Annotated in this window: 48 protein-coding genes, 3 tRNA genes and 2 pseudogenes (2 of these 53 cut by a window edge); 32 read left to right on the top strand and 21 right to left on the bottom strand. The window is 60.8% G+C overall.

What is annotated here, in order from left to right; genetic code table 11:
• Positions 1-498, bottom strand: partial view of a mechanosensitive ion channel family protein gene (locus WYH_RS04540; protein WP_046902888.1) — the 5' portion only. Its footprint begins 378 nt before the window's first position; 498 of the gene's 876 nt are visible here — the first part of the coding sequence; it begins with the start codon at positions 496-498; the stop codon falls past the left edge of the window.
• 135 nt (positions 499-633) lie between these two features.
• Between WYH_RS04540 and WYH_RS04535 the strand changes: the two genes are divergently transcribed.
• The gene (locus WYH_RS04535) at positions 634-2,244 is read left to right on the top strand and encodes a lysine--tRNA ligase (RefSeq protein ID WP_046904812.1); all 1,611 of its coding nucleotides are present in this window, start codon (positions 634-636) and stop codon (positions 2,242-2,244) included.
• 45 nt (positions 2,245-2,289) lie between these two features.
• Here WYH_RS04535 and WYH_RS04530 read toward each other — a convergent pair whose 3' ends face one another.
• Both WYH_RS04530 and WYH_RS16455 read right to left on the bottom strand, forming a co-directional pair.
• A complete protein-coding gene (locus tag WYH_RS04530) occupies positions 2,290-2,985 on the bottom strand; it encodes a prolyl hydroxylase family protein (protein WP_244877962.1) in 696 nt (231 codons plus the stop codon).
• A 130-nt stretch (positions 2,986-3,115) separates the two neighbouring features.
• Entirely contained in the window at positions 3,116-3,892 is a 777-nt protein-coding gene (locus WYH_RS16455; RefSeq protein WP_244877961.1) for an RcnB family protein, read from the bottom strand.
• A 226-nt stretch (positions 3,893-4,118) separates the two neighbouring features.
• On the opposite strand from WYH_RS16455, the gene WYH_RS04520 reads away from it, so the two are divergent.
• Entirely contained in the window at positions 4,119-5,465 is a 1,347-nt protein-coding gene (locus WYH_RS04520) for a chloride channel protein (RefSeq protein ID WP_046902886.1), read from the top strand.
• A gap of 9 nt (positions 5,466-5,474) precedes the next feature.
• On the opposite strand, the gene WYH_RS04515 is transcribed toward WYH_RS04520, so the two are convergent.
• Both WYH_RS04515 and ettA read right to left on the bottom strand, forming a co-directional pair.
• Positions 5,475-5,741 carry an acylphosphatase gene (locus WYH_RS04515; RefSeq protein WP_046902885.1) on the bottom strand — a complete coding sequence of 89 codons (267 nt, stop codon included), beginning with the start codon at positions 5,739-5,741 and terminating at the stop codon, positions 5,475-5,477.
• 96 nt (positions 5,742-5,837) lie between these two features.
• Positions 5,838-7,517 (bottom strand): energy-dependent translational throttle protein EttA, encoded by a 1,680-nt coding sequence (ettA, locus tag WYH_RS04510; RefSeq protein WP_046902884.1) that lies wholly within the window; start codon positions 7,515-7,517, stop codon positions 5,838-5,840.
• 210 nt (positions 7,518-7,727) lie between these two features.
• Between ettA and WYH_RS04505 the strand changes: the two genes are divergently transcribed.
• The 11 genes from WYH_RS04505 to WYH_RS04455 all read left to right on the top strand — a co-directional run bounded on the left by WYH_RS04505 (position 7,728) and on the right by WYH_RS04455 (position 20,363).
• On the top strand, positions 7,728-9,092 hold the full coding sequence (locus tag WYH_RS04505; RefSeq protein ID WP_082347822.1) for a M20/M25/M40 family metallo-hydrolase: 1,365 nt from the start codon (positions 7,728-7,730) through the stop codon (positions 9,090-9,092).
• Between the two features lie 154 nt (positions 9,093-9,246).
• Positions 9,247-10,149, top strand: a complete 903-nt coding sequence (locus WYH_RS04500) for a hypothetical protein (protein WP_046902883.1) — start codon at positions 9,247-9,249, stop codon at positions 10,147-10,149.
• A 219-nt stretch (positions 10,150-10,368) separates the two neighbouring features.
• Positions 10,369-11,529, top strand: a complete 1,161-nt coding sequence (locus WYH_RS04495) for a DUF819 family protein (RefSeq protein ID WP_046902882.1) — start codon at positions 10,369-10,371, stop codon at positions 11,527-11,529.
• Positions 11,529-12,806, top strand: coding sequence for an amidohydrolase family protein (locus WYH_RS04490; RefSeq protein WP_046902881.1), 1,278 nt, complete (start codon positions 11,529-11,531; stop codon positions 12,804-12,806). The genes WYH_RS04495 and WYH_RS04490 overlap by 1 nt, the downstream gene beginning before the upstream one ends.
• Positions 12,803-14,344, top strand: coding sequence for a hypothetical protein (locus WYH_RS04485; RefSeq protein WP_046902880.1), 1,542 nt, complete (start codon positions 12,803-12,805; stop codon positions 14,342-14,344). The genes WYH_RS04490 and WYH_RS04485 overlap by 4 nt, the downstream gene beginning before the upstream one ends.
• A complete protein-coding gene (locus WYH_RS04480; RefSeq protein ID WP_046902879.1) occupies positions 14,344-15,153 on the top strand; it encodes a hypothetical protein in 810 nt (269 codons plus the stop codon). The genes WYH_RS04485 and WYH_RS04480 overlap by 1 nt, the downstream gene beginning before the upstream one ends.
• Positions 15,150-16,529 carry an MmgE/PrpD family protein gene (locus WYH_RS04475; RefSeq protein ID WP_046902878.1) on the top strand — a complete coding sequence of 460 codons (1,380 nt, stop codon included), beginning with the start codon at positions 15,150-15,152 and terminating at the stop codon, positions 16,527-16,529. Before WYH_RS04480 ends, WYH_RS04475 begins: the two co-directional genes overlap by 4 nt.
• An 87-nt stretch (positions 16,530-16,616) precedes the next feature.
• Positions 16,617-17,825 carry a cytochrome P450 gene (locus WYH_RS04470; RefSeq protein WP_046902877.1) on the top strand — a complete coding sequence of 403 codons (1,209 nt, stop codon included), beginning with the start codon at positions 16,617-16,619 and terminating at the stop codon, positions 17,823-17,825.
• 28 nt (positions 17,826-17,853) lie between these two features.
• Positions 17,854-18,792, top strand: coding sequence for an alpha/beta hydrolase (locus tag WYH_RS04465; protein WP_046902876.1), 939 nt, complete (start codon positions 17,854-17,856; stop codon positions 18,790-18,792).
• 31 nt (positions 18,793-18,823) lie between these two features.
• Positions 18,824-19,876, top strand: coding sequence for a tannase/feruloyl esterase family alpha/beta hydrolase (locus tag WYH_RS04460; RefSeq protein WP_046902875.1), 1,053 nt, complete (start codon positions 18,824-18,826; stop codon positions 19,874-19,876).
• On the top strand, positions 19,836-20,363 hold the full coding sequence (locus tag WYH_RS04455; RefSeq protein WP_046902874.1) for a tannase/feruloyl esterase family alpha/beta hydrolase: 528 nt from the start codon (positions 19,836-19,838) through the stop codon (positions 20,361-20,363). The genes WYH_RS04460 and WYH_RS04455 overlap by 41 nt, the downstream gene beginning before the upstream one ends.
• A 40-nt stretch (positions 20,364-20,403) precedes the next feature.
• Here WYH_RS04455 and WYH_RS04450 read toward each other — a convergent pair whose 3' ends face one another.
• Complete coding sequence (locus WYH_RS04450; RefSeq protein ID WP_053833393.1) at positions 20,404-22,158, bottom strand: CocE/NonD family hydrolase; 1,755 nt, start codon at positions 22,156-22,158, stop codon at positions 20,404-20,406.
• 149 nt (positions 22,159-22,307) lie between these two features.
• Between WYH_RS04450 and WYH_RS04445 the strand changes: the two genes are divergently transcribed.
• From WYH_RS04445 to WYH_RS04435, 3 genes are all read left to right on the top strand, one after another.
• Entirely contained in the window at positions 22,308-23,306 is a 999-nt protein-coding gene (locus WYH_RS04445) for a LacI family DNA-binding transcriptional regulator (protein ID WP_046902872.1), read from the top strand.
• 113 nt (positions 23,307-23,419) lie between these two features.
• A complete protein-coding gene (locus WYH_RS04440) occupies positions 23,420-24,541 on the top strand; it encodes a CapA family protein (protein WP_053833392.1) in 1,122 nt (373 codons plus the stop codon).
• Between the two features lie 378 nt (positions 24,542-24,919).
• Entirely contained in the window at positions 24,920-27,451 is a 2,532-nt protein-coding gene (locus tag WYH_RS04435; RefSeq protein WP_046902871.1) for a TonB-dependent receptor domain-containing protein, read from the top strand.
• Between the two features lie 75 nt (positions 27,452-27,526).
• On the opposite strand, the gene WYH_RS04430 is transcribed toward WYH_RS04435, so the two are convergent.
• Positions 27,527-28,771, bottom strand: a complete 1,245-nt coding sequence (locus tag WYH_RS04430; protein ID WP_046902870.1) for a serine hydrolase domain-containing protein — start codon at positions 28,769-28,771, stop codon at positions 27,527-27,529.
• Between the two features lie 274 nt (positions 28,772-29,045).
• Here WYH_RS04430 and dgcN point away from each other — a divergent pair, with 274 nt between their 5' ends.
• The 4 genes from dgcN to WYH_RS04410 all read left to right on the top strand — a co-directional run bounded on the left by dgcN (position 29,046) and on the right by WYH_RS04410 (position 35,712).
• A complete protein-coding gene (gene dgcN, locus WYH_RS04425) occupies positions 29,046-30,083 on the top strand; it encodes an N-acetyltransferase DgcN (RefSeq protein WP_179945446.1) in 1,038 nt (345 codons plus the stop codon).
• Positions 30,041-31,030, top strand: coding sequence for an N-acetyl-D-Glu racemase DgcA (gene dgcA / locus WYH_RS04420; RefSeq protein ID WP_046902869.1), 990 nt, complete (start codon positions 30,041-30,043; stop codon positions 31,028-31,030). Before dgcN ends, dgcA begins: the two co-directional genes overlap by 43 nt.
• A gap of 93 nt (positions 31,031-31,123) precedes the next feature.
• On the top strand, positions 31,124-32,728 hold the full coding sequence (locus WYH_RS04415) for an N-acyl-D-amino-acid deacylase family protein (protein ID WP_082348061.1): 1,605 nt from the start codon (positions 31,124-31,126) through the stop codon (positions 32,726-32,728).
• A 176-nt stretch (positions 32,729-32,904) separates the two neighbouring features.
• Complete coding sequence (locus WYH_RS04410; protein WP_053833389.1) at positions 32,905-35,712, top strand: TonB-dependent receptor domain-containing protein; 2,808 nt, start codon at positions 32,905-32,907, stop codon at positions 35,710-35,712.
• 60 nt (positions 35,713-35,772) lie between these two features.
• On the opposite strand, the gene WYH_RS04405 is transcribed toward WYH_RS04410, so the two are convergent.
• Entirely contained in the window at positions 35,773-36,654 is an 882-nt protein-coding gene (locus WYH_RS04405; RefSeq protein ID WP_046904805.1) for a LysR family transcriptional regulator, read from the bottom strand.
• A gap of 180 nt (positions 36,655-36,834) precedes the next feature.
• On the opposite strand from WYH_RS04405, the gene WYH_RS04400 reads away from it, so the two are divergent.
• Positions 36,835-38,073, top strand: a complete 1,239-nt coding sequence (locus tag WYH_RS04400) for a dicarboxylate/amino acid:cation symporter (protein ID WP_046902868.1) — start codon at positions 36,835-36,837, stop codon at positions 38,071-38,073.
• 17 nt (positions 38,074-38,090) lie between these two features.
• Here the strand turns inward: WYH_RS04400 and WYH_RS04395 are convergent, their stop codons facing one another.
• Positions 38,091-39,752 carry an N-acyl-D-amino-acid deacylase family protein gene (locus WYH_RS04395; protein ID WP_046902867.1) on the bottom strand — a complete coding sequence of 554 codons (1,662 nt, stop codon included), beginning with the start codon at positions 39,750-39,752 and terminating at the stop codon, positions 38,091-38,093.
• Between the two features lie 213 nt (positions 39,753-39,965).
• On the opposite strand from WYH_RS04395, the gene WYH_RS04390 reads away from it, so the two are divergent.
• Positions 39,966-40,688: a ZIP family metal transporter gene (locus tag WYH_RS04390; protein WP_244877960.1), complete on the top strand. Its 723-nt coding sequence runs from the start codon at positions 39,966-39,968 to the stop codon at positions 40,686-40,688.
• Between the two features lie 68 nt (positions 40,689-40,756).
• Here WYH_RS04390 and WYH_RS04385 read toward each other — a convergent pair.
• From WYH_RS04385 to WYH_RS04370, 4 genes are all read right to left on the bottom strand, one after another.
• Positions 40,757-40,833: transfer RNA gene (locus WYH_RS04385), tRNA-Pro, on the bottom strand.
• 20 nt (positions 40,834-40,853) lie between these two features.
• Positions 40,854-40,929, bottom strand: a tRNA-Ile gene (locus WYH_RS04380).
• 61 nt (positions 40,930-40,990) lie between these two features.
• Positions 40,991-41,986 carry a polysaccharide deacetylase family protein gene (locus WYH_RS04375; RefSeq protein ID WP_046902865.1) on the bottom strand — a complete coding sequence of 332 codons (996 nt, stop codon included), beginning with the start codon at positions 41,984-41,986 and terminating at the stop codon, positions 40,991-40,993.
• 24 nt (positions 41,987-42,010) lie between these two features.
• Positions 42,011-43,711, bottom strand: coding sequence for a sensor histidine kinase (locus tag WYH_RS04370; protein ID WP_046902864.1), 1,701 nt, complete (start codon positions 43,709-43,711; stop codon positions 42,011-42,013).
• Positions 43,712-43,924: 213 nt separating this feature from the next.
• On the opposite strand from WYH_RS04370, the gene WYH_RS04365 reads away from it, so the two are divergent.
• Together WYH_RS04365 and WYH_RS04360 are read left to right on the top strand one after the other, a co-directional pair.
• Positions 43,925-44,389, top strand: coding sequence for an Lrp/AsnC family transcriptional regulator (locus WYH_RS04365; RefSeq protein WP_046904804.1), 465 nt, complete (start codon positions 43,925-43,927; stop codon positions 44,387-44,389).
• 133 nt (positions 44,390-44,522) lie between these two features.
• Entirely contained in the window at positions 44,523-44,714 is a 192-nt protein-coding gene (locus tag WYH_RS04360) for a hypothetical protein (protein WP_046902863.1), read from the top strand.
• A 138-nt stretch (positions 44,715-44,852) separates the two neighbouring features.
• Here the strand turns inward: WYH_RS04360 and accC are convergent, their stop codons facing one another.
• From accC to WYH_RS04335, 5 genes are all read right to left on the bottom strand, one after another.
• Complete coding sequence (gene accC, locus WYH_RS04355; RefSeq protein WP_046902862.1) at positions 44,853-46,202, bottom strand: acetyl-CoA carboxylase biotin carboxylase subunit; 1,350 nt, start codon at positions 46,200-46,202, stop codon at positions 44,853-44,855.
• Positions 46,203-46,206: 4 nt separating this feature from the next.
• The gene (gene accB / locus WYH_RS04350; RefSeq protein WP_046902861.1) at positions 46,207-46,689 is read right to left on the bottom strand and encodes an acetyl-CoA carboxylase biotin carboxyl carrier protein; all 483 of its coding nucleotides are present in this window, start codon (positions 46,687-46,689) and stop codon (positions 46,207-46,209) included.
• A gap of 81 nt (positions 46,690-46,770) precedes the next feature.
• Positions 46,771-47,205, bottom strand: coding sequence for a type II 3-dehydroquinate dehydratase (gene aroQ / locus WYH_RS04345; protein WP_046902860.1), 435 nt, complete (start codon positions 47,203-47,205; stop codon positions 46,771-46,773).
• A gap of 76 nt (positions 47,206-47,281) precedes the next feature.
• Positions 47,282-47,695, bottom strand: coding sequence for a holin family protein (locus WYH_RS04340; protein WP_046902859.1), 414 nt, complete (start codon positions 47,693-47,695; stop codon positions 47,282-47,284).
• Between the two features lie 118 nt (positions 47,696-47,813).
• Positions 47,814-47,890: transfer RNA gene (locus WYH_RS04335), tRNA-Pro, on the bottom strand.
• 183 nt (positions 47,891-48,073) lie between these two features.
• Between WYH_RS04335 and yajC the strand changes: the two genes are divergently transcribed.
• The 3 genes from yajC to secF are packed head-to-tail and all read left to right on the top strand — an operon-like array spanning position 48,074 to position 51,016.
• Entirely contained in the window at positions 48,074-48,394 is a 321-nt protein-coding gene (gene yajC, locus WYH_RS04330; RefSeq protein WP_046902858.1) for a preprotein translocase subunit YajC, read from the top strand.
• A gap of 28 nt (positions 48,395-48,422) precedes the next feature.
• Positions 48,423-50,027, top strand: coding sequence for a protein translocase subunit SecD (secD, locus tag WYH_RS04325; RefSeq protein WP_046902857.1), 1,605 nt, complete (start codon positions 48,423-48,425; stop codon positions 50,025-50,027).
• 11 nt (positions 50,028-50,038) lie between these two features.
• Positions 50,039-51,016, top strand: a complete 978-nt coding sequence (gene secF, locus WYH_RS04320; RefSeq protein ID WP_046904803.1) for a protein translocase subunit SecF — start codon at positions 50,039-50,041, stop codon at positions 51,014-51,016.
• Between the two features lie 17 nt (positions 51,017-51,033).
• Here the strand turns inward: secF and WYH_RS04315 are convergent.
• Positions 51,034-52,149: pseudogene (locus WYH_RS04315) on the bottom strand (glycosyltransferase); the annotation flags it as partial.
• A gap of 76 nt (positions 52,150-52,225) precedes the next feature.
• A pseudogene (locus tag WYH_RS16450) lies at positions 52,226-52,797 on the bottom strand (helix-turn-helix domain-containing protein).
• 92 nt (positions 52,798-52,889) lie between these two features.
• On the opposite strand from WYH_RS16450, the gene WYH_RS04310 reads away from it, so the two are divergent.
• Positions 52,890-53,366 (top strand): DUF6456 domain-containing protein, encoded by a 477-nt coding sequence (locus tag WYH_RS04310; RefSeq protein ID WP_046902856.1) that lies wholly within the window; start codon positions 52,890-52,892, stop codon positions 53,364-53,366.
• A gap of 160 nt (positions 53,367-53,526) precedes the next feature.
• Here WYH_RS04310 and WYH_RS04305 read toward each other — a convergent pair whose 3' ends face one another.
• Entirely contained in the window at positions 53,527-55,317 is a 1,791-nt protein-coding gene (locus WYH_RS04305; protein ID WP_046902855.1) for an ABC-F family ATP-binding cassette domain-containing protein, read from the bottom strand.
• 113 nt (positions 55,318-55,430) lie between these two features.
• On the opposite strand from WYH_RS04305, the gene WYH_RS04300 reads away from it, so the two are divergent.
• From WYH_RS04300 to WYH_RS04285, 4 genes are all read left to right on the top strand, one after another.
• Complete coding sequence (locus WYH_RS04300) at positions 55,431-56,147, top strand: SIMPL domain-containing protein (RefSeq protein ID WP_053833386.1); 717 nt, start codon at positions 55,431-55,433, stop codon at positions 56,145-56,147.
• A gap of 62 nt (positions 56,148-56,209) precedes the next feature.
• Complete coding sequence (locus WYH_RS04295; RefSeq protein WP_046902854.1) at positions 56,210-56,509, top strand: hypothetical protein; 300 nt, start codon at positions 56,210-56,212, stop codon at positions 56,507-56,509.
• A 97-nt stretch (positions 56,510-56,606) separates the two neighbouring features.
• Positions 56,607-57,284: a response regulator transcription factor gene (locus WYH_RS04290; RefSeq protein ID WP_046902853.1), complete on the top strand. Its 678-nt coding sequence runs from the start codon at positions 56,607-56,609 to the stop codon at positions 57,282-57,284.
• A 106-nt stretch (positions 57,285-57,390) separates the two neighbouring features.
• A protein-coding gene (locus tag WYH_RS04285) for a sensor histidine kinase (RefSeq protein ID WP_082347813.1) crosses the window boundary here: on the top strand, positions 57,391-57,460 show its 5' end (the start). The gene runs 1,250 nt beyond the window's last position; the window shows 70 of its 1,320 coding nt (coding positions 1-70); the start codon lies at positions 57,391-57,393; its stop codon lies off the right edge, out of view.

Here is a 57,460-nt window from a genome sequence, read left to right as displayed (position 1 = left end):
GATCATGGAATTGGGCAGGATCGTCAGCTCGCCCGAAAACTGGCGGATATGGGTTTCACGCAGAGTGATCTTCTCCACATTGCCGTCGATCCCCTCCGCCTCGATGTAATCGCCGATCTGCATCTTTTCGCGCAGCATGATCAGCACGCCGGCGAAGAAATTTTCGAAAATGTCCTGAAAGGCGAAGCCGATGGCAACTGCGCCAATTCCCAGCCCGGCAATCAGCCCCGCCGGGGTGAAGCCCGGAATGACGACAGCGGCAGCCGCCAGCAGGCCGAAAACCCAGATGCCGACCCGTGTCAGCGTTTCGACCAGCCGGCGCAGGCTTTCACGCATCTGCGTCTTGCCGACGATACGCTGGGCGATGCCGACGGCGAATTTGCTCACCAGCCAGGTGATGAAGAGGATGATCAGGGCAATGGCGATATTCGGCAATAATGCGATGGAGGCCGCCCACATGCCCTCCACCTGTTCACGAAGAATGGCGATATAATCCAAGGGTAACTCCCGTTTTTCTCCTCACCAACCGGAAATGGGCCGGACCGTTCCGAACCGCCCGAAACCGGGGCGGCTGGCCCCATGCCAGCTTCGGCACTTGCAACCAACCGCGGCATCCGCGAAAGGCGCGGCACCATGATTGACGAAGCGCTTATCTCCGCCGCCCGCGTGTCCAAAGCCTGGCCGTTCCAGGAGGCGATGAAAATCGCCAAGCGCTTCCCCGATGGCAAGCCGGGTGGGGAACCGGTGCTGTTTGAAACAGGCTATGGCCCATCGGGCCTGCCGCATATCGGCACCTTCCAGGAAGTGCTCCGCACGACATTGGTGCGCAAGGCCTATGAAATCGTGGCCGCGAAGGGCGGGGCGCCTGCGCCGACGCGGCTGGTTGCCTTCAGCGACGATATGGACGGGTTGCGCAAGGTGCCCGACAATGTCCCGAATCAGGATCTTCTCCAGGCCAATCTGGGCAAGCCGTTGAGCCGGATTCCGGACCCGTTCGGCAAGTATGAAAGCTTCGCCCATCACAACAATGCGAAGCTGCGCGAATTCCTTGACCGCTTCGGCTTCGAATATGAATTCATCGCTGCATCGGACCGCTATAATTCCGGCGGTTTCGACGATGCGCTGGCCAATGTGCTGCGCCATTACGATGCGATCATGGATATCATGCTGCCGACCCTGCGGGAGGAACGGCGCCAGACATATTCCCCCGTACTGCCGATCAGTGGGAAAAGCGGCATCGTGTTGCAGGTGCCGGTCGAAGTGGTGGATGCCGATGCCGGCATGGTCCGTTTCCAGGATGAAGGTGAAACGGTTGAACACTGCATTTTCGGCGGTGGGGCCAAGCTGCAATGGAAAGTCGACTGGGCGATGCGCTGGTACGCCCTGGGCGTCGATTACGAGATGTATGGCAAGGATCTGACCGATAGCGGCACCCAGTCCGGCCGGATCGTGAAGGCGCTGGGCGGCCGCCGGCCGGAGGGCCTGATCTACGAATTGTTCCTCGACCAGAATGGGGAGAAGATTTCCAAGTCGAAGGGCAATGGCCTGACGATCGAGGAATGGCTGACCTATGGCAGCGAGGAAAGCCTGTCCTTCTATCTGTTCCGCGAGCCGAAGAGCGCCAAGCAGCTGCATGTCGGCGTCATCCCCCGTGCGGTGGATGAATATTGGCAGTTCCGCGAACGGATTCCCGGACAGGATCTGGACAAGCAATTGGGCAATCCGGCCTGGCACTTGCTCAATGCGGAAGGGAATCCGGACGGGGCAGGGGAAACACTGCCTGTCACCTATGGCCTGCTGCTCAACCTCGTCAGCGTTCTGGGCGCGGAAGCCAGCCATGAACAGGTCTGGTCCTATCTGGGCAATTACATCCACGATGCCGATCCTGACCGCCATCCGAACCTGAATGTTCTGGTGGATTGCGCGTTGGCTTATAATCGTGATTTCGTGGCACCCACGCTGCAGAAGCGCGCCCCGGCAGAGAACGAGGCGGCGGCATTGCGCGCGCTCGACGCGGTTCTGGCCGATGCGGCCGAAGATACGCCCGCTGAAGACTTGCAGACATCCGTCTATGAGATCGGCAAGCAGGAAGAATTCGGCTTCGAAAATCTGCGCGACTGGTTCCGTGCCCTGTACGAAACGCTTCTCGGCAGTTCACAGGGCCCGCGCATGGGCAGCTTCATCGCGCTGTACGGCGTGGCCAATTCGCGCAGGCTGATTGCCGAAGCACTGGCCCGCGCCTGACCCGTTGCAGAAGCACGGTCTCGCCGGTGCGGGCCAGGGCGCGGCCTAGTACCAGCGGCGTGCGCGATACCATTTGGTGAGGATGTATTTCTCGCCTTTGACCACCGGCATTCCAGCATGGATGGTCCAGGGATTGGGCACGCCGCGTTCATCGGCATTGTTCCAGGCCAGCAACACGCCCTTTTTCGGTTCGATCGACAGGCCCAGCTCGGTAAAATTGGTGTGGCCGCCTTCTTCCACATCGTTGAGGAAGATCATCGCCGTATAGGCGCGCTGGCCGCCCCGTTCCTTCTCCTGTTCCCAATAGGGCGTATTGGGCGGAAACCAGTCCGTATGCGCCTGGAATTGCTGGCCGGGCAGATAACGCTGGCCCTGAATGGTTTCGCCATTGCGCGGTTCGATGCCCAGCAGATCGTCGATGCGGCGCTGGATCCGGCGGATGAAGGGATCATTGGGATCGGGATCGCCGGAATAGGACGTGCGATAGCCGGAAGCGTAATCGATATCGAAGGCGCGGCTGGGCTTTGCCACGGCATCCACCATGGCGATCAGGCGGCCGCATTCCTCGTCCGACACGAAATTTCCGATGGCATAGATTTCCGCCTTGTCCGTCGGCAGCTTGTAGCATTCGGGGATGGCAGTCAGCCGTTCCCGCGCCTTGCGCCCGATCCGGGCCAGCCGCGCCTGATCCGGGGCGGAAAAATCGGCGGTATATTGCAACGTGCTCATGGGCGAATTCATTCCATCGCCTTGCCACCCATGCAAGCCCGTCGATCCCGGGAACGGAACGGTTCGGACGCAAAAAGCCTCCGGCTGCGTACAGCCGGAGGCTAGATCTGCCGGGCCACTCTACCGACAGAAGGGGACAGGATTACCAGAAGAAGTCGTAAATCACGTCGACCACGCGGCCGTCATAAATATCTACCAGCAGCACATCGTCGTAATAGCGGACCCAGCGATAGGGGCCGTAAACCGCAGGCAGGCGATAGCGCCACGGATCGTTGATCCAGTACCGGCTGGAATAGAACAGCGAGTCGAGACGGAACCCGGTGCCAAGCCGGCGATAGGAATAATTCCGATAGGGCGAATAATAGAAGCCCAGGCTGAACACGCTGCGATTAGCACGGCGATAACGCTGCCAGTCATAACGATTATTGTTGCGCCAGCGGCGGTCCCAATCGCGGTGATCGCGCCTTACGGTCTGGCGGCGGTTGTCGTTCCAGCGGCGATCATTGTCGCGATAGCTGCGATTACGATCCCGGTCGGTATAGGAACGGTTCCGGTCATTGTCCCGATAGGACCGGTTGCGGTCATTATCGCGCCATGTCGTGCGGTCGCGGTCATAGTCACGCCGGTTGTCACTGGTCCGATCGCGGGAGCGTGTCTCCCTGCGATCCGGTTCGCGATTGCCGCGGTCCGCATTGCGATCATTACGGCGTTCGACACGGCCATTTTCGTTTCCGCCGCGATTGTCCGACATGCGTGGGGCACGATCGCGGTTGGAACGCGCAGATTCATTGTTGCGCTGGTGTTGAAGTGCACGTTCGCCCTTGTTGCGCCACTGGTTATCGGCGGCGGCCGCGGCCTCTCCGGCGATTGCGGGCATGGACAGGGCCACGGCAAGCGCCACAAAGCCACTGTTTTTCAAAAACTTTCCAAGTTGCACTGCGGCATCTCCCTTGCGTCAGTGCCGCCGAGTGGGTGCGGCGATTGCGATGGGTCGGGATTACGCCGGCCGCCCTGCACGTTAACTGAACCAGCTATATAGCTTAATGTTCATATTTCCATCAACCAAGATGAACGGATGCCCCGGTTGGTCGCGCAAGCAGCCGGGCCGTTGTGGACATATGGCCGAGTGTGGCTAGGGAACCTGCATGCCATTTTTGCGCCGCATTTCACGAGAGCTGGAGCGATTCGCCGATTCCGAACTGCTCGAGGTTTCCCAGTGGCGAAGGCGGTTTGCCACATTGAGCGGAGCGTTGCTGGTCGGCGCGGTGGCGGTGCTGTTCGCCTATCTGGGTGAAGCGGTGCAGCGGCTGTTCGATCATGTCGAAGGTCGCCTGCCGCTTCTGCCCCTGCTGCTCACTCCGCTGGTTTTCGTAACCCTGATCGCGATTACCAGGCGATATGTACCGGAAGCGGCGAGTTCGGGCATTCCGCAAGTCATCGCCGCCAGCCGCTATCCGCAGCATCCGCTGGGGCGGAAACTGATTTCGCTGAGAGTGGCCTTTGCCAAGCTGTTCCTGGCCTTGGGTTCTCTCCTTGGCGGCGCGTCGGTCGGGCGTGAAGGGCCGACCGTGCAAATCAGCGCTGCAATCATGCTGCGAATGCATAAATTGCTGCGCGTGCCGCATACGCCCGGCGTCTTCATCGCAGGCGGCGCAGCCGGTGTGGCGGCGGCTTTCAACACGCCGCTGGCCGGGATCGCCTTCGCTATTGAAGAACTTGCTGTCGCCTATGAACAGCGCGTCGCGGTGCTGGTGATGGGCGCCGTCATGATCTCCGGCCTGATGGCGCAGGGGCTTGCGGGCAATTACATTTATTTTGGCGCCGTATCCTCCGACATTCCGCTCCAGACCATGTTGATAGTGGCTCCCATCGCCGGGTTGCTGGGTGGTGCGCTGGGCGGCCTGTTTTCGCGCCTGTTGCTTTCCTTCCGCTCGCCGGAAGGGCGGTGGAGCGCAATTGCCACTCGCCGCCCGCTATTGCTGGCGCTGGTTTGCGGCGTGATCGTGGCCGTGCTGGGGGTGATGACCAATGGCTCCACCTGGGGGACGGGTTATGATTCTTCGGTCACGCTGCTGCGTGGTTCGGAAATGCCGATGGAATTCGGTCCGGCCAAATTTATCGCCACACTGGCGACTGCGATAAGCGGAATTCCCGGCGGGATCTTCGCCCCCTCGCTGGCGGTCGGCGCGGGCTTCGGCAATCTGATGGCGCCGCTGTTCCCGGCGGAGCAAGCGGGCGCGGTCGTATTGCTGGGAATGGCCGGCTATTTCGTCGGCGTTGTCCGCACGCCGCTCACGGCGGTCATCATCCTCAGCGAAGCGACCGGCAGCACCACGATTATCCTGCCGCTATTCGCCACGGCCCTGATTGGCGACTGGGCGGGGAGCCAGATCTGCCGGGAACGGCTCTATCACGTGCTGGCGCGGAACTTCATGCCGAAGGACGACGGCAAGGATGATGAGGGCAAGGCGGGGGGCAAGCCGGCCGGCTGAGCGCGTTTTTCAGCGTCTCTGAAAGCTGGAGATGTCCGCGTCGGGCATGGCGGCTTGCTGTTCGATGCGGTCCACTCGTGCGGCGGGGCCGGATCGCATCCGCGCGATCATGGTCCGAACGGCAGCCTCTTCCCCTTGCAGATGGGCGGCCACGGTGCCGTCCGGACAATTGCGGACCCAGCCACCAAGCCCGAGTTCGCGCGCATTGCGCACCGTCCAGTCGCGGTAGAAAACGCCCTGTACGCGGCCGTGGATGGAAAGGCGGATTGCAGTCATCCTTTCAGGATGTGTCCGCCATTCACGCATTTCAAGCCGCGGCGGGGCAGTCGCTTTCGCAGACTGTCCGCGCCACGGCTCGTCCCGCGATGCAAATTACCGCGTCAGCTTCTTGTAGGCGAGGCGGGTCGGACGATCGGCCGCATCGCCAAGGCGGCGGCGGCGGTCTTCCTCGTAAGCGGCGAAATTGCCTTCGAACCATTCGACATGGCTATCGCCTTCGAATGCCAGGATATGCGTGGCCAGCCGGTCCAGGAAGAAGCGGTCATGCGAGATGACCACGGCACAACCGGCGAAATTCTCGATCGCGTCTTCCAGCGCAGAGAGGGTTTCCACGTCGAGATCGTTGGTCGGTTCGTCCAGCAGCAGCACGTTGCCGCCCTGCTTCAGCATCTTGGCCATGTGCACGCGGTTGCGTTCACCGCCGGACAGCTTGCCGACATTCTTCTGCTGGTCCTGCCCCTTGAAGTTGAAGGCGCCGACATAGGCCCGCGTCGACATGTCGTGGCCATTGACCTTCATGTAATCGAGCCCGTCGGAAATCTCTTCCCAGACATTGTGCTTGGGATCGAGATGGTCACGGCTCTGGTCGACATAGCCCAGCCGCACGGTTTCGCCGATCTGGATTTCGCCTTCATCGGGCGTTTCCTTGCCGGTGATGATCTTGAACAGGGTGGATTTACCCGCGCCGTTCGGCCCGATCACACCCACAATGCCACCCGGCGGCAGCATGAAGGACAGGTTTTCGAACAGCAATTTGTCGCCATAGGCCTTGGAGATGTTCTTGGCTTCGATCACCTTGCCGCCCAGGCGTTCGGGCACCTGGATGACGATCTGCGCCTTGCCCGGCCTGCGGTCGGACTGTGCCTCCTGCAATTGTTCGAACTTGCGGATACGGGCCTTGCTCTTGGTCTGGCGGGCACTGGGCGTCTGCCGGATCCATTCCAGCTCTTCGCGCAGCGCCTTGGAACGGCCGCTTTCCTCGCGTTCTTCCTGGGCCAGGCGCTTGGCCTTCTTTTCCAGATAGGTCGAGTAATTGCCTTCGTAGGGGAAGTATTTCCCGCGATCGAGTTCGAGGATCCAGCCCACCACATTGTCCAGGAAGTAGCGGTCGTGGGTGATCATCAGCACCGCGCCCGCATATTCCTTCAGGTGGTTTTCCAGCCATTCGACGCTTTCGGCGTCAAGATGGTTGGTCGGTTCGTCCAGCAGCAGGATGGACGGTTTCTGGATCAGCAGGCGGGTGAGGGCGACGCGGCGCTTTTCACCGCCGGAAAGGTTCGCCACTTCCCAGTCGGAAGGCGGGCAACGCAGGGCCTCCATCGCGATTTCCAGCTGGTTGTCGAGCGTCCAGCCATCGACCGCGTCGATCTTTTCCTGCAGCGTGCCCATTTCTTCCATCAGGGCATCGAAATCGGTGTCATCCTGCGGATCGCCCATTTCGGCGCTGATCGCGTTGAAGCGATCGACCATGTCGGCGATTTCGCGCGCGCCGTCCTTGACGTTTTCCAGCACGTTCTTGGTCGGGTCCAGTTCCGGTTCCTGCGGCAGATAGCCGACCGTGATGTTCTCGCCCGGCCAGGCTTCGCCGGTGAAATCGGTATCGATGCCCGCCATGATCTTCATCAGCGTGGATTTACCCGCGCCGTTCGGGCCCACGATGCCGATCTTGGCACCCTGGTAGAACTGGAGGTTGATATCGGTCAGCACCGGCTTCTGTGCGCCGGGGAAGGTCTTCGTCATGTTCTTCATGACGTATGCGTATTGGGCGGCCATGCTCGTCCTTGCAGGTAATCTGGTGGTGTCCGGAGTTTGCCCGGCAGATAGGCTCTCCTTCCTGCATGGGCAAGGCGCTTGCACATCTGTGGTGATGCGGTGCGATCGAAAGATACGGATGATTCACGGTTGGGGCGCCGCCCTGGCCATTGACCCCGAGCGTTGGGGCTGGTCATTCTCCCGCCACTGGAATTGCTTCGGGGACATTCGATGAAATCATTCGCTTTCGCGGTTGGCGTTCTGGCCATGCCTGCCATTCTTCATGCCCAGGCGCCGGCAGGGCTTGCCGAACAGGCCGACACGGCGCTGGAAGCGGACAGGATGGCGTGGGATTTCGTTGAGGGGATCACCACCGAAGTCGGCCCGCGAATGCCGGGAACCGAGGCTGAAGCACGCGGGCGCAAATGGGCAATGGCCTGGTTGGAGGCCAACGGCTTCGCCAATGTCGCGAACGAACCCTATATGATGCAGACCTGGCTGCGCCGAGAGGAAGAGGCGGAGATCGTCTCACCATTCCCGCAGCCCATGGCGATCACCGCCCTTGGCAACAGCGCATCGACCGGTCCGGAAGGAATTACCGCCCAAGTGGTTGGCCTGCCGTCCTACGCCGCATTGCAGGCTTTGCCCGATGGGGCGCTGGAGGGGAAGATCGCCTTTATCACGCACGATATGCGCGTGACGCAGGATGGATCGGGATATAGTTTTGCAGGCCCGGCGCGCTGGACCGGCCCCGCTGTCGCCGCGAGCAAGGGCGCCATCGCCACCGTGATCCGCTCTATCGGCACGGATAATCACCGCACACCGCATACGGGCGGAACGAATTTTCCCGAAGGCACCCGGCCCATTCCCGCCGGGGCGCTCAGCAATCCCGATGCCGATAATCTCGAACGTATGCTGGAGCGTGCCGAACAGGTGCGGATGAAGCTGGTGCTGACGCCGCAGGTCGTGGGCGAAACGGAAAGCGGTAATGTGGTGGCCGAAATCACGGGCCGCGATGTTTCGCTGCCGCCTGTCCTGCTGGCATGTCATCTCGATAGCTGGGATCTGGGCACCGGTGCCATCGATGACGGCGCAGGCTGCGGCATCATTGCCGCCGCGGCGAAGAATGTTGCCGCCACCGGGCAGCCCCTGCGTACGATCCGGCTGCTTTTCGCCGGGGCGGAGGAAGTTGGCGTCTTTGGTGGAGCAGCCTATGCCAGGGCGCATGGGGATGAACCCGTGGCCGTCGCCATCGAAAGCGATTTCGGCGCGGACCGGATCTGGCGGATCGACACCAACTTTGCCGAGAGCAATGAGGGGCTGCACAACAGGCTGGCGGAGGCAGTAGCCCGCTTTGGCGTGGCACCGTCCACGGCAGTAGCGACGGGCGGCGCGGATATCGGCATCGCCCGCGATCAGGGCACCGCGATCATCGATCTGCAGCAGGACGGCACGCGGTATTTCGACCTGCATCACACCCCGGACGATACGCTGGACAAGGTGGATCCGGCCCAATTGCGCCAGAACGTGGCCGTGTGGACCCAGGTAGTAGGTATCCTTGCCAATGAGGCCGGGTCGATCAAGCCGGCGGAATAGAACAAATGGCTGCGGGGCAGGGCGGTCAGCGAATAAGGCCAGTCATGACTGGCCTTTCGTTCTGCCCCCTTCTGTGCATGGTGCGCTGCATCAAATTATTGTAGCTCAGCATATCGACGCCCGATCTCCCGGTCATTAATGGCGAGGACAAAGAATGCTGAAGTGGCAGACCAGGATTGCCTGCAATACAGTAAAATCCTTCGTCCCGTTCCAGAACCGGATCCGCAGCATCAAGCATTCGTTCAAGCCGCCGGCGCTGACCGGCCACCATGAAGCGCTGGTGCGCGGCATACTGGAACAGATCGAATTCATCGGGACAACGGGCACATCCGTATCCGGCGCGCGCGTGCTGGAGATCGGCAGTGGCTGGCTGCCTGTCGCGCCGCTGATCTATCGGCTGGCGGGGGCGCGGGAAGTGGTGCTGACGGACCAGTATCGCCTTCTCAACCGGCCTTCCGTCCTTTCCGCAGTGGATTTCGTGATTTCCAAAGCGGATGCGATTGCCCCCGCTCTGGGCATCGATCCCGCCAGCATCGCGGGGAGGCTCGCCATCCCGCGCGAGGGGGATCTGCCCGAAATGCTGGCCGCGCTGGATTTTACCTATCTGGTACCCATGGATGAGGGGAATATCGGGGAGAAACTCGATATTGCCTATAGTCACACCGTGCTCGAGCATATCCCGCCGCAGATATTAGGCAGCATCTTCAAGATGTTGCGCAACAATATGCGGAATGGTGCGATCTTCTGCAACGGTATCGACAATAGCGACCACCGCAAGAATTACGATTCCGCCTTGTCGATTGTCGATTTCCTCAAATATTCCGAAGCGAGCTGGAAACTGCTCTGCATCCACCCGCAGGATTACACCAATCGCCTGCGCCATTCCGATTATCTCGCCCTGCTGGCCGAAGCCGGGTTCGAAGTGCTGGATGCACGCACCTATGTTGCGGAAGGGCGCAAGGCCGAGGTCGCTGGCTGGAGCCTCCCTCCGCGTTTCGCCAGCAAGACTACGGAGGATTTGTGCACCACCTGGAGCTTGATCCTCGCCAGGGCCTGATCCGGATCACTGACCTCACAAGTCAACCCAGTGGAAAGGCTGCACAGCGCAAGGAAATGTAAGGGCTTGCAAACGTCAATTGTGGTCATTAGCCCCATCTCAACGGAAAAAGATTTTCGCGGGAGGGGGCATAGGCTTGGAACTGGAGGTTGCCTTTAGGTCGGCACCGAAGCGGCTGCTCCGCATCGCCCCGCGCTTGTCCGTCAGGATAGAGTTTGCATGACGGGCACAGGCTTTCAGCCCGTTCTTGTAATCTGGGCCTTCATTACCGTCGTGGCCCTTACATTCGCGATCGATCAATCGCGCGCCGGAAAGTTCATACCGGGACCGCTCGCCCTGATGTTCGTTCCGCTCGCTCTCACCAATTTCGGAGTGCTGCCGACCGAGGCTCCGATCTATGACGCCATCATAGATATTTCCGTGCCCATGGGCGTGGCCATGCTGCTTCTTCGCGCGGATATTGCGGAAATCATCCGCAATGGCGGCCCCATGCTGGGCCTTTTCTTCATCGGTATCCTGGGAAGCACTCTCGGCATGGCCGTGGCCTTCCTGCTGTTCGATTTCGGCTCTGGTGAAGCTGCGCTTGGCGCGACGATGTATGCGTTCATGACTGGCAGCACAGTCAATGTCATCGCCGTTGCCCAGGCAGTGCAGATGGACCCGACCGAATTTTCCGCGCTGTTCGCGTCGAGCGTGATCGTCAGTCCAGCCTATCTGGCGCTGATCGTCTTCCTGATGCGCGCGCCGTTCGTCAGCACATTTGTGCGTTGCCGGGCCGGTTCGTCTTATGGACATTCCAGCGTCAGCAAGGACGCGGGCAGTCAGGCAGACCGATCCGATGCCGCGAAAACCGCGCCCATGATCGGCGCCCCTTTGGGCCAGCTTGTGGCAATAGGTTACGCGCTCGGAGTATATCTGGCGGTCGGCTATTCCATGGAGGCGATCGGATATGGCCATCTTACCATCCTCGCCGTCACGGTAGTCGCTATCCTGGTGGGCAACCTTGCCAGGCCGTTCCGCCGCATCGTTCGTGGCGATCGCGAAATGGGAATGGTCTTTCTATATCTGTTCATTTGTGCGCTCGCCGCGCAGATAGATCTGACCGTTCTTGGGGCGATGGCTGGAAAGATCATCCTTTTCTGGGTCATGGCGCTTGCCGTCCATCTCGGTTCCATGCTGGTTGCAGGAAGGTTTCTGAGGGTTGACCCCCATCTGCTGCTTCTTGCATCGCATGCCGGGATCGGTGGGCCATCATCCACGGCGGCCATCGCCGGATTCCAGGGGCGCGACGATCTCGTGACGCCCAGCATATTATGCGCGCTTTCCGGTATATTGATCGGCACGTTCCTCGGTGTCGGCTGGTACGGAATTGTTTCCTGATGCGTCGGTGCACGGATATTTCGCGCCTTGCTGGCAGACTGGCTGGCCAGCTTTTTCTGGTCGCGCTCGTCTTCGCATTGCATGTCACCATGCCGGTCGGGACGAAAGCGCAGGAAGCGCCGTCCGCGGAAGTGGTGCTGCGAACTTCGCGCATCATAGACGGCAATGGCGGCATATTGCTGCGGCGCGACATATTGGTGCGAGACGGGCGGATTGCGGCCATCATGCCCCATGGCGGGCGTTATGATTACGATTTGCGCGGGATGACTGTAATGCCGGGCTGGATCGATACGCATTCGCATATCGCTGCGAGAGTCGATTCTGCGGGAAATTATGTTCTGCCAGGCGATCTGGGTGCAGGTGAAACCCCGCAGCAGGCTGCGCTGGCCGTGGCTATTAACGGATGGAAAACGCTCCGGGCCGGGTTCACGACGATCCAGAGTCCGGGCGACCCGCTGGATGGCCCGTTGCGCGATATCGTGGCCGAAAGCGCTTTTCCCGTGCCGCGCATCCTTACATCACTTGGCGTCATCCAGGCTGAGCACGCGACCACGCCCGCAATGGCTGTTGCGGCAATCCGGCGGTTGAAAGCGGAGGGAGCGGACTTCATCAAGCTCTTCGCTGATGGACATGGCGAAATGTCCCAGGATGTTCTCGCTGCAGCCTGTGCGGAAGCGCGAGGGCTGGGCTTGCGCAGTGTGGTCCATTCCCAGTCGCTTGCCGCGACACGGCGGACCATCGCCGCCGGTTGCACCACGATAGAGCATGGCAATTCGCTCGATCCCGGGGTCCTTCGGGCCATGAAAGATGCAGGCATGTTTCTTGACCCGAATCTGGATGTGACTGTGCATTATGCGCGGCGGGAGCGGGACCTGCCCGAAGCCGCTTCCTACAGTCATGGCGACAAGAAACTGATGCCGCCGGGGTACCACCAATCCGTGGAGACGTTCCGGATGGCGCTGGCGTCAGGGGTGCAGATTGCTTTCGGCAGCGATGCCGTGGCGGGCACGCATGGCGAGAATGCTGACGAATTCGTCTGGCGAGTCATCGATGGCGGGCAGTCCCCGATGGAAGCCATAACCAGCGCCACTTCCGTTTCCGCCAGCTCAATCGGGCTGGATGACCGGATCGGGCGGGTCGAGTCCGGGATGATTGCCGATCTGGTGGCGGTGGAAGAAAACCCGCTGAATGACATTCGAAAGGTCAAGCATGTGCGCTTCGTGATGAGAGGCGGCATCGTTCATCGCTTCGATCCGCTGGCTGAGGAGGGCATATGAAACGAATTTCGCCGGGCATCACTCCGCGTTTCATATTTTGCGGTGCTGCACTTGTCTTTGGTGTTGCAGCATTCAGCCAGCCCGAATTCTCTCCTGCCGGGAATTGGTGGGGGCCGGGCGTTGACCGCGTTATCGAGGGCGAGGTCGAATTCGACAATCCGCATGGCCGCTTGCGGTTGATCAATTCCGGCCCTCCGATCAGGACTGCGGGACATCCATTCTTCGAACCCATCGGGGAGAATGGGCGCGCCTGCGTGACATGCCACCAACCGGCGGATGCGATGGGCCTCTCGGTCGATATGATCCGTGCGCAATGGGAAGCGACCGGCGGCAAGGACCCGCTTTTCGCTGCGGTGGACGGGTCGAACTGTCCGAACCTGCCGCAGGACGACCCCGGATCGCATTCGCTATTGCTGGAAAAGGGGCTTTTCAGAATTGCCCGTCCGTGGCCCCCGAGGGCGGATGATGGCACCGCGATCGAGCCGGAATTTACCCTTGAAGTGATAGAGGACCCGACCGGCTGCAATCTTGATCCGGAATACGGCCTTCACAGCGATGAACCAATGGTTTCGGTTTATCGCAGGCCGCGCCCGGTCGCCAATATGAAATATCTTTTGACGCTGCCCAACGGGGTCACGCCGCACGAATATTTCATGTATAATGACAAGAGCTTGCTGCCCAAGGACCCTGAAACCGGGGAGTTTGTTTCGGTTCAGCTGATGTCCGATGGCCGCCTGCCCACGCTCTCCTTGCAGGCCCGCGACGCCGGGATGACCCATCTGGAGATGCTATCCGAACTGAGCGAAAGCGACCTTGAAGCGATCGAGAGTTTCGAGCGGTCGATCTATGTCGCGCAGTCCTATAGCCGGGATGGCGGAGACCTCACCGGACCATCCACGCCTCCGGGGTTGGGGCCGGAAGCGATGAGAGATGGGTATCCGGGCGAACTGGGCAATAATCCGATAAATCGCGTTTTCGGCACTTTCGAAATGTGGGACGCAAGCTCTGAGGAGGAGCTGCTTACAGAGCGGGACCGTTTCCGTGCCTCGGTCGCAAGGGGCGCAAAAGTGTTCATGGACCGGCGCTTCATCATCAAGGATGTCGGCGTCTATAACGACAAGGGGCTCGGCAATCCCTTCAAGCGCAGTTGTGCTTCCGGCTGCCACAATACCTTGCTGGCGGGCATGGATCTCGCCCCCGGTTTCATGGATCTCGGGCTCAATAACTGGCCGTGGAACCGGCGCGAAGACTTGCCCCTTTTCAAGGCGGTCTGCCGCGATGATGCCAGGCCGCAATCCTATCTCGGCCGCGTCGTCTATACTCATGATCCGGGCAGGGCGCTGGTCACGGGAAAATGCAGCGATCTGGGCGCCAGCATGACGCAACAGATGCGCGGTCTGGCTGCGCGGGCCCCCTATTTCATGAATGGATCGGCTGACACATTGCGAGAACTCGTCGACTTTTACGATCGCCGCTTCAACATCCGCTATACCGAACAGGAAAAGCGTGACCTGGTCAATTTCATGAGCGTCCTGTGATGCTGCGCCGTTCTGGAACCGGCCTGCTGGCTGTCTGCGCCATCGCATCCACCCCGGCGCTGGCGCAGGATCGGCATCTCAGCTTCCTCGCCTGCCCGGTGGCGCAGGATATGGGCCCCGATCGCGATTTCTGTTTCTTCGTCATGCATGAAGGCGTGCGCTATGGACTTTCCGGCCCGCCTGACTGGGGTAATCCGCAGCTTGGCCATCAGGTTCTGGTAGAGGCCGTGATCGCCGACAAGGCCGAGGAATGCGGCGGCGTGCCAATCGACGGAAGAGTTTCCGTCATGCCCGAACTCTCACCCGAATGTGACGAGATCGCGCCGTTCCGGCCGGCACTTCGTCTATCCGGGCCAGCGCCCCGGCGAAAGCTTAGCGAAATTGAACGCGCCGCGATCGCGGCCGATCCTTCGGCATCGCTGCAGATCGTCCGTCTGCCGCCCGTTCCGGAACACGATGTCACGCTCGGAAGATGGGAGACGATCTATTTCCCCTTCGAGAGTGACCGGGCTTCGGGGCCGGATGCGCTAATGATGGTGAGGCTGGCGGAACTGGCCGGGGCCACACCGGGTGCCGAGGTCTCTATCCGCGCCTATCGGGGCGCTACCTTGCTGGATGATGGGCGCAGCCTCGTGGAACGCGAAGGCATGGCCCGTCAAAGGGGCGAAAAAGTCGCAAACATTCTTCGGGGTCTCGGCGCGCATGACCGTTCCATCGGGGTCGAAATGGTCGAAACACCGCCCGAGGCTGACGGGGAGCGCGACTGGATGTCGCGCAGGGTTGAAATCCTGGTGCGGGCCGGACGGTGAGTGCGCGGCCAGTTTCACTCAGCGACAAGATCGCTGCGCATACGGCAAATTTCCAGTTTGAGGACCTGCCTTCCTCCATCGTCCGGTCGGTCAAACATGTCCTGCTGGATGCCGTAGGGGTCATGCTTGGCGCCAGCGGATTGTCACGGGAAGTGCAGCCTTTCCTGGAATATGCGCGCAATGCGGGGGAAGGGCCTTCGACTATCCTCGGCACTGGCCTGTCAGCACCGCCGGCTACTGCTGCGCTGGTGAACGGGGCGATGGCCCATGCTCTCGATTACGAAGATGCGTTCGATCCCGCGCCCGGGCATCCCAACGCGTCGCTCGTCCCCGCTCTTATCGCGCTCGCGCAGTCGGCCGGGCCGGTGGACGGACGACGGTTTCTCGCCGCGCTTGCAGTGGGAGGGGATTTGTCATGCCGTCTGGCAATTGCCCTTGACCGGCAGATGGAGGAGGGCAACTGGTATCCCCCTCCGATCACGGCCGGTTTCGGCGCGACAGCGGGTGCGTCCAGTCTGATCGGCCTGGACCCCGTCGACGTGCGGGACGCGCTTTCCCTGGCCTTGTGCCAGATCACCATGCCGGGTGAGATCAAATATTCGCCCCGCTCATCCATTCGCGCGATCCGTGAAGGCTTTCCGGCACAGGCTGCAGTTCAATCCGTGCTTCTGGCGCAAGCGGGCGTGGCAGGTTTTGAACGACCGCTGGAGGGGAAGGGCGGCTTCTATTCGCTCTACGCTCTTGGAGCTTTTGACGAACATCGCTTGCTTGATCGTCTTGGTGAACGGTTCTGGCAGGATGAACTGACTTTCAAGCCATGGCCAAGCTGTCGCGGCACCCACCCTTTCATCGAGGCTGCTCTGGAATGGCGGCGAGGAGGTGGGCATCCGGATGATATCGCGTCGGTGAAGCTCCTGATCGACCCTGTGCAGCAAATGCTGGTGGAACCGCTCGCCAGAAAGGCCGCGCCTCAGCTTGCGATCAATGCCAAGTTCTCCATCCCGTTCTGCACGGCGCTGGCTCTCATCAGGGGAAGCGTTTCGCTCGAGGATTTTGAACCCGATAATATCCGCGATCCCGGCATTCTGGAGCTGGCCGGGCTCTGCCATTACGAAATAGCGCCTCGGGACGATTGGCAGCGCGGGGCGGGCGGGGCTCTTATCGTGACGCAAAGGAACGGGGAAAGCCGTGAAATCGCCGTGGGCAAGGCTCTCGGTGCGCCTTCCAGACCCATGAGTGAAGCCGATCTTCGTGCGAAATTCATCGCCTGTTGCGGCAAATCCGCGGCGTGTCTGGGGCATGGTGATGCCGAACGGCTCGCCGATGCGATCCTCGGCATCGAAACCGCGATGAATGCCGGTGCGATTTTTGAATGACCATGCCTCCCTCCGCCCCGGACTTGTAAGCACCACATATCTGCTGTAAGCGCTTGCAGCCTATTTTGCGGATCCGAGAACGTATAAATGACCGAGGACAATCCGAACCTTCCCGATCGCCCTGAAGATTTCGATGCAGAGGCGCCGGAAACTTTCGAAAGCCCTCATCAACTCTATCGCCATTTGCGCGCGGAATGCCCGGTGGCACATTCAAATGCTTATGGCGGGTTCTGGGCGCTTACCCGGTACCAGGATATTGTTGACGCGGTGACGGACAATGAAACCTTCATCACGTCGAAAATCAACGTGATCCCGAATATGTCGATGGGCAAGCGCCGCCCGCCGCTGGGGAAGGATCCGCCTGAACACACACCTTTCAGGCGTGCGCTCGACAAGACCCTGCGGAATGCCCGGATACAGGCTCTGGAACCAGTCCTGCGGGCCCATGCCGTGCGGGAAATGAGCCGCATCGTTGCCGATGGCGTGACCGATATTTCACTGGATTTTGCCACCATCTTTCCGGCCTGGGTCGCGGTGGAGTGGCTCAATCTCGATGAAACCCATGCCCCGCTTTTGGCAGAAGTCGCCCGCCTGTATAACGTCGCCTGGCGGGCTGAGGATACCGAGGCTGTGGTGCGGACCAGCGAGAAACTTTACGATATCGCCGCTTCCGTCGTGAAAGATCGCAAGGCCAACCCGCGGTCGCCGGAGACGGACCCGGCATCCGCCCTGCTGGCCGAACGGACAGAGTTTGGCCCTATCCCGGAAGAATATGTAATCGCAACGGTGCGGCAGGTTCTGGTCGTGGGTCTCATGGCGCCGCCGCCATTGTTCGGCAGCATGTGCGTGCATCTCGCCTCCGATCCCGAATTGCAGCAATTGCTGCGTGACGAACCGCAGCGGATCCCTGCGGCAATAGAGGAATTGCTGCGCCTCTATTCACCCTATCGCGGCTTCGCGCGCACTACGACGCGCGATTATGAACGGCACGGCCGCACCATCCCGGCTGGGGAGCCTGTGACGATGGTGTATTCCTCGGCCAATCGTGACGAACGGGTTTTTGATGACCCCGACAGTTTCCGGTTCGACAGGGAAAACATCCGTTCGCATCTCGCTTTCGGGCGGGGCGTCCATCAATGTGCGGGCTCCGGCCTGGTCCGGCTGGAACTGCGCATATTCCTGGAGGAACTGCTCTCCCGCACGAGTGAAATTCACCTGAATGGTGAGATCGAAATGGCGCGTATGCCCGAACTTGGGCCTGCGGCCACCCCCCTCAGGCTTGTCCCCGCCCGGTGATGGCCATTCAAGGACGGAGAAGAAAGCCATGTTCAGCAAGGGCGTGATGCAGTTCCGCAAGGCGATCGCTGGCGCGGCTTTGCTTGCCGTGCTTTGCCCGCAAGCGGCCTATGCCCATCCCGTCAGGGGCGAATTATATGATGGCGCTGCCCCCGGTTCTGAAACCTGGTCAGAGGCCCGCGTGGTCCTGGAGGACGGCGAAAGGCGAGCAGTCTACAACACCACCCAGCCAGTTTATGAACTCCATCTCCCACGTCCTGAACGGGCATCCGGTGCCGGCGTGGTGATGCTGCCCGGCGGAGGGTTGCGTATGCTCGGCACGGGCGGAGATCTCCATGACGAGGTCGACGCATTGGTGGCGGAAGGCGTCGCGGTCATGGTGCTGGAATATCGCACTCTTCAAATGGCGCCGGGCGACATCGAACGTTCCCGCGCACCGCGCCCGGGAAATGCGCCTCCGCCGAAATTTCCGAAGATGGAAATCAGGCAGGGGAATGCGAACCCGTCTCCTGATGACCCCGTTCTGGCGGAAGTGCTGCGCCTCGCGACGCTGGATGCGCGGACCGCTTTGCAATTGATGCACGATAAGGCGGCAGAGTGGAATCTGGACCCCGACCGCATTGGTGCAATGGGCACTTCGGCGGGTGGGGGAGTGGCCTTTGGCGCGCTTCTGGCTGACGCGCCGGTGGAGGAAAAGCCCGATTACCTGATATCGATTTACGGGCCGTCCCTGCAGGATATTCATTCCCCCGCAGGCGATGCGCCCCCGCTTTTCCTCGTCACGGAAGCGGATCACGGGCCGGTAACGGACGGCCTGATCGATGCCTTCCGCATCTGGAAGGACGCCGGCCACAAGGCTGAACTGCATGTCTACGAAGTGCCGAACTTCTCCATGACCGTGGATCTCTGGGGTGCGCGCCTGTTCGACTGGATGCGGGAACGGGGAATACTCGATCCCGGCAACTGATCCGGTTCGGATACCGGAAGGGAGTGATACCATGTTCCTGTCCCTGATCGCACTGGTCATGCAGCTTGCCGGGCTGCCCGCATCGGCGGAAGAACCCGCTGGCTTTCGATGCAGCGATCTGGCCGGGCGAAATGGTGATGTGGAGATCATCAGGGCGACGAATATCGCGCCCGGATCGGCGGTGAAATCAGAGGCCGGGGGCTATTATTCGGCGCAACCTGTGAATGTTCCTTTCTGCCGCGTCGAAGGCCTGATCGAAGGAGATATCGGCTTCGAGCTATGGCTCCCGGAAAGCTGGAACGGCCGCTTGCTCGGCGCGGGAGTCGGGGGTGATGCGGGCGTTTATAATCTGGCCGACATGTCGCTGCGTATCGGCCAGGGATTTGCCACGGTGACGACAGACACCGGCCACAAGGCAAATGAAGAGCATTGGATGCTCGATGGCCGGAAACGGGATAATTACGAACATCGCGCTGTCCATCTGACTGCGCAGGCGGCGCGAAAACTGGCGAAGGAGTATTACGGCCGCCCCGTCGACCATGCCTATTTCACCGGATGTTCGGGTGGGGGCAGGCAGGCGCTGAAGGAAATGCAGCTTTACCCGCATGATTACGATGGTGTGCTGGCGGGCGCGCCCGCGCCTTACATGCCTTTGCAGTCAGTCCGGATGCTGTGGTTTTCGCTTGAGCAGCAAAAATATCCCGATGCGGCTCTGAGCGATGCGGACTGGAGCCTGTACGAACGGCGCGTGACCCGACAATGCGATGCGGACGATAACGTGACCGATGGCATTATCGAAAATCCCGCCACTTGCGATTTCGATCTTTCGCAGCTTGCATGCAGCGCCGATGCGGATGGCGAGTGTATTGCCGCACCGCAATTGGCCATGCTCGCCCGGATCGTCTCGCCCATGCGCGATTCATCGGGGGGAAGCCATGGACCGCGGCCTGTTTCCCGGCGTTCGCACGCGACCGGGGCCTCCATCTCCGCTTCTGCGGGCAATGTGGGCCGATGGCGTGCAGGGCGATCCCGGTTGGGACGAAATGACGTTCGACAAGCGCCGCGATCTCGGCCTTGCCAATGAAAGGATGCCCGAATTGCGGGCCGACAGCACCGATATCGCGGCCTTCATGGAGGCCGGGCACAAGGCGATCATCTATCAGGGCTGGCAGGACCCTTCGACGAATGCCGGCCCCGCGATTGATTACCTGGCCAGACTTTCAAGGGAGCATGGGAAGATTTCGGACAGTGTGCGCATGTTCATGGTGCCGGGCATGTATCATTGCGGCGGTGGTCCGGGGGTGGATGTTTTCGGCGGTTCGAACCAAAAGCCGATTGCGCCCGGCGCCGATCCTTCGCGTGATATGTTGTGGGCGCTGATCGACTGGGTGGAGAAGGGCAGGGCACCAGGCAGCATTGTCGGCGCGAAGGTGGTGCCCGGACAGCGCGGATTTACCCGAAGATTATGCCCCTTTCCGCAAGTCGCACGCTATGACGGAATCGGTCCTGAAACCGATGCCCGTTCTTATGATTGCGCCATTTCTCCCGCGCTGGAACGGCTGCTTGACTGACGCTGGCAGGGCGGTCGGGCGGGAAACGAAGGCGCCTTTCTCAGGGTGCTTTCATGGGTATCGAAATGGAGGAAGCATGGTCGCTTCCCCGGTGCACGGTAAGTTCCACCGGCCGTGCCGCCATGGGCGGTTGCTGATAGCTCTGGCCAATGTCGGATGTCACCGCCAGTTGCAGGTGATGTCCGGCGCGCAGAACATATGAAATGGGGGAGAAGTCGAAACGGACCCGTGCAGGCTCGCCCGGGACAAGGGGCTGTATGTCTTCGGCATATCCGCGATGCCAGGAGAGCTTGCTGGCCCAGGGCAGCTGATGCTCCGCCCGCCACGATGCCCGGATGCGGCCATCGGTGATGTAGGATACCGTCCCATTCGGCGCGACATCCTGCAACATGGCATAGACATTCGCGTCGGGCTGGTCGGCGCTGATCCACAGGTCCGCAGTAACGGTTCCGGCAATTTCACGCGCCTGCTCAAAGGGCTGCGTGTCAAATAGCAGGCTCCCCCTGTTTGTTTGAGAGAAGTCACCGGTAAATGCCCTTGCCAGTGGAGTATAACGGCCATCGAACCATCTGGCGCCACCGGGCGCGAGGATAGCAGCTTTGCCGAATGCGGGTTTCGTCCGGGCGAGAATTCCTTCTTCCGCCAGCCACAAGGTTTCACGCGGGAGGTCCGGCCACTGCGAAGCGGTCTGCCACTCTTCGCCCGTTCTGGCATTCATCGTGTACCAGGTGATGGCCGGGCGATCTGTGCCGTTATCCTTGCCCTTTGCGTAATGGTCGAAGAAATCGATCGTGATACCCGTCAGATCGAGATCCGCATCACGAAGCCCAAGGCTTTCTGGTGCCCGGTTTCCGTGAACCCAGGGGCCCATGACAAGCCGCCCGTTCCACAATGCCTGCCCTTCAAGCTGCCCGGCCACGGCGGCATCGTACCATCCGCCCAGTTGCAGGATGCCGATGCCGGAATCGCGCAGCGTTTCCCACTTGGTCATGGCCGTATCGGCCAGGGCGGGGCGGTATCCGGCGAACTCGTTCATGCCGTCGCGCGGCATGTTCAGCCAATATTGGCCCAGCATTGGCGCACCGCATTCCTGTTCGGCCCTGGCCTGCTTCAGAAGCGAGCCATCCGGGTCAGCATCTACGGGGACGGGTGGCGGAGGGGTGAAATTGCCCGGGCGCGCGCCAGAAGAAGACGGATCGCATTCGCCGGCATATGGCTTGGCCGAGGTTTCTATCATCGGCACACCGTTGATAGCGACTGCATCGTCGAACAGCATCGGGCTGGCGCAGGCAGGCGCGATTGCGACGAGACTGTCTGGTTCAAGGGTTGCGACCAGATATTGCCAGGCCCCCTGGTTGGAACAGCCAACCGCCAATGTCTTGCCAGAGCTGAAGTCCTGACTGGCGGCCCAGTCGATGACAGCTTTCGCATCCCGGGCATCCAGCTGGTTCACGAAGCCGGTTTGCGTGCCGAAGGACGCACCCGTTCCACGGCGATCCTGCGCGACCCAGACATAGCCGGCATCGAGAAAGCGCTGCATGTTCGCGCGGGAGCTGCCTGTTCGATCTTGCGTCACGATGACGGGCAGCGGCTCCTCCACAACCCGGCCATCCTTTAACGGGCGGTGGACTGTGACAGCGATCCGTGTGCCGTCGAAACTCTCGATATAGAGAGAGCTTTGCCCGTCCTGGGGGGCAATCGCGGAGTTCTGGTTTTCCTTTTCCATCGTGGTGCAGCCCGTCACCGCGATCGCCGCCGCAATAGCCGAAATAGTGGCGCCAAAGCCCGATTTCATATTGTGCCTCTCCATCGATCCCGTGGGGATGCTCGTTTGGCTGGATTTGTTCCGCAAGCGCTTGCATAAAAGTCGGACTGGCGGCAGGCCGCCGCCGGAATTGCAACATTGCCCGGATTGCGGCACCTGTTCAGGGGAATGGACAGGATATGACCGGCAAAAAACAGGCCCCCAAGCTCGAGGATGTTGCGCGCGAAGCGGATGTTTCCACCGCAACGGTAAGCCGTTTCGTGAACAATCCCGCCGTCGTGGCGAAGGCGACAGCGGACCGCATTCGGGCAGCTATCGAAAAGACGGGCTATATCCCGAACGCGCTTGCCGGAGACCTCGCCTCTCAGCGCAGCCGCATGGTCGCGGTGCTTATCCCCCATCTGGAGAACTCGCTGTTTTCGGACATGATCGAACGTATGGTGGGGGAACTCACCAGCAGCGGTAACAATGTCATGCTGGGTCTTACCGGCACTTCGCAGAAGCGTACCGATGCGCTTGTCAGGGTAGCCCTGGCCCGGCGGGTCGATGCGATCGTTTCTACCGGGCCGGTGGACGACGATCTGGCGCGGCTGGTCGGCAGAACGCGCAGTTTATGGATCGAGGTGTGGGACTTGCCGGATAATCCGGTGGGCATCGCCATCGGGTTTTCGCACCAGGATGCAGGGCGCGATATCGCCCGCTTCCTTGTGTCGAGAGGGTATCGGCGCCCGCATCTGGTGACGGCGGACAGTCCCCGATCGCAGAGGAGAAAGCAGGGTTTCCTCGACGAATGGATGGAACTGACCAGTTCCGTTCCGACAGAAGCGCATGTGGATGTCCCCACCCGGTTCGGACATGCGCGCCGCGTCTTCGCCGATCTGCGACATCTGGAGGAACGGCCGGACGTGATAATCTGCGGGTCGGATCATCTGGCGCAGGGGATCATCGTCGAAGCGCAGGCCGCGGGGCTAAAAGTCCCGGACGATCTGGGCGTCATCGGCTTTGGTAACAATCAGATTGCCGGCGAAATGCGGCCGACCATCACCTCGATTGACGTGGATGGTGAACGGATCGCGCGCGAAGTCATGGCCGCCATCAAACGCCATCAGGAAGGCCAGGATTTTCCTGTCCGCGCGATAGATGTGGGTTTCCGCCTGATCGCCCGCGAAAGTATCTGACCCGACAGGGTCGAAAAGGCACGACAAGAGGATGCGTTGCAAGCGCTTGCGCAAATCGATAGTTTCTCCGCGAAGAAGCGGGGCTTGCGCCCACGCCGGGGGGAGTTTCACCTGTGTCGCAGATATTTCTCGCTGTGGGCGATCTGGCCATGGATCGGGACGATTATGACGAGAGCTTCGTCGCCACACGCTCGGTTCTGAACTCCGCGGATCTCGTTTTCGGGCAATTGGAAACGAGTTTTGCCCACACGGGCACGCGCCTGCCGCAGGCGCGCCACGCGGTTCTTGCTCGCCCCGATGGCGCCATTGCCCTGGCGAAAGCTGGCTTCGATTTCATATCGATGGCCGGGAATCATTGCATGGACTGGGGGCGGGAGGCGTTTTTCGAAACGCGGGCAAACCTTGAGGCGGCGGGAATTTCAGTAGTCGGTGCGGGCAGCACCATCGCGGAGGCACGCAAGCCGGCAATCCGTGTGCTGGGGGATGGCACAAGGGTGGCCATGCTCGCCTATTCAAGCATTTTGCCGCAGGATTACTGGGCGACAGAAAATCGCCCGGGTTGTGCGCCCATGCGTGCCCATACTCGGTATGAGCAGATCGAACATGATCAGCCCGGCACACCGGCGCGCATCCATACCTGGCCGCATCGCGAGGATCTTGCGGCCATGCAGGAAGATATCCGCAAGGCGCGCGAGCAGGCGGATATTGTTTTCGTATCGCAGCATTGGGGCATTCATTTCGTGCGGGCGAGCATTGCCGATTATCAGCGCGATGTTGCCAAAGCGGCGGTCGAAGCGGGGGCCGATGCAGTAATTGGCGGACATGCACACGTAATCAAAGGTTGTGAAATGATCGGCGGAAAGCCGGTTTTTCATTCCCTGTGTAATTTCGCGACCGATCTGAGAATGGATGAGGCGCACGCGAAATCAAAGAGTTGGAACGAGATTCGCGCGCTTGCGGAGGAATGGGAGCCTGACCTTGAGGGGCTTTACAATTTTCCGCGTGAATCCCGCTTGGCCATGGTCGCGCGATTTGAAATTGCGGAGGGCAGGGTGCTGAAATCCGGTTTCCTGCCCGTGACGATCGGCCGGGATGCCGTCCCTCATTTTGCGGAGCCGGGTTCGGAAGATCATGCAGATGTTCTCTCCTACCTGACCGCAGTGACGCAGGAGGCGGGGCTCAACGCGACTTATCGCGTAGGCGACAACATGATCGAAATCGGGAACTCAGCCTGACCGTGGCGAAGGACGATACGGCGGGGGTTTCTGGAAGTATCTGCTAATCACGTTCAATCCAAGGTGTCGCGCCCTTAAAAATATTTTCCACTTTGGTCCACCGCTCGATGTATCGCGTCCGCGGTAATAGTCGAATTTCAATTTAAACAGCCCGAAAAAATCGGCTGCGCGTCTGAATGATAACGCTTGCATGAGAATTTTCTCCGACTTATTGGGAGGGTGGAAGGTGAGCGCCGACGGAGAACGCAAAGATCGCAAGAGCGAGCGATGCGACGGCGCAATAACCGCGTAAAGCGGAACTTGGGGAGAAGAATAATGAGGAGCAGGAACTGGATAGGCGGTTTCGGCATTTCGATGTTTGCGCTTGCAGTGTCGTCAATGCCCGCAGTCGCACAAGATCAGGACAGGGCAGCCGACGCCGAGGAAGCCCGGGATACGGTTATCCTCGTCACTGGCAGTAGAATTCGCGGGATCGATCCCACGGGTTCTCCCGTCATCGGGCTTGGGCGCGAAAATATCGAAATGAGTTCGGGAACGACGACGACCGAAATTCTCTCCGAACTGCCACAGGTCTTCAATCTGGGCGCGACGGATGCTTCCTTCACCTCGGCCAACAACCAGAATGCGAACCGAACGGCAGGAACCGGCGTCAATCTGCGAGGATTGGGCACGGAATCCACGCTGACGCTGATCGACGGACGGCGTGTCGCAGCCGGCGGCACACAGAGCCAGTATTTCGATCCTTCCGTTATCCCGACCATGGCTATCGGCCGGCTCGAGGTTCTGCCTGATGGCAGCTCCGGCATTTACGGTTCGGATGCGGTCGGCGGCGTGGTGAACATACTTCTCCGCAAGAATCTTGACGGTGCGGAGGCGATGGGCCGCGTAAAATTTGCCGATGGCTTCGAGGAATATCAGGCCGGCGCGGCAATCGGGAAAGACTGGTCGACGGGTTCGCTGCTTGTTGCCGGCGAATATGTGGAACGCGGCACGCTGTTCGCGGCGGATCGGAGTTTCTACACTGACGATCTCCGGCCTTATGGTGGCCCCGATCTGCGGTCCGAATTTTCTTCCCCCGGCAATATTACTGCCGGCGGCGTCACATATGCCATTCCCGACGGAGACGGCACGGGCCTGACACAAGCCGATTTCACGGCAGGAACCCGCAACCTGCAAAGCGCCTATCTGCTTGGCGCGGCCTTGCCGCCCCAGGAACGCTACAGCTTTGCGGGGACTTTCGAGCAGGATCTGGGCAATGTGTTCAGCGTCTATGCTCAGGGCGTGATAGCCCATCGTGAAAGCATCCGCCCGCTGGGTCCGCTATCGGCCCAGTTTGACGTGCCGACCTCCAATCCATTCTATGTGAACCCGGGCGATCCGGGTGACCGCGTCACTGTCAGCTATTCCTTCATCAACGATAATGGATCGATCACTGGCGAAGGAAAGCAGGATTTCATTCATGTGACAGGTGGGCTCAACGCAGATCTGGGCGCGTGGAACGCAAATGTGTTCTATGCTTATGGGGAAAACAAGGAACGGTCGTCCAACCCGCAGATCGACAATGCAGCCCTGCAAGCTGCACTGGCGGATAGCAATGCCGCCACCGCCTTCAATCCGTTCTCGTCCAACGGCAACAATAATTCGGCAACCATCGCCGCCATTACCGGCGGGGAATTCCGCGTCGACACGAATTATTACATCGATGAATTCGGTGCTTCGCTCGACGGGACCTTGTTCACCATGCCGGGCGGTGATGTGAAGCTGGCCATCGGCGTCAGCAGGCAGGATATCAACTGGCAGGATCTGGCGCCATTCCAGACAGACCTCAATCGCACCGTGGATTCCGTGTTCGGGGAGCTTTTCGTACCAGTCCTGGGAGGCGAGGGGCCGGCACTCAATATTTCCGCAGCGGTGCGTTACGACGATTATTCCGATATCGGGGACACGACCAACCCAAAGATCGGCGTGAACTTTATCCCGGTGGATTCCCTCACCATTCGCGGCAGTTTCGGCACCTCTTTCCGCGCGCCGACGCTTGCCGATACGGGATCGCCCTTCAACCAATATGCGACCTTCTTCGATAGCGACAACGTGGCGCGCCAGGTCCTGTTTCTGAGAGGCGGCAATCCGGGGCTGGAACCGGAAACCGCGACGACCTGGTCTTTCGGTGCCGATTTCGAGCCTGACTGGGCACCCGGCCTGCGCCTTTCCGCAACCTATTACAATGTGGACTACACCAATCGCATCGCTACGCCGGGTAATGACCGTCTGGCCTTGCAGAAGCCGGAACTGGCGCCTGTGATAACGATTGGCCCGGATCTGGCCCGCGTGGTGGAAATCATCGAGGGCGGGCTGTTCAGTGCCGTTCCCGCTGATCCTTCCGATGTTTACGCGCTTGTCGACGGGCGAAAAGTGAATCTCGGCGCTCTCAAGACCGAGGGCCTTGAATTCATCGGTTCCTATAATGGCGTGACGGACTGGGGCGGTTGGCGCGCCGGCTTCAACGCCGCCTATATCCTGAATTTCCGCCGCTCGATCATCACTGGCGCACCGCTTAGCGATGTGGTGGACACCATCAACAATCCGGCGCAACTGGCGGCTCGCGCTTATGCCGGTGCCGATATCGGTGGGTTCTCGGCCACTCTGTTTGCCAAATATCTTGGCGGATATGAAAACGACACGGTGGCGCCTGTCCAGGATGTGCCTTCGCATGTCGAATTCGATCTGGCCCTGCGTTACCGGATCGATTCTCCGTTTGCGATTATGGAAGGTGTGACGTTCACTCTGGATGTGGAGGACATCTTCGACAACAACCCGCCCTACGTCCAGAACGGGAACCTTGCCTTCGATCCGAATGCCCATGACATGGTCGGCCGGACCGTGGCCCTTGGGGTGAGGGCGAACTTTTAGGGTCGGAGTATCTGGCTGGAAATACGAGAACGCCCTGTCGTCCACTGGCCGGCAGGGCGTTCTGTCATAACTGTCTTATTCGGGGTTCCAGCCTGACACCGCCTTCAGGAAGGCTTCGGTTTCTGCGGATGCCTGCATTTCCGCGGGGGGGAAATAGCTGAGCTTGACCACGACTGTTTCAGTTGCGGCATCGACATAGATGTACTGACCCTGCAAGCCGAGGGCGGTGTAAGCTCCATTGTCGAAATTCCACCATTGCATGGAATAGCCCATCTGCCCGGCGGGCACGGGCTCTGTCGGACGGGTGGAACTGGCCACCCATTCGGGGTCCACGATCTGGCGCCCATTGCCCCTGCCGCCATTCATCATCATCAGGCCGAAGCGAGCGAAGTCGCGAAGCGTGGCATTGAAGCCCGCTCCGTTGAACTCGCGCCCTTCGCCCGGTTGGCCATCCATGATGAAGAAGCCATCGCGTTCCGCCCCCAGCGGCTCCCACAGATTTTTCGTCATATAGGCGGCAATCGTGCTCCCGCCGCTTACCCGTTCAACCAGCAGGCCCAGGACGGCGGTATCCAGGGTCTTGTACTGGAATACTTCTCCGGGTTCGTGAATGCGTCGGATCGTGCGGGCTGGTTCGACGAAGCGCGTGGCATTCTTCACCAGTGCGGAGATATGGTTGCTGGCGGCGATCCCCGGATTCTCGAAGTCGTAGCGCTCCTCGTAATCGACGCCGGAACGCATTTGCATGATCTGCCGGATAGTGACCCCTTCATAGCCGCCGCCTTTCAGTTCGGGCAGATAGGCTTCGATCGGATCGTCCAGCGATTTGATGCGCCCTTCGCCCAGCGCGATCCCGACCAGGATGGAGGTGAAGGACTTGGTCATGGACCAGCCCATGAACCGAGTCCGCTCGTCACTATTGTTCCGATAATTCTCGTAGACGATGCGGCCGTTCTTCATCACCAGCATGGCGTTCGTATATGTCCGGTCGAGGAATTCTTCGGGCGTGTAGGTCTTGCCTGCGAATTCATATGTGAAGTCGAGCGGATGATCATCGCGTTCGAGCTGCCATGTCTGGCCAGCGCGTGGGACGGAGCGCGTGGTGAACAACTCGTCCATGCTGCGGAAGGTGAGGCTGTTGATGTTTTCGTCCAGCATCGACCAGCGCAATATCTGCACCGCGTTCGGAACGTCTGACGGTGCGTCAGCCTGCAGTGGTGGCGGCAAGCTGACCTGGGCGAGGGCACTTGCCGGAGCCATTGCCGCAGCCAGAACGGCGGCGCTGCCCAGAACTGATCGCAGGAACCTCGTCGTTTTCATGATATCCTCCCCTGTTTCGGGGAAGTGTACATACAGGCGGGCGGCGGTGTTAGTTCGAAATGGCTCGCTGCCCGGCTTTGCCGGGAACCGGTCGGTTGTCCGGCTCAAACCTCATTGACGATCTCATCAAGTAACCGATTGACGGCGGTGGCAGGAAAGCACCAGCGCAACGCCCGGCTATATACCAAGGTTATATCACGCGTGTCGCATTCGATAAGACGGAGGATCAGCGCGCTGCCAAGAAGAGAGCGAACTCTCATTAATGGCCGACGTGATGATACAGACACCCTATCTACTTTACCTCGGATCGACATCCGATCCGCTCGCGATCAAGACGTCGCGAGGCATTGCGATGTTCCGGCAGCAAGATTGCGTCGGGGAGTTTGTTCGCGGCGAAGATTGCCTTACCCTCGGCTTGCCCAGAATGTCTTTCGCCGAAGCGGCAAAGGCCGGGGCGAAGACTTTGGTGCTCGGCGTTGCCAGTGCCGGAGGAGCCCTTACTGACGAGCTGGTTGCCGATGCGCTCGAGGCGCTGGAGGCAGGACTGGATATTGCATCCGGCTTGCACGGAAGGCTTCGCGATGTGCCGGCACTGGTCGAGGCGGCCGAGCGCAATGGCAGAATGCTGTTCGATGTTCGCGATCCGTCGGGCGATCTCAAGGTCGGTAATGGAAAGCTGCGCGAGGGCCGGCGTCTGCTGACTGTCGGAACCGATTGTTCAGTGGGCAAGATGGTCACCACGCTGTGCATCGAAGCTGCAATGAAGGCGCGCGGCTATAATGCCGATTTCCGCGCTACCGGGCAGACCGGAATCCTGATTGCCGGCTCCGGCGTCCCGCTCGACGCAGTGATCGCGGATTTCATCTCGGGTGCGATCGAGGAATTGTCGCCGCCCCGCCATGATGGTGGCTGGGATCTGATAGAGGGGCAGGGTTCGCTGTTTCACCCTTCCTTCGCCGGGGTTTCCACGGGCCTTCTGCATGGTGCGCAACCTGATGCAATCGTGATCTGCCACGATCCTGTGCGTGAACACATGCGCGGTTTGCCGCATTACCAGGTTCCCACACTGGCAAGAACGATCGCTGCCAATCTCGAAGTCGCACGGCTGACGAGCCCCGATGTCATCCCCGTGGGCATTGCATTGAACACCTCCTCAATGTCCGAGGAGGAGGGGCGGGCGCTTTGCGAGGCAATCGGGCGCGAGCACGGTCTTCCCTGTGTCGATCCCTTTGCGCATGGCGCCGATCCCATCATTGACAGGATAGATGAATGCTTCGGCAACTCAACGCAGTCCACGCGCCGTTCCGCCTGAACCGGCCCTTCCGGATATCGCGGGGGGTCAAGTCGGTTGCCGACACGATCGCCGTCGAGATCCGCGAAGGTGACTGGACCGGACGTGGCGAAAGCGTGCCTTACGCCCGCTATGGCGAAACAGTGGAATCGGTCCTTTCCCAGATCGAAGATATTCGCGGGGAGATCGAGGCCGGGGCGGACCGTTATAAACTTTTGGAGATCATGCCCGCCGGTGCGGCGCGCAATGCGCTGGACTGCGCCTTGTGGGATCTGGAAGCAGCGCGGGATGGAATATCGGTCGCGAGTGCGATTGGGCGGGATCGTGTGGAGCCAGTGGCAACCGCGATGACTGTGAGCCTCGATACGCCCGAGGCAATGGCGGCAAGCGCGAAGGCGCTTTCGGGCGTGCCGCTATTGAAGATCAAGGTGAATGGCGACAAGCCACTTGACGCCATTCGCGCGGTTCGCGAAGTGGCGCCGTCGCCGCGGGTCATCGTCGATCCCAACGAAAGCTGGTCGATCGAGCAACTCTCGGACTGGCAGGATGAACTCGTGAATTTGCGGGTCGACCTGCTCGAGCAGCCTCTGCCCGCTGGCGAAGATGAAGTGCTGGAAGGTTTTAAACGATCCGTGCCGCTCGCCGCAGACGAATCCGGCCATGTGGCGGACGATCTATCCTGGCTCGCCCGGCGATATGACTACGTGAACATCAAGCTCGACAAGACAGGCGGGCTGACAATGGCCCTTGCCATGCTGGCCGCTGCCGAGCGTGAGAAGATCGGGCTGATGGTCGGATGCATGACTTCCAGCTCGCTGTCGATCGCGCCTGCGATAGTTATCGCGCAGCGATGCGAATTCATCGATCTCGATGGTCCGACCTGGCTAGCTGAAGATCGAGAAGGCGGGTTGATCGAAGATTGCGGGGTGATGTTTCCACCCGCACCGGGATTCTGGGGCAACCTATAACCGGAAGCTATGTTGCGCCCCGATATTATCATGGACTTCCCCGTTCCCGCCAGCTCCGAGGTCCGTAATAGTATCGGAACAAAGGAGGTCGGTATGACGAAGAGGGGTAATTCCATGAAGGTGTGCAGCGGCATCGCACTTGCGGTCGCGGGGTTGCTCGCGGGCACATCCGCAATGGCCCAGTCACAGGGGCAAGCGGCGGATGCCGACATCCTCATCGCCAATGGCAGGATTTATCCTGGCGGTGCAGAACCCTTTATCGGTGACATCGCGGTTTCGGGTGACCGGATCGTCTATGTCGGGCCCGAATATTCCGGAACTGCGGCGCGGACCATCGAAGCTGAAGGGATGGTTGTTGCTCCCGGTTTCATCGACACGCACACCCATGTCGGCGATGCGCTGGCCTCTGATATTCCCGCTGCGCGTCTCGTGCTGCCCTTCGTTACTCAGGGCGTCACAACGGCCTTCATCGGTGTGGATGGCGGCGGCGATCCGGATGTTTCGGCGGTGTTCGGCAAGGATACCGGGCGCGATTACGGCATCAACTTCGCGGCCTATGTCGGACTCGGCGCGCTTCGCAGCAAGGTGATCGGCAGCGAGGACCGCGAGCCGACGGCCGCAGAACTTGCAGAAATGGAATCTCTTACCGAGCAGGCTATGTGCGAGGGAGCGCTCGGCCTTTCAACCGGCCTGTTCTACGCCCCGCAGAGCTTTGCCGAGGAGGGCGAAGTCGTCGCACTGGCCAAGGTGGCAGCACGCCATGGCGGTACTTATGACAGCCATATCCGCGATGAATCGAGCTACACAGTGGGTCTCGTCGGGGCAGTGGAAGAGGCGCTGGCTATCGGACGCCTCGCGGATATCCCGGTTCACATCGGCCATATCAAGGCGCTGGGCGTTGATGTGCATGGTCAGGCAGACGAAGTGATCGCCGCAGTGGAGCAAGCCCAGGCCGCAGGTCAGGTCGTCCATGCTGACCAGTATCCATGGTCCGCTTCCGGTACCGGTCTCAGTTCGGCTCTGTTGCCGCGATGGGCGCAGGATGGCGGCCGCGAAGCGACGCTGGCACGTTTCGACGATCCGGAACAGATGGCCCGCATTCGAGTGGAAATGAGCGAGAACCTGCGTCGCCGTGGCGGGCCGGAATCGCTGCTGATAACCCGCGGTCCAGCGGACCTTCTGGGCAAGACACTGGCCGATCTGGCACCTGCTGCCGGTGGCGATCCGATCCAGGCGGCTATTGATGCGCTGCGCCGCTCCGAAACGGGCGTGGCATCCTTCAATCAGACCGAGTCCGATATCGCAGCTTTCATGAAAAAGCCTTGGGTGATGACCAGTTCGGACGCCTCCGCAGGCCATCCGCGCTATTACGCCAGCTATGCCCGCAAATATGACACCTATGTGAAGGATCGAAAGGTTCTGACCCTGCGTCAGTTTATCGATCAGAGTTCCGTGGTGCCGGCTGCCGCCTTTAAGCTCGAGGGGCGCGGAAGCCTGGTCGAGGGTGCTTATGCCGATGTCGTCGTGTTCGACCCTGAAGCCTATGCGCCCCGTGCCAACTTCCTTGAAGCCAGGCTGTTCACGCAAGGCGTGCAGACCGTTCTCGTGAACGGCACGCTGGAAATGGATGACGGAATACCGACCGGCAGGGCGGGTGGGCGTCCATTGCCCAGAACATCTGCGCGGGACGGCTGCTGACATATGCCGCGGCAGGCCGAAACCTGTCGCGGCAAAATCTTCGGAGGATGCGCAATCCGCCCGGAAAGAGGCGGAGCCAAGGCGGGAAAAACCCGAGCCTGCGACCATGGGCGCAGCAAACGCAAAGGGATTAAAACATGACGGGAAAATTGTTTAGCTCACATATTGCAATCGCAATGGGGCTGTTTTTTGCATCGTCCGCGCAGGGCCAGGACGTGGCCGCGGTCGAAGGGGATACGCTCTCCGACGCGGGCGAGCTGACGCAGGAACAGTCGCAAGAAACCATTGTCGTCACCGGTACGCGCATTCAGCGCAGTGGCTACAATGCACCGACCCCGCTCACTGTGCTGGGTCAGCAGGATATCGAGGCTACGGCGCCGGCCAACGTGGCTGATTTCGTCAACGAGATTCCTTCGGTCGTGGGCAGTTCCACTCCGGCAAACAGCAATCTCTCGATGAGTTCCGGCCTGTCTGGTCTCAACACGATCAATCTGCGCGGACTGGGCACCAGCCGCACGCTGGTGCTCCTTAACGGACAACGCTCGGTGGGTTCCGCGCTGGGTGGGCAGGTCGACGTCAACACTTTCCCTCAGGGGCTGATCTCCGGTGTTGAAGTTGTCACCGGCGGCGCTTCGGCCGCTTATGGTTCGGACGCCGTCAGCGGCGTGGTCAACTTCATCCTGGACGAAGATTATACCGGGTTGAAGGCAAGCGCAGAGGCTGGAATTACCACTTACGGTGATGCTCCAACTCACAATTACGATGTCACCTTCGGTACGCCTTTTGCCGATGGCCGTGGGCATATTCTCCTCAATGGCGAGATCGCGATCCGCGAAGGCCTGAACAAGGTGCCGCGGGACTGGAACAATCGCGGGTGGTACCAGATCAACAATCCCGCCTACGCTCCCGGCAATGGTGAGCCGGAAAGGCTTATAACCGACAGGGCCGGGCTGTCGCTCGCCACTCCGGGCGGCCTGATCACGGGCGGAGCGCTGCGAGGCACCTATTTCGGACCCGAAGGTTCGGTGGGTCAGTTCGACTTCGGTACGGTCGAGGATCCGTGGCTGATTGGCGGGGATTGGGCCCTGACGCAGGTCAACAATAACCAGTCCCTCGATCCGGAAGAGAACCGAAAGAGCGTTTTCGGGCGCATCAGCTACGAAATTTCGCCTGCATTGAACCTGTTTGCGCAGGGCAGCTACGCACATTCTGTCAATAGTGGCCAGCTCGGTATCCATCGCAACCAGGGCAACGTGACCATACAGGCAGACAATGCCTTCCTGCCGCAGGTCGTGCGCAACCAGCTGGCCGAGGCCGGGGAGACTTCGTTCCGGTTCGGTACCACGAATGCCGATCTGGGCGTTCGCACCAACGGAACCCGGCGAGGCGTTCAGCGCTACGTGGTCGGGGCCGACGGTGAGTTCGAACTGTTCGGCAATTCTGCCCGTTGGGACGCTTACTATCAGAAAGGCATTGCCAATACGCGTGAATCAGCCCTCGGGATCGCAAACAATGCAAGGCTGAGCCAGGCGACCGATGCGGTATTTGCCCCAGTGGGCAATGCCCTCGGCGTTGCGGAAGGTACAATCGTGTGTCGCTCTACGTTGAGCGATCCCGGTAATGGCTGCCTTCCGCTCAACCGCTTCGGGGTGGGTGTTGCCGACCCTGAAGCGGTTGCCTGGATTTTGGGCGATCCGTATCGGAAACAGCGTTTTGAACAGAATGTCTATGCGGCAAATCTGTCCTTCGATGCCTTTGATCTGCCGGCGGGTGCCATCTCCGTCGCCATCGGCGGTGAACACCGGACAGAGGAAGTATCCGGCTATGTCGAAGACCGTTACCAGTCGGGTTGGTTCACGGGCAATTTCCTGCCCAGTTTCGGCGATTACTCGGTAACGGAAGGCTATCTGGAACTGCTCGTTCCCGTGCTTGATACGCTGGATATCAACGGCGCGATCCGCGGCACTGACTATTCAACCTCCGGATATGTCACGACCTGGAAAATCGGCGCCACTTTCGAGCCGATCGATGGTTTGCGTTTTCGTGCCACCCGTTCGCGGGACATCCGCGCGCCCAATCTTGCGGAACTGTTCACCGCCGGGTCCACGCGTACCAACACGGTGCTGGATCCCTTCAACGGGAACCAGTCGGCACCTTTCGCCGGCACCACGACCGGCAACCGTAACCTGACACCCGAAATTGCCGATCAGTGGGGCGTGGGCGTGGTCTTCCAGCCATACTTCGTGCCCGGCTTCTCCGCGTCGATCGATTATTACAATATCAAGATCGACGATGCGATCGACTCGCTCTCTGCCCAGACGATCATCGATCGCTGCTATGAAGGCGTGGATCAGTACTGCGGATCGATCGTGCGCGGGCCCAACGAGTTCGGGACAAATCTCCAGATTTTCGAGAGCCCGTTCAACTTCGCCTCGCAGGAAGCCAGCGGTCTGGACTTCGAAACGACCTACCGGACCGATCTCGGCTCGGGCTTCCTCACCCTGCGCGGGATTGCCACGCTCTATCTCGAAAACATCGTGGATAACGGGCTGGACCCGGCGGTGGACATCGTGGGTGAGAACAGCAGCGGCGGCAATCCGGAGTTCCTCTATCGTGTGACCGCGAGTTACGAAACGGGACCTGTCCGCCTGAATCTCGTCGGCCGGGGTATCAGTTCCGGTACTTACGATAACACCTATATCGCATGTACTTCCGGCTGCCCCGTCTCCACGGCGACTGCGCGGACGATCAACACCAATCACATCGATGGTGCGTTCTATGTCGATGGTTCGGTCTATTACGATGTCGATCTTGGCCCTGCGGAGACGACCCTGTTCTTCGCAGTGTCCAATCTGCTGGACAAGGATCCGCCGGTTGTGGCGTCTGGCCCTGCGGGTAGCGCTTATGCCACCCCGGCCACGAACCAGTCGCTATACAACCTGCTGGGCCGGACCTTCCGGATCGGCGCCGAAATCGAGTTCTGAGTTCGCTCAGTTAACCGAACGGGAAGGGGGGTGGCTTGCCGCCCCCCTTTTTCGTGCAGGTCAGGCTTCTTCCAGGCAGTTGCGGAATATATCGAGGAATTCGCTCGCCGAATGGGAGAACGGCCGTTTCTCTAGTGTCATTGCAAACACGTCGAATGCCAGGGTCGGCTGAAGAGGTTTGAAGCCTACGCGTTCGTCCACCGCCGCCATGGCTGTGAAGTTGTCGAGCACGGCCATTCCGATACCTTCGCGCACAAGTGCGGACGCGATGAAAAAGGTCCTGGCCGATACGACTTCGTTCAGCTCGGTATCGTCCCGCCCAAGTTCCTGGCGCAGCAGATCGCCGATAGGGCCGCTTTGGGCCAGGCTGATGAAACGCCTGTCGGCCACGGTCTTCAGCGAAACACGGCCAGGCTCGTCCTTCAATTCCTCACGGCGGTAGAGCAGGCCCAGCTCACCTTCGCCCAGCCAGCGTGAAATGACCGGGAGATCCCGCGGGGCCTTGTAGGCTATCACGATGTCGACTTCACGCTCAAACAGGGCGCGCCCGATTTCTTCGTGATGAAGTGTCTGCAGATCGAAGAAGACATCCGGATGGTTTTGCGAAAACTTTGCGACCGCTCGCGGAAGGATGTCCAGTGCCAGCGATGGCAGGACCGATACCCGCAGGGATCCACTACCGCGCCGCATGTTGCGCGTTGCCTGCCGCAGGGACGAAACCCGGTTCTGTATATCGGCTACTTCCTTGAAGATCGTATGCGCGTCTTCGGTGGGCACAAGCCGGCCACCGCGCCTGTCGAACAGGGGAAAGCCCAGCGTCTGTTCGGCGTGTTTCAGGGTCTTGGTAACCGCAGGCTGGGAAATGTTGAGTGCCCGCGCCGCGGCACTGACGCTGCCGTTGAGATAGACGGCGTGGAAAATCTCGATGTGGCGCAAACGCATGATGTCACCTATCAGGCTTGGCCGGATCGACCTGGTTTCGGGCACGTGCTCCTGCGCAGTTCGTGCCGCCTGGTACTCATATATAGACAGCGGTTATGCCACTAGGCAGAGATTGAACTCGTTCGCGCGATGGCTGCTGTTTATGCATGGCCGGATAAGCTTCGGAGATCTACGCCCGGCATGATGAAAAAGTGGTTCGCGACACCCCTCTGGAAACGGGTCATTCTGGCACTTGGCCTGGGAGTGGTCGCCGGAATCTTGCTCGGAGAAGATGCCAACTCGATCAAATGGATTGGCGACCTGTTCATCCGTGCCATCAAGATGCTGGTGGTCCCGCTGATCTTCTTCTCCCTCGTTTCGGGTATAACCGCAGTTGGGGATATCGGAAAGCTGGGCAAGGTCGGCGGGCGGGCCATCGGTCTGTTCATGATGACAGCCGCGATATCCGTTTCGCTCGGCATGTTTCTGGCCACGCTGGTGCAACCCGGTGCAGGGCTTACGATCGACATTCCGGCGGGAAGCCAGATTCCGCCCCCGCCGGACCAGTCCGTCATACAGATGGTCGTGAACCTCATTCCGGACAATCCGCTGATGGCCATGGCGCAGGGCAGCATCTTGCCCATGATTGTCTTTGCCGTGTTGTTCGGCGTGGCCATTCTGGCTTCCGGTAGTGAGGGTGCTCCACTTGCCCGCGCGATGGATGCCGGTTCTGCCGTCATGCAGAAAATGACGATCATCGTGATGGAACTCACGCCGTTCGGCGTGTTTGCCCTGATTGCCTGGGTCGCGGGGACTTTCGGGTTCGAGGCTCTCCTGCCGCTCGGCAAGCTGGTCATGCTCAATTATCTGGGCTGCGGTATAATCCTGCTGATCGTCTACCCCCTGATGCTGCGCCTGATCGCCAGGTTGCCGGTGAAAGATTTCTATCGCGGCATCGTGGACGCGCAGGCTGTTGCCTTCTCGACCGCGTCTTCCAATGCCGCGCTTCCGGTCACGCTGCGCTGCGTGGAACGCAATCTGGGCGTATCCAATTCCATAGCCAGCTTTACCGTCGCGCTCGGCGCGACGATCAATATGAATGGCACGGCCATGTATCTGGGGGTCATCGCCCTGTTCGGGGCGCAGGCTTACGGCGTGGAGCTGACCTGGCTCTCCTACTGTCTCATCGCACTAACCTCGACACTTGGCGCGATCGGTGCCGCCGGGGTTCCGGGATCGGGACTGGTGATGATGAGCCTTGTTCTGACCTCCATCGGCGTTCCGCTGGAGACGATCGCCTTCGTTGCGGGCATCAATCACCTGCTCGACATGATGCGTACCATGACGAATGTGACAGGCGATGCGACGGTAGCGGTCGCTGTCGGGAGGCTTGCCGGAGAGATCGACGAGCGGGAATTCCGCTCCGCAGACGATGTTTAGGCGGGCGAAATCCCGGGCTATGGCCTTATCCGTGCAACGCAGGCTTCTGGCGAGGTTTCTACGGGTCGCGCGGGTCCGGTAAGTGGCCGTCCGGGCTTTGCGCCTGTCAGGGATCCGTCGCGCAGGACCGGTTCGCCATTGATTACGACATGTCGCACACCGACCGCATATTGATGCGGTTCGATATAAGTGGCGCGGTCCGTGATCGTTTCCGGATCGAACACAGTGATGTCGGCAAAGGCTCCCACGCGCAAGCGGCCGCGGTCGGTCGCTCCGATCTGGTCTGCGGGAAGCGAGGTCATGCGCCGGATCGCTTCTGCGATATCGATAACGCCCTGTTCCCGCACATAGCGCCCGAGCACGCGGGGGAATGAGCCGTAGCTGCGGGGATGCGGGAATCCTTCACCAAGGCCCACAGGGTCGCCATCCGTTTCAAACATCGCCCAGGGATGCTGCATGATGCTGACGATGTCTTCTTCGTCCATTGCATGGTAGATCGCCGTGAAACCGCCATTGAGCTGCAGCTCTATGAGAAGGTCGATCGCGTCTTCCGGAGTTCCTTCAAGGCCCCGTTCCGTGGCGAGATCGGACAGCGTCCTGCCGCGATATTCCGGCATGCCCGACACGTCGCGAAACTGGATCCTTGAAAGGTCGGCGCCGGTTCGCTGGACCATGAGGATGCGCATCATCTCGCTCTCTATCCTGGCGCGCGTGGCGGGATCGGCGATGCGTTCCGCAAAGGAGCCCGCGCCGCCTGCCAGAGCCCAGTCGGGAAACATCACGGAAGAGGAAGTGCTGGACGCTGCATAGGGATAGAGATCGTGCTTTATGTCGAGACCGCGCGCACGAGCCTCGTCGATCAGCGCCAGCGTTGTGGTGCTTTCTCCCCACTGTCCCGCACCCATGATCTTGTGATGGTTGATCTGGGCAGGGATCCGGGCATCCTGGGCGACGCGGATTACCTCCTTCACCGACTGCACCACACCTGCGCCCTCATCGCGCATATGCGAAACATATATGCCGCCATAGCACGAAGCGACACGGGCGAGAGCTGTCACTTCCGCCGTTTCAGCATAGCTGGCGGGCACATAGACCAGACCCGTGGAGACTCCCAGCGCACCGCCTTTCATACCTTCGGCGATGATGTCCTGCATCTTTGCCAGTTCGGTTGCTGTAGGCGCCCGGTTGTCGAGCCCGAGAACTTGCTTGCGGGCGAAGGTGTGGCCCGCAAAGAAACCCACATTGGGGGCGACTTCAAGCGAGTCCAGATATGGCTTGAGGGGGTAGGGCTGATCGCCGCTGTGCAGGCTGGCGACAATACTGGTGATCCCCTGCCTGATGAAGTTTTCCGCGAGCGGGCGTTCGTGGATGCTCGTCTGCACATGAGCATGGTTGTCGATGAAGCCCGGCACGACGAAAAGCCCGCCTGCGTCAAGCACTTCGCGCCCGTCCTCGGGGCGCATCTTGTCGGTGGAGATCGCCACGATACGGTCCCCGTCAATGGCGATATCCGCAGTGTATGGTGCGGAGCCCGTCCCGTCGACCACGCTACCATTGAGGATGAGGAGGTCGAACACCCGCGATTGTGCCGCCTCATTGGCGTGAGTTACAGGCGGGACTGCTGCCGTAGCTGCCAGACACAGCATTATCGCGCGACAGGTGTTGGACCTCTTGCTCATTCATACCCCCGTATCGGCTACCGACCGAAAGGATATGCCTGTTGGGGCCAAACTCTCTATTCGTACCGCTAACCCAGCTATAATCGAAGGTTATCCATAGCGGCTTGTGGCGGCCCGGGGCCCAACGCGGAAACGCGGAAGTCCCAGAGAAGCGATCATCAAGCCGGATGGCGCCGATCCGGGGGCAGGGCAGAGACGTTCGGAACCAGCCAGGTGGCCCTTCGTTCGGTCGCCATGACAATGGTTGTGGTCCTGCTTGCGGTTTCCGCAGCTCTGCTCATCGGGGCGCTGTGGGGAACCTTCGGCAAGCTTTCCGCGTCGCTCGAAGGTTTTCTCGTAGCCATTGCGGGCGGCGCACTCATCGTTTCGCTCGTTTCTGAACTGATCGAACCCGCCATGAAAGACCTGTCAGTCTGGACGGCAATGATCAGTATGGCCGTGGGTGCGACTGTGTTCACCGGGGCAGACTGGCTGATAGCCCGCTTTTTGGGCGAAGAATCAGGCGGTGGACTGCTTGCCGCCATCACTCTCGATGGCGTGCCGGAGAACCTGGCGCTTGGCGTGGCCCTGATCGGTGCCGGAGCGCTTGAAGTCGCGGCGCTCGCTGGGGCCATATTCCTTTCCAACCTCCCGGAAGCAGCTGGGGGAGCGCGCGAAATGGTCCAGGATGGACGAAGCAAGGCTGCCGTTCTGTGGCTCTGGGCAGCGACAGCGGCGTTGCTTGCCTCGGCTGCTATCGCCGGCAACCTGCTTCTTTCGGGTGTATCGAGCAATTGGCTTGCTCTGATCCGATGTTTTGCTTCCGGTGCGGTTGTCGCCAGCCTGGCCACCGAAGTCTTTCCAAAGGCATATAACGAAGACCGCAAGCTGGCTGGCATCGCGACCGCACTCGGCCTCGCAATGGCCTTCATCCTTGGCTCGCTTTCACCCAGCTGATCAGGGCAGGCAAGGCCAGGGCAAGACGATTGTCGTCTAAGTTGCTGAAAACAGAAATGTTGGGAAGTTGGTCGGGGAGACAGGATTCGAACCTGCGACATCCTGCTCCCAAAGCAGGCGCGCTACCGGGCTGCGCTACTCCCCGACCTGGACTGTGCGCTGCAATGGTGGGCCCGGCAGGATTCGAACCCGCGACCTAGCCGTTATGAGCGGCCAGCTCTAACCGCTGAGCTACAGGCCCCTTGCACTACATGCGCGCAGGGCCAGTAGCTTGGTGGCCCTGCGCTGGCAAGCAAGGGTTGTCAGCGTTGCACTGTATCGATGATGCCCGCCACGCTTGTCGGCGCGATCTGGCGGGTTTCCAGATAGGCAAAAATGCGTTCCCACCAATCGTATAGTGCCTCCAGATCGGCCTCGTCGCGCACATAGGGTGTGTGCCCGATGTCGAGCGAGGGGCTGTGGAAAGAGAAGACGAGCAACGGCACGCCGTCATCCAGCGCCATGTCGATCCCGCGGATCGCTTCCTCAACGCTCACCCCTTCCGGCGTCAGCGGGATTCGTTCCAGCAGGCTGAGCCTGGCGAGGATGCCGCGCAGGCTGGGGGTGCGCCACAAGCGGGGATAGATCCAGTCTCCCTGCCGCCGCAGCATACCCCAGAACACCGTGGTCAGCGGCAGTTCCAGCAACCTGCGTTCCGAATCTACCCAATAGGGCGTGAGCGGGTGAGGGCGGTAATCCGGCCCTCCACGAGCGGAATAGTCAAACTTGCTGCGTACAGAGCTGTCTATCGCAATACCCGCTTCGGCCAGGATCGGCGCCGTATTCGGGCCAAGGCCATAACGGCCCGCGCGATAGATCAGCGGCGCCTTGCCGAATGCCTTTTCGATCTGGTCACGAAGGGTCAGAAGTTTCGCCCGCTCCAGCTCTTCCGGCAGGTTTCCGGCATAGGAATTGCGTTCGCACACTTCTTCTTCGAAGGGCGGGCTGACCCAGGGATGCAATTGCACGCCCACTTCCGCCTTGCCCTCCGCGATTGGCTGGCGAAGGATTTCGGCTGCAAGGTCCGACGTGGCAATCGGCCAGTCGACCAGATAGACTGGCACGACGCCGTGGCTTTCGCAGAAGTCCTGAAAACGGGCGATCTTGCCCACATGGTCCAGCCCGTGGCTGGTGCGGTCGATCGGCTGCGACCAGTCGAATTCCTCTTCGGTGTCGACCGTGATGATGAAACGCTGGCCGAAATCAGGGGCAAAGCTGGCCCCGGTTCCCGCAGGTGGCGGCTTGATGATCGATCGCACCGCCCTGTTCCCCCGCAACGCTTATTATCCGGCGGCCTTGCCGTCTTTCCCCTGTGGATCGACGCTATGGCCCGGCGCTTCCCCGGTCAAGGTGGGCAGCATCAGAACCAGCGCATCGCCGCGCCTTTCCAGACTGCCACCGGCTGCCTGCGCTTCGGCCCGGGCAAGGCGCAAGGTGAACCCGGCGCCGAACATGCCGGCGGAAACCGAACCGGCGGCGGGGGAAGGGCTGGCGGCGAACAGGTCCGCCCGATCAGCCAAAGCTGCGGGCAATTCGGCTTGCAGGGCGATCTCGCCATCCTCGCCGGTTAGCCGCAGGGCCACGATCTCGCCCGGTGCCAGTGCGCCGGAAAGGGTCGCCAGCAGCCGCCAGGTGAATTGCTGCAATTCGGGCTCGTCAAACCGGCAAGCGAAGTCTTCGCCGGTCACGGTGAGTTCGAGCCGGGCGTTTCGGGGGCGCAGAACGCCCTCCAGCCGGCGGAGAGTCTGGGTCACGGCAAGGCGCAGGTCACTTTCCCCCTCCGCCATTTCCATCGCGCCGCTTTCAAGCCTTGCAAGCCGGTCAATCTCGTCGAAACCGGCCAGCAACCGTGCCGCATCTACGGCGATGCCGGCAGCAAGCGCGCGATATTCGTTCGGCGCGTGGCCGAACATCTGCTGCTGGATGATTTCGGCAAAGCCCTGGATCGCATTTACCGGCGTGCGCAATTCATGCAGCAATTGGCGTATGCGATCAGCCGAATCGTCAAGCGGGGCAGCGGGCGCGGCCGCCTGCGGTTCAACGCGGCAAAGCCGCCCGCGATAGCCGATATAGCTGCCTGTGCCGCGTGCAAAGGCAGGGCTGGCCTGGATTTGCCATTCGCCGGCGATTTCCGCCAATCCCTCGATACGGACATTGCCGCTGCGAACGGGCAATCTGCGGTTGATCGATCGGCGGCTCGCCCGGTCCATCCGGCACAGCCCGTCATCCGCGGGACCGGCAATCGTCATGCCCACTACCAATGGCGCGATTGCCGGATCGGCCCAATCCACCACGCCCTGCGCATCGAAGGAAAAATCGAAGCTTTCGTGGCGACGATGCGACTGATGCTCATCGTCCAGCGGCAATTGCGGAGACAGGCCGGTAACGCGCGTCTGCCGGCGCGCCTGGAACTGTTCGATACGGCGCAGCAGGGCGCCAATTTCGGCTTCTTCCTGCTTGCCCTTCGGTGCTTTCGGCGAGGCTTCGGCGGTGGGCACCGGTTCGGGCGCAGCTGCAATCTCCTCGGCCGCGACGGAAATATCAGGCTGCGGAAGAACAAGGTCGCCCACACCCAGCCGTTCCAGCAGCTGTTCGGCCCGCGGGGGGAGATTGCGGCGATGGCGTAGGAAACCCCGTGCGGTGACCGGCAGGCGCGGGATCAGATCGATCCATTCATCTTCGGTCAGGCGGGCTGTTGCCATGGCGGCGGCGGCGGCCTGTGGCTCTCGCCCGGCGATCCAGCCGATCAGGCGCGGATTGCGCAGGCGCAGGCCGGGTTCGCGCAGAATTGCAGACTGGTCGGCTGCGGCCAGCTCCACCGCCAGTTCGGCCAGCCGGTCATAGGCGGCACCGGCCAGTTCGCTGTCCAGATCTGCCGGCATGCTGCCCAGAAGGTCGATCAATTGCCGGAATTGCGTGCGCGCGCCCGTCTCTCCCCGTAATGGGGATCGCAGCACAGTGGCCAGACGGTCGTCGAACAGCAAGCGAATCTCCGGACGGGAAAAGCGAAAATCGGTGGTTCCCGGCCCGGTGCCAATAGCCGTTCCGAAAGCTTGCGGAACGGGCTGTCACTCGTGCGTTGCAAAGCGGGACAATTGCGGCCATATATAATAATATTACCGGCTGACCCCTGTTCGCAGCTTGATGTTTCGCACTGGGTTGGCACAGGGGTGTCCGAAACGGGTACGGAAAAGGCGATGGCAACGCTGGACAATATTGATCGCCGGCTTCTGGCGGAATTGCAGGCTGAAGGCCGCGTTACGAATGTGGATCTCGCGCGGCGCGTGGGTCTTACGGCGCCACCATGCCTGCGGCGTGTCCGTGCGCTGGAAGAAGACGGCGTCATTCGCGGCTATCATGCCGATCTCGATCCCTCGAAGCTCGGCTTTGCGATTACCGTTTTCGCCATGGTCAGCCTGCGCAGCCAGGCGGAAGAGGATCTTCGTGCCTTTGAAGACCATATCAAGGATCTGCCCGATGTGCGCGAATGCCACATGCTTAATGGCGAGATCGATTTTATCCTGAAAGTGGTCAGCAAGGATTTGCAGAGCTTCCAGGAATTCCTCACCAGCAAGCTGACCCCGGCGCCCAACGTCGCCAGCGTCAAGACATCGCTGACGATCCGTACTTCAAAGAATGAGCCGGGCGTCCCGCTGACCTGATTTTCCCGCTCTGCGCGGTTTTCATTTCTGAAAGCACCATAATTTTCCGGCTTTGATGCAGGTCAAGGCGGGATGGCGCGATTCGTCTATTCCTGCTGACAGGTGCTGAACGGGAACAGGAAGGCGCTTCCAGATGGCATATGACAGCATTCTGAATGCCGCAGCGATCGGAACGATGTTGCTCGCCGGTGGAAACGGTGTCGCGCAGAAGGCGGCGAAGCCGGATGTTAGCCACCATCCCATTCTGTTCGGTGATCCGGCGGTGGAAATTGCCGCCAATACTGCGGCGGCGAACCATCCGCCCGCACGCAAGGCCCGAATTTAGCAGCCGACCCCCTCCGGCTGCTCTTCCCAAGCCTCACCCTTTGCCCTGGGTCAGGCTTCCTTCACCGGGTTCTCCGATGTTCGGAGACCCGGTGTCTTTTTTGTCTTCATGCGAGGTAATGGCCAGGATGCGCCGCCATCAGGCATCGCGCGTGGCCAGCCACTCCTCAAGCCATTTGATCGAGTAATCGCCGTTCAGAATGTCGGTCTGCTCCAGCAATGCCTCGTGCAGGGGGATCGATGTCTTCACACCGTCGATGACCATTTCCTGCAGCGCGCGGCGCAGGCGCATGATGCAACCTTCGCGTGTGCGGCCGTAGACGATCAGCTTGGCGATCATCGAATCGTAATAGGGCGGGATCGTATAACCGGCATAAAGCCCGCTATCGACGCGCACATGCATACCGCCCGCTGCGTGATAATTCGTGACCTTGCCCGGGCTGGGGGTGAAGGTGAACGGATCTTCCGCATTGATGCGGCATTCGATCGCATGGCCGGTGAAGCGCAGTTCATCCTGCGTCACCGACAGCGATTTGCCATCGGCAATGCGAATCTGTTCACGCACCAGATCCATGCCGGTGATCGCTTCGGTCACCGGATGTTCGACCTGCAGGCGCGTGTTCATTTCGATGAAATAGAACTCGCCATTTTCCCACAGGAATTCGATCGTTCCCGCACCGCGATAGCCCATTTCCGCCATCGCCTTGGCCACGATACCGCCCATCTTCTCCCGCTCTTCAGGAGAAATGACGGGGGAGGGGGCTTCCTCCAGAACTTTCTGGTGGCGGCGTTGGAGCGAACAGTCACGTTCGCCCAGATGGATCGCGTTGCCATTGCCGTCGCCAAAGACCTGAAATTCGATATGGCGCGGATTGCCCAGATATTTCTCTATATAGACGGTGTCGTCGCCGAAGGCGGCCTTGGCTTCGTTGCCGGCCTGTTTCATCAGCGTTTCGAGCTTTTCGGGGCTGTCGCACACCTTCATGCCGCGTCCGCCACCGCCGGCCGCAGCCTTGATGATGACGGGATAGCCGATTTTGTCTGCAATTTTGGCTGCGATGGCCGGATCGCTGATGGCGCCGTCCGATCCCGGCACCAGCGGCAGGCCAAGCGCACCTGCAGTTCGCTTGGCTTCCACCTTGTCGCCCATGGTGCGGATATGTTCGGGCTTGGGCCCGATCCAGGCAATGTCGTGAGCTTCGACGATTTCGGCGAATTGCGCGTTTTCCGACAGGAAGCCATAACCGGGATGGATCGCATCGGCGCCGGAAATTTCCGCCGCGGAAATGATCGCCGCCGTGTTCAGATAGCTTTCCGTGGCAGACGGCGGGCCGATGCAGACTGCATGATCGGCCAGCCGGACATGCATCGCTTCTGCATCCGCGGTGGAATGCACAGCCACCGTTTCGATACCCATTTCATGGGCCGCACGGTGGATGCGCAGCGCGATCTCGCCGCGATTGGCGATCAGGATACGGGTAATGGCCATCGGATCAGCCGATAACGACCAGCGGCTGGTCATATTCGACCGGCTGGGCGTTCTCTACCAGGATCTTCGTCACCGTGCCGCTTTCAGAAGCGGTGATCGGGTTCATCACCTTCATCGCTTCCACGATCAGCAACGTATCGCCTGCCTTTACCGTATCGCCGACCTTGATGAAGGCTGCCGCACCAGGTTCGGGCGACAGATATACAGTCCCCACCATGGGCGATTTGATCGCATTGGCCGGGATCGCAGCTTCATCCGCGACGGGCGCTGCCAGGGCCGCTGGCGCGGCTTCAGCAGCGGCAGGCTGCATGGCCGGAGCCATATGCATCGCCTGCGGCACGGCGTTCACGCCACGCGCCACACGGATTTTGCGATCGCCGTCTTCGACTTCGATCTCGGTCAGGCCGGTATCGGCCAGCATATCGGCAAGTTCGCGCACGAGGCGCGTATCGATTTTCATGCCATTGGCGCCCTTGTTGTCGGCCATTCACTCCTCTTCGGGTAGCTTCTCAGGGCTGGGCCTATGCGAGCTGAGTGATTGCATGGCAAGTACTTGCGGTCACGGCACTCACAACTTCGCCGCAGCTTCCAGCGCCAGTTCATAGCCATACGCACCGAATCCGGCGATCGTTCCCAAGGCTGCCATGGCGACATAGCTCTTGTGGCGATAGGCTTCGCGCGAATGCGGATTGGAAAGGTGGACCTCGATCACCGGTGTCTTCACCGAACGGATCGCGTCATACAGGGCCAGGCTGGTATGGGTCAGCGCCCCGGCATTCAGCAGGACGGCCTTGGCCCCTTCGGCCTGTGCTTCGTGCAGCCAGTCACACAAATGGCCTTCATGATTCGACTGCCGCATCTCGATATTCAGGCCGAGCTCCTTCGCCCGGTCTTCGAGCCGGCCCGCAATATCGTCGAGCGTGTCGGCACCGTAGATTTCCGGCTCGCGCACGCCCAGCAGGTTGAGATTCGGCCCGTTAAGGACATAGACGGTGTCGGTCATTGGAAATTTCCTCGTTCTTTGGCGCGGGCCATAGCGGCAAGCCCGGGTGAGGGCAAAATTTCCGTCGGTTACAGGCTTAGCGGTCCGTGCCCCTGGCCTTGCCCCATTGCCGCGCCGCGGTGTAGCCCAGATAGCCCGTGCCGAAGAGGGCGTAGAGGGGCTCTGGCAAGCCGTTGAGATAGGCATTCATCCCGACCGCTATCCCTTCCGCCGTGGCCGGATCGAATGCAGCCAGCACGCCCATCGGCAGGGACCACAGCAACATGGCATACATGACATAGAGAAAGCTGGGCCGTGCGCGGCTGGTCCATGGATCGTTGGAATTGGCTTCCGCCACGATTGCGGAAAGCCGCGCCTCGATTGCCTGCATTTCCTGCGTGCCTTCCAGCCGCATCAGTTCCAGGCGAGCCTTTTCCCGCGCTTCCTTGTCGGGAATTACCTTGTCGATGATGGATGTGATCGGGCCAATCAATGTTTCGATAATGGCCATGCCATGTTCCTCCGCGCGAATCGTGATTGACGCCGCTAGTTGGCGCGGTTCGCTGTAGGAAAGGCGAAAAACGGTCGGTCAGAGCCGTCCGCAGCCGTAAATTTTGGAGGATTGCCACTGGTCGGGACGACTGGATTCGAACCAGCGACCCCCACACCCCCAGTGTGATGCGCTACCAGGCTGCGCTACGTCCCGATCCAGTGGAGCGCGGCCTATAGATACCTGATTCCCGCATGGCAAGTGCGGCGTTTGCCGGGCTTGATTGCCAGTCTGTGGCTTTGCTGCTAGGCGCGGCGGCCATCGGGTCGGGGGAGGCTGAATGCCGCTCCCTGCACCTGCAACGATATCCGGAATTTTCCGGCCTGATAGGGCTTAACAATGCTTGATTTTCTTGCCGCCGGCGCAGCCGGTGCCGCTCCTCCGGGATGGATGCAGTTTCTGCCCATTATCGGCATGGTGGCGATTTTCTGGTTCCTGATCATCCGTCCGCAGATGCGGCGGCAGAAGGCGCACCAGGCCAAGATCGCTTCCGTGAAGAAGAATGACCAGGTCGTTACGGCCGGCGGTGTCATCGGCAAGGTGGTCCGGGTGGACGATGATTATGTCGATCTGGAAATCGCCCAGGGCGTGAAGGTGAAGGTCGTGAAGTCGACTCTGGGCGATATCGTTCCGCCCGGTGGCAAAGCGGCGAATGACTGAGATCGCCAGCTAACGGATAGCGCCGACAATGCTCGATTTTCCCCCTTGGAAACGTGTCTTCCTGTGGTTGATCATTCTGGTCGCGATTGCCGCGATGTTGCCTTCGGCCGTCACGCTGGCGGGCGGGAAATGGCCTGAATCGCTTCCCGATCCGGAAATCAATCTCGGTCTCGATCTTGCCGGCGGTAGCCATATCCTGCTGGAAGCTGACCCGTCGCAGGTGGCGAACCAGCGGCTGGAAACGATGGAAGAATCCGTGCGCACCGTGCTGCGCGATGCCGAACCGCGCGTGCGGATCGGGGATATTTCGACCTCGGATGGCCGGCTGTCCTTCCTGCTTGACGATCCCTCGCAGGTCGATGCCGCGCGGGATCTGATCGAACCGCTGACCACTGGCGCGGGCCTTACCGGCCAGCGCGACTGGACGATCGAGGTCGTCGACGGCAACCGTTTCGTCATCACCCAGACACAGGCTGGACTGGAACTGGCTGTCACACAGGCGATGGACAGCGCGACCGAAGTTGTCCGCAAGCGTATCGACGCGCTGGGCACGCGCGAACCCAACATCATGCGCCAGGGCGATGAACGGATCGTGGTCCAGGTGCCGGGCTTGCAGGATCCGCAGCAGCTGAAAGATCTGCTGGGCCAGACCGCCAAGCTCGAATTCAAGCTGGTCGACCAGAGCGTGCTGCAATCCGATATCCAGCAGGGAATTGTTCCGCCGGGCAAGGAAATCGTTCCTTACGCGGCGCAATCCCGTTTTGCCGGATCGTCGATCGTGGTGAACCGGTTGGGCGGAATTCGTGGTGATTCGCTCACCAATGCGCAGCAAACCTTCGATGCGCAGACCAACGAGCCGGTCGTTTCGATCACTTTCGATCCGCAGGGCGGTGCGCGATTTGCCCGCATGACGAGTGAGAATGTGGGCAAGCCCTTCGCCATCATCCTTGATGGCGAGGCGCTGTCGGCACCCAATATCAACGAACCGATCCTGGGCGGCACGGCGCAGATTTCGGGCGGTTTTACCGTGGAAACGGCCAACCAGCTCGCCATCGCATTGCGGTCGGGCGCCTTGCCGGTTGATCTGGCCGTTGTGGAAGAACGCACGGTTGGCCCTGATCTGGGCGCCGATTCCATCCGCAAGGGCCTGATTGCGATGACGGTCGGTTCGCTGCTGGTCATCCTGCTGATGATCGCCAGCTATGGCCGCTTCGGCGTTTATGCCACCTTCGCGCTGGTGCTTAACGTGCTGATGATTCTCGGCATCATGTCGATCATGAACACGACGCTGACCTTGCCCGGTATTGCCGGCTTCGTGCTGACAATCGGCGCGGCGGTGGACGCCAACGTGCTGATCAACGAACGAATTCGCGAAGAACGAAAGCGTGGGCGACGGGTAATCGCCGCCGTGGAAAATGGCTACAAGGAAGCCAGCCGCGCGATCTATGACGCGAATATCACCAACTTCATTGCAGGTGTTCTGCTGTTCCTGTTCGGCTCCGGTCCGGTGCGCGGTTTCGCCATCGTTCTGATCATCGGCCTGTTCACCAGCGTGTTCACCGCCGTGACCATGACCCGCATGTGGGTCGCCGCGTGGCTGCGCAAGGCGCGCCCGACCGACCTGAACGTGTAGGGGGATAGATGATGCGACTGCTCAAACTCGTCCCCGATAATACGAATATCCACTTCCTGAAGTGGCGCCTGCCTTTCTATGTGGTCAGCGTGTTGCTGATTATCGCCAGCTGGGGCCTGGTGATGACCAAGGGTCTCAACTACGGCGTCGATTTTGCGGGCGGCCTGGAATTGCAGGCATCCTTCACCGAAAGCCAGGAAGCGCCGATTGCCAGGCTTCGCGAAGAAGTCGGCGGGCTGGGCTATGGCGAGCCGGTGATCCAGCGCTTTGGCGATGAGAACCAGGTTTCGATCCGTATGCGCCTGCCCGACGAGGTCTCGGGCGACAAGGCGGCTGCGGACCGGATTTCGGACGAAGTCGTGAACACGCTTCAGGCAGAATTCCCGGACTTCCGGCTCGATTTCAAGGGCACGGTTTCGGGCAAGGTGTCGGGCGAATTCCGCACCACGGCCCTCTACGCGTTGCTTTTCGCCATGCTGGCCATCTCGATCTATATCTGGATCCGGTTTGAATGGCAGTTCGGCGTCGGTGCGCTGTTTTCCCTGTTCCACGACGTGTCGCTGACGCTGGGCATGTTTGCGCTGTTCCAGCTGGAATTCGGGCTGCAGATTGTGGCCGCGATCCTGGCGATTATCGGCTATTCGCTTAACGATACGATCGTGGTTTATGACCGCATTCGTGAAAATCTGAAGAAATACCGCAAGATGGGCATGGTCGAATTGCTCGACCTGTCCGTTAACGAGACCCTGGCGCGTACGGTGATGACCTCGCTGACGCTGCTCGTGGCCCTTCTCCCGCTGCTGTTGTTCGGTCCGGCCAGCCTGTTCGGTCTGACAGCCGGTATTACGCTGGGTCTTTTCGTCGGCACATACAGCTCGGTCTATATGGCCGCGCCGATCCTTACCTGGCTGGGTGTCACCCCGGACAGCTTCGTGCCCACTGAAAGCGTGGTGGACAAGCAGGAACGCAAGACGCGCGGAGAAGCCTGATTTTGCCTGGCGGCCGGTCAGCCGGCCGCCAGCAATCGATCGTAATAGGCTGATAATGCCTCTGCATTCGCTTCCCAGCTGAATTGCGCAACGCATTCCGCCACCGCCTCCGGCGAAGGCGGGTCTGACAGCAGATCCTCCAGGGCGCGTGCTATCGCATCGGGATCGCGCGGGACGATACGGCCTGCTTGTGGGCTGGTAACCAGTTCGCGCGCGCCGCCGGCATCCGTAATGATCAGTGGGGTGCCGCAGGCCAGCGCTTCGACCCAGGCATTAGCGAGCCCTTCGCTGGCAGAGGGCAGCACCATCGCATCTGCTGCCGAAAGCACGATGGGCAGGCTTGCGTGATCCAGCAGGCCGAGAAAATGGACCCTATCTGTCAGCCCGGCTTCCGCGGCGAATTTTTCCAGTGCCGCGCGGTCCGGTCCGCCACCCACCAGAGCCAAATGAACCGAGGGCATACGGGCCAAGGCGCGGATCACATATTGCTGCCCCTTGCGCGGAATCAACGCGCCGACGGTTGCGATAAGGGGGGCGCTTTCCGGCATTGGCAGGCCTAGTTCCTCCGCCATACGCCGGCAGCTGCGTTTGCGGCCGAGGGGGCGGAAGAGGCTGCGGTCGAGCCCGGTATAGTGCACCGTGATCTTCTCACGCGGGAGGCCGATTTCGGCCATGTCATCGGCCAAGGCTTTGCTTACTGCCAGCAGACCTGCCGCCTGCCGCGCCGCATGGCGCATCTTGCGAAGCGCATAGGCCTTGTGCCCCCAGAGCGAGATATCCGCGCCCCGCGCCTTGATGGAGAGAGGCAGGCCAAGCTCTGAGGCGATTCGCGCGGCGGCCGGGCCATCTGGATAGAAGAACTGGGCATCGACCAGGTCGAACGGGGCGAGCGCATGCAGCCGCCGGGCAAGGGGAAGCACTGCCCGCACGATCATGCCGGGGTTGAACGGGCCGCCCACCGCCGGGATCAGTGTAAAACGCGGGCGATGAACGATCACGTCCTGTTCCACCGCAGTCACGGCGGCTGCGGCCAGCGGCTTGTACCGGCCCATCGGCACTGGGGGGACGCCAATGGGATTGATTACGGTAACGTCCCATTCCTTGCGCGCGGCGAGCGCTTCCATCTGCCGTGCGACGAAAGTGCCGAAGCGCGGCTGATGGCCGTTGGGATAGAGCGTGGCGATGGAGAGAAGGCGGTTCATGGCGCGCTCAAAGCTTGCGGACAAGCATCTCCGCCACGGCCAGCCACGCTGGCTTGTCGACCACGATCTGCCGTTGCCCGGCTCCGGGGGTAACAGGCCGACCATGCTGCCCTGACGGTCGATCAATCGCCCGAAAGCGAAGCGGCCGCCGGACCGGGGAACCAGAACATCGCGATTGATGATCTTCGGCGCATCTTCGGGCGGCAGCTGGCGCAGCCATAGCTGATCGCCGGCGCGATATTCGCCCTGCGGGACTTCCACGGAAAGGCACAGCAACGGGGCTTCACCGCCGAGATCGGCAGGGAGAATGGCATCGCGCGGGGCTGCCAGCGCTTCGGCGCCGCTTTCGGTCAGCCGGGCGACCAGTTTTGGCGTGCCTTCATTTTCACCCTTTACCAACAGTTCCGGGTCCACGCCCAATGCGGCCCCGATACGGTTCATCCAGGTGAGCGAGAGATTGCGCATACCTGTTTCCAGGCGCCCGATCGTCTGCGCCGTAGTGGGCGGATCGCAGGCGGCCGCCACTTCGGCCAGCGTCATGTTCTTCTGCTTGCGGATATCGCGAATACGATTGATCACCGCTGCTCTCCTGTAACCAATCTGGTTTTTCTGATTTCCTACAAACATTCCATTTTGGCAAGGGGCCGGCGCGACTGAAAAGGGAGATTCGCATGGCCCACCGCAAATTGGTTGAACGGGAACTGACAGAAGAAGGGCCGCGCCGCAGTGGCGGCGTGACGCGGCGGCGGCGCAGCGTGACCGTGAATGTCGCCGAAAGTCCGCTGACCTGGTTGCACGCACATGGGCATCTGGAAGATCGCCTGTATGATGCAGGGGAGAGATTACGTGCGGATTACGAACGCGCGCAACTGGCGCCAGGCGTTACGATGCGTTGGGATCCGGTAAGGATCAAGGGCGGGCCGGACCGGGGCCTGTCTCCTACAGAGCGGCAGATTGCCGCGCGCGAACGCTTTGGCGGGGCGATAGATGCGGCGGGCAAGGGGCTGGAGGATATTCTCTGGCGCGTGGTCTGCGCCGGAGAGACGGTTCCTGTTGCCGAAAAGGCCCTGCAATGGCCTGCGCGCAGCGGCAAGCTGGTGTTGAAACTGGCGCTGGACCGGGTGGCGGATTTCTACCGGATCGGGTGAGGCAAGATGGACTTGTGAGTCCCCGCGCAGGCGGGGACCTCCTTCGGTTAGGTGCCAAGCTCTCTTGAGTGAGAGACTTGCGGCTTGAGGTCCCCGCCTGCGCGGGGACTCACAAAGGAAGCGGCGCCCCGCCTGCGCGGGGGCTCAGATAAGGACGCCCTTACCCGTCGACCAGCTCTGCCAGTTCCAGCCAGCGTTCCTCGGCCGCTTCCTTTTCGGCGCGGGCGTTTTCCACGCCCTTGCTGATATTGGCGAAGCGCTGCGGGTCGCTGGTATAGAGGTCGGGGTCGGACAATATCTGTTCGCCCCGGGCAATGGCAGCTTCCAGTTCCTCGATCCGGCCAGGCAGCAAATCGTAATCACGCTGGTCCTTGAAGCTCAGCTTGTTGCTTTTCGGCGGCGGGGGAGGGGGCGGGGATGTGCTTTCCGCCTTGCTTTCGGCCTTCTTCGTGGACTGGGCGTTGCGCTGGCTGCGCTTGGCCTCCCAGTCTTCATAACCACCGGCGACCACGTCCACGCTGCCACTGCCATCAAGGCCCAGCGTTACCGTCACCGTCCGGTCAAGAAAGTCACGGTCATGGCTGACGATCAGCACGGTGCCGTCGTAATCGGCGATTACTTCCTGCAGCAGGTCCAGCGTTTCCAGATCCAGATCGTTGGTTGGTTCGTCCAGCACCAGCAAATTGGATTTGCGCGCGAATTCACGTGCCAGCAACAGGCGTGAGCGCTCCCCACCGGACAATGTGCCGACCCGTGCATCCACCAATGACGGATCGAACAGGAAGTCCTTCAGATAGGCCTGCACATGTTTGCGGTTGCCGCGCACATCCACCCAGTCGCCGCCTTCGGCCAATATGTCGCGTACGCGTTTTTCAGGCTGCAGCAGGCTGCGCTGCTGATCGATCATTACGCCGCTTAGCGTCTTTGCCAGCGTGACCGTGCCCTCGTCGGGTTCGATTTCGCCGGTGAGCATCTTCAGCAGCGTGGTCTTGCCCGCGCCGTTGGACCCGACAATGCCGATCCGGTCACCGCGCTGGATCCGCAGTGAGAAATCGCGGATCACGGTGCGGTCGCCGTAACGCTTGGTAACACCTTCGGCGACGATCACGGACTTGGTTTTTACATCGTCTGTCGCCAGTTTCATCCTGGCTGTGCCTGCCGGGCTGATCATCGCCGCGCGCTGGGCGCGCATCTGGTGGAGTTTTTCCAGCCGGCCCTGATTGCGCTTGCGCCGCGCGGTCACGCCACGTTCCAGCCAATGCGCTTCGATCTTCAGCTTGGCGTCCAGCTTGTCGGCCGCGCGCGCTTCCTCGGCATAGACTTGTTCTTCCCATGCCTCATAGCCGCCAAAGCCCACTTCCTTGCGCCGCATGGAGCCGCGATCGAGCCACAATGTCGCGCGGGTCAGGCGTTTCAGGAAGGTCCGGTCATGGCTGATGACCATGAAGGCGCCCTTGTATCGGCCGAGCCAGCTTTCCAGCCAGTCGATCGCTGCCAGATCCAGATGGTTGGTCGGCTCGTCCATCAACAGCAGGTCGGGATCCATCGCCAGCGCGCGCGACAGGGCGGCGCGGCGTTTTTCACCGCCGCTGGCAGTGGCGGCGGGCCGTTCCATGTCGATTCCGAGCTGGCCGGCAATTGCCTCCACCTCGTGCCGCTGGGGCGCATCATCGCCCGACAGCGCATAATCCATCAGCGTTTCGCAGCCGCTGAAATCCGGTTCCTGCTCCAGCGTGACGATGCGTGTCCCAGGCTGGACCGAACGCGTGCCTTCATCCGCCTCGATCTCGTTCGCCACGAGCTTGAACAGGGTGGTCTTGCCCGCGCCATTGCGGCCGATCAGGGCCAGCCGGTCGCGCGGGGCGATGTGAAGGTCCAGATTGCGAAACAGCCATCGGCCGCCTTGCTGCAGGCCCAGGCCTTCCCAGGATAGGATTGGTGCTTCCGCCATGGCGGCGCAGTTAGGCGCAGGAATCCTTTCAGACAAGGAACCGGTTGGTTCAGCAGTGCGTAAGCGGATCGGGCGCAGCACCGGCGCCACAGGTAGTCTTGGAGAAAAACATAATGATCCGCACTGCATTGCCACTTGCCGCCGCCGCCATGGTTGCCGCGCCTGCCGCCGCCGCCGAAATCCAGATCCAGGCCAATGGCCCGGTCGTGGAAATGACGGTGAATGAAAATATCGAGGCGGAGCCGGATATCGCAAATGTCAGCGCCGGGGTTTCCACCCGGGCACAGACCGCCGTGGCCGCAATGCAGCAGAACGCGCAGGCGATGAGCAAGGTGATCGCGCGTATCAAGGAACTGGGCATTGCGGATCGCGATATTCAGACCAGCGGCATCAATCTCGGGGCCCGGTATGATTATGACCAACAGAGCCGTGAACAGGTTTTCCGCGGATATGAAGCAAGCAACCGCGTCAGCGTGAAATTGCGCGATATCCAGAAGACCGGCGAAGTGCTGGACGCGCTGGTGGCGGCCGGCGCCACCGATCTGGGCGGGCCGGACTGGTCGATCGAGGATGACAGTGCCGCCCGCGCACAGGCGCGCGAACAGGCCATGGCAACCGCATTGGCACAGGCGAAGGATTATGCCCGCATGGCCGGCTATTCCGGTGTCCGCCTGCTGGAGATCAATGAATCCGTTTCCTACCAACAGCCGGGGCCGCAGTTTCGCAAGGCCGCTGCGCCGGTTGCGGCCGAATCGACCCCGGTCGAACCCGGCATGGTCCAGTCCGGTGTCACCGTTACGGTGAAATACGAAATGACCAATAATGGCTGAACGGCAAGCGGCGGCAGCATTCACATCTTGTTCAATGCGGCTCTTCTAGGCAAACAAGGGACATGACCAAGCTGATTGCCTCTATCGCCGCCGCCGCTTTGCTGGCGGGTGGTCTTGCCGCTCCGGCGGCTGCCCAGTCGCGCGGGGACCAGAAAAGCGCGCGCGAGGAAATGAAGGCCGGCAGGACCATGTCCTCCAGCGAGATCGAACGCCGGATCGTGCCCAGGATGAAGGGCGATTATCTCGGTTTCGAATATGACGGCGTGGCCAGTGTATATCGCCTGAAATTCATTCGTGACGGTCGCGTGACCTGGGTGGATGTGGATGCCCGCACGGCCCGGGTGCTGCGCGTTTCAAAATAAGCCCGGTTCGCCGAATGTTGGCGGAAACGGGGATCAGGTTGACGCGTTTCGGGCAAAGGCCCACATGCTCGGGCCGCGTCACAGCAGGGGATCTCAGATGCGCATCCTGATCGTCGAGGACGAGCCTACGCTCGGCCAGCAACTCAAGACGACGCTTGAACAAAATGGGTATGCGGTGGATTTGTCCACCGATGGCGAAGACGGCCATTTCCTTGGCAGCACAGAGGATTACGACGCCGTCATCCTCGATCTCGGCCTCCCGGAAATTGACGGGCTGACTGTGCTGGGCATGTGGCGCAAGGAAGGGCGGAACTTCCCGGTTCTGGTGCTGACCGCACGGGATAGCTGGTCCGACAAGGTGGCCGGGCTGGACGCGGGGGCGGATGATTATCTCGCCAAGCCGTTCCAGACCGAAGAACTTATTGCCCGCCTGCGCGCGCTGATCCGCCGCGCATCCGGCAATGCCAGCAGTGAACTGACAGCCGGCGATGTCCGGCTCGATACGCGGTCCGGACGCGTTACCCTGCAGGGGGAGCCGGTGAAGCTCACGGCGCAGGAATACAAGCTGCTCAGCTATCTGATGCACCACAAGGGGAAGGTGGTCAGCCGCACCGAACTGATCGAACATATCTACGATCAGGATTTCGACCGCGATTCGAACACGATCGAGGTCTTCGTCACCCGCATTCGCAAGAAGCTGGGTGCCAATGTGATAACCACCATCCGTGGCCTCGGTTATAGCCTCGACGACCCCGACGCACCGTCCCGCGAGTGATCCCGCTCCTGGCGTAGAGGCGCAGCCCGGACCGGGCACGCCTTCGCAGGAAGACGCGATCGCCGCGGGCGCTGCGCCGCCCCATACGGGCAGCCTGTCGCGGCGCATGTTGCTGATCGCGGCGGGGTGGATCACCATGCTGCTCCTGCTCGGCGGCGTGGCGCTGGACCGGACAC

Origin of the sequence: Croceibacterium atlanticum, from assembly GCF_001008165.2 — a bacterium.
Taxonomy (GTDB): Bacteria; Pseudomonadota; Alphaproteobacteria; order Sphingomonadales; family Sphingomonadaceae; genus Croceibacterium_C; species Croceibacterium_C atlanticum.
This window is presented reverse-complemented; position numbering and strand designations above follow the sequence as displayed.

What these genes read in the sequence shown, in the direction of transcription:
- WYH_RS04535 (WP_046904812.1), top strand. Translation starts at nt 634, where the DNA reads ATGATTGACGAAGCGCTTATCTCCGCCGCCCGCGTGTCCAAAGCCTGG.
- WYH_RS04530 (WP_244877962.1), bottom strand. Translation starts at nt 2,985, where the DNA reads ATGAATTCGCCCATGAGCACGTTGCAATATACCGCCGATTTTTCCGCC.
- WYH_RS04520 (WP_046902886.1), top strand. Translation starts at nt 4,119, where the DNA reads ATGCCATTTTTGCGCCGCATTTCACGAGAGCTGGAGCGATTCGCCGAT.
- WYH_RS04515 (WP_046902885.1), bottom strand. Translation starts at nt 5,741, where the DNA reads ATGACTGCAATCCGCCTTTCCATCCACGGCCGCGTACAGGGCGTTTTC.
- ettA (WP_046902884.1), bottom strand. Translation starts at nt 7,517, where the DNA reads ATGGCCGCCCAATACGCATACGTCATGAAGAACATGACGAAGACCTTC.
- WYH_RS04505 (WP_082347822.1), top strand. Translation starts at nt 7,728, where the DNA reads ATGAAATCATTCGCTTTCGCGGTTGGCGTTCTGGCCATGCCTGCCATT.
- WYH_RS04500 (WP_046902883.1), top strand. Translation starts at nt 9,247, where the DNA reads ATGCTGAAGTGGCAGACCAGGATTGCCTGCAATACAGTAAAATCCTTC.
- WYH_RS04495 (WP_046902882.1), top strand. Translation starts at nt 10,369, where the DNA reads ATGACGGGCACAGGCTTTCAGCCCGTTCTTGTAATCTGGGCCTTCATT.
- WYH_RS04490 (WP_046902881.1), top strand. Translation starts at nt 11,529, where the DNA reads ATGCGTCGGTGCACGGATATTTCGCGCCTTGCTGGCAGACTGGCTGGC.
- WYH_RS04485 (WP_046902880.1), top strand. Translation starts at nt 12,803, where the DNA reads ATGAAACGAATTTCGCCGGGCATCACTCCGCGTTTCATATTTTGCGGT.
- WYH_RS04480 (WP_046902879.1), top strand. Translation starts at nt 14,344, where the DNA reads ATGCTGCGCCGTTCTGGAACCGGCCTGCTGGCTGTCTGCGCCATCGCA.
- WYH_RS04470 (WP_046902877.1), top strand. Translation starts at nt 16,617, where the DNA reads ATGACCGAGGACAATCCGAACCTTCCCGATCGCCCTGAAGATTTCGAT.
- WYH_RS04465 (WP_046902876.1), top strand. Translation starts at nt 17,854, where the DNA reads ATGTTCAGCAAGGGCGTGATGCAGTTCCGCAAGGCGATCGCTGGCGCG.
- WYH_RS04460 (WP_046902875.1), top strand. Translation starts at nt 18,824, where the DNA reads ATGTTCCTGTCCCTGATCGCACTGGTCATGCAGCTTGCCGGGCTGCCC.
- WYH_RS04455 (WP_046902874.1), top strand. Translation starts at nt 19,836, where the DNA reads ATGACGTTCGACAAGCGCCGCGATCTCGGCCTTGCCAATGAAAGGATG.
- WYH_RS04450 (WP_053833393.1), bottom strand. Translation starts at nt 22,158, where the DNA reads ATGAAATCGGGCTTTGGCGCCACTATTTCGGCTATTGCGGCGGCGATC.
- WYH_RS04445 (WP_046902872.1), top strand. Translation starts at nt 22,308, where the DNA reads ATGACCGGCAAAAAACAGGCCCCCAAGCTCGAGGATGTTGCGCGCGAA.
- WYH_RS04435 (WP_046902871.1), top strand. Translation starts at nt 24,920, where the DNA reads ATGCCCGCAGTCGCACAAGATCAGGACAGGGCAGCCGACGCCGAGGAA.
- WYH_RS04430 (WP_046902870.1), bottom strand. Translation starts at nt 28,771, where the DNA reads ATGAAAACGACGAGGTTCCTGCGATCAGTTCTGGGCAGCGCCGCCGTT.
- dgcN (WP_179945446.1), top strand. Translation starts at nt 29,046, where the DNA reads ATGATACAGACACCCTATCTACTTTACCTCGGATCGACATCCGATCCG.
- dgcA (WP_046902869.1), top strand. Translation starts at nt 30,041, where the DNA reads ATGCTTCGGCAACTCAACGCAGTCCACGCGCCGTTCCGCCTGAACCGG.
- WYH_RS04415 (WP_082348061.1), top strand. Translation starts at nt 31,124, where the DNA reads ATGACGAAGAGGGGTAATTCCATGAAGGTGTGCAGCGGCATCGCACTT.
- WYH_RS04410 (WP_053833389.1), top strand. Translation starts at nt 32,905, where the DNA reads ATGGGGCTGTTTTTTGCATCGTCCGCGCAGGGCCAGGACGTGGCCGCG.
- WYH_RS04405 (WP_046904805.1), bottom strand. Translation starts at nt 36,654, where the DNA reads ATGCGTTTGCGCCACATCGAGATTTTCCACGCCGTCTATCTCAACGGC.
- WYH_RS04400 (WP_046902868.1), top strand. Translation starts at nt 36,835, where the DNA reads ATGATGAAAAAGTGGTTCGCGACACCCCTCTGGAAACGGGTCATTCTG.
- WYH_RS04395 (WP_046902867.1), bottom strand. Translation starts at nt 39,752, where the DNA reads ATGAGCAAGAGGTCCAACACCTGTCGCGCGATAATGCTGTGTCTGGCA.
- WYH_RS04365 (WP_046904804.1), top strand. Translation starts at nt 43,925, where the DNA reads ATGGCAACGCTGGACAATATTGATCGCCGGCTTCTGGCGGAATTGCAG.
- WYH_RS04360 (WP_046902863.1), top strand. Translation starts at nt 44,523, where the DNA reads ATGGCATATGACAGCATTCTGAATGCCGCAGCGATCGGAACGATGTTG.
- accC (WP_046902862.1), bottom strand. Translation starts at nt 46,202, where the DNA reads ATGGCCATTACCCGTATCCTGATCGCCAATCGCGGCGAGATCGCGCTG.
- accB (WP_046902861.1), bottom strand. Translation starts at nt 46,689, where the DNA reads ATGGCCGACAACAAGGGCGCCAATGGCATGAAAATCGATACGCGCCTC.
- aroQ (WP_046902860.1), bottom strand. Translation starts at nt 47,205, where the DNA reads ATGACCGACACCGTCTATGTCCTTAACGGGCCGAATCTCAACCTGCTG.
- WYH_RS04340 (WP_046902859.1), bottom strand. Translation starts at nt 47,695, where the DNA reads ATGGCCATTATCGAAACATTGATTGGCCCGATCACATCCATCATCGAC.
- yajC (WP_046902858.1), top strand. Translation starts at nt 48,074, where the DNA reads ATGCTTGATTTTCTTGCCGCCGGCGCAGCCGGTGCCGCTCCTCCGGGA.
- secD (WP_046902857.1), top strand. Translation starts at nt 48,423, where the DNA reads ATGCTCGATTTTCCCCCTTGGAAACGTGTCTTCCTGTGGTTGATCATT.
- secF (WP_046904803.1), top strand. Translation starts at nt 50,039, where the DNA reads ATGCGACTGCTCAAACTCGTCCCCGATAATACGAATATCCACTTCCTG.
- WYH_RS04310 (WP_046902856.1), top strand. Translation starts at nt 52,890, where the DNA reads ATGGCCCACCGCAAATTGGTTGAACGGGAACTGACAGAAGAAGGGCCG.
- WYH_RS04305 (WP_046902855.1), bottom strand. Translation starts at nt 55,317, where the DNA reads ATGGCGGAAGCACCAATCCTATCCTGGGAAGGCCTGGGCCTGCAGCAA.
- WYH_RS04300 (WP_053833386.1), top strand. Translation starts at nt 55,431, where the DNA reads ATGATCCGCACTGCATTGCCACTTGCCGCCGCCGCCATGGTTGCCGCG.
- WYH_RS04295 (WP_046902854.1), top strand. Translation starts at nt 56,210, where the DNA reads ATGACCAAGCTGATTGCCTCTATCGCCGCCGCCGCTTTGCTGGCGGGT.
- WYH_RS04290 (WP_046902853.1), top strand. Translation starts at nt 56,607, where the DNA reads ATGCGCATCCTGATCGTCGAGGACGAGCCTACGCTCGGCCAGCAACTC.